At 62.2% G+C, this 57,333-nt stretch carries 50 protein-coding genes, 3 tRNA genes and 3 pseudogenes (2 of these 56 running past the window's edge); 22 read left to right on the top strand and 34 right to left on the bottom strand.

Going from position 1 to position 57,333, the window contains the following annotated elements:
- The 3 genes and pseudogenes from BMOU_RS11850 to BMOU_RS08165 form a co-directional block, all read right to left on the bottom strand.
- Positions 1–152 (bottom strand): annotated as a pseudogene (locus BMOU_RS11850) (fatty acid synthase subunit beta domain-containing protein); its annotated part reaches 5,075 nt to the left of the window's first position; the annotation flags it as partial.
- A gap of 67 nt (positions 153–219) precedes the next feature.
- On the bottom strand, positions 220–1,821 hold the full coding sequence (locus tag BMOU_RS08170; protein WP_034876575.1) for an acyl-CoA carboxylase subunit beta: 1,602 nt from the start codon (positions 1,819–1,821) through the stop codon (positions 220–222).
- The gene (locus BMOU_RS08165) at positions 1,818–3,680 is read right to left on the bottom strand and encodes an ATP-binding protein (protein WP_034876573.1); all 1,863 of its coding nucleotides are present in this window, start codon (positions 3,678–3,680) and stop codon (positions 1,818–1,820) included. Before BMOU_RS08165 ends, BMOU_RS08170 begins: the two co-directional genes overlap by 4 nt.
- Before the next feature lie 166 nt (positions 3,681–3,846).
- Here BMOU_RS08165 and BMOU_RS08160 point away from each other — a divergent pair, with 166 nt between their 5' ends.
- The gene (locus tag BMOU_RS08160; RefSeq protein ID WP_034876571.1) at positions 3,847–4,428 is read left to right on the top strand and encodes a biotin transporter BioY; all 582 of its coding nucleotides are present in this window, start codon (positions 3,847–3,849) and stop codon (positions 4,426–4,428) included.
- 80 nt (positions 4,429–4,508) lie between these two features.
- On the opposite strand, the gene BMOU_RS08155 is transcribed toward BMOU_RS08160, so the two are convergent.
- On the bottom strand, positions 4,509–5,378 hold the full coding sequence (locus tag BMOU_RS08155; protein ID WP_034876569.1) for a biotin--[acetyl-CoA-carboxylase] ligase: 870 nt from the start codon (positions 5,376–5,378) through the stop codon (positions 4,509–4,511).
- Positions 5,379–5,399: 21 nt separating this feature from the next.
- Positions 5,400–7,463 (bottom strand): DUF6020 family protein, encoded by a 2,064-nt coding sequence (locus BMOU_RS08150; protein WP_034876568.1) that lies wholly within the window; start codon positions 7,461–7,463, stop codon positions 5,400–5,402.
- A gap of 92 nt (positions 7,464–7,555) precedes the next feature.
- On the opposite strand from BMOU_RS08150, the gene BMOU_RS08145 reads away from it, so the two are divergent.
- Positions 7,556–8,335, top strand: a complete 780-nt coding sequence (locus BMOU_RS08145) for a PucR family transcriptional regulator (protein ID WP_034876567.1) — start codon at positions 7,556–7,558, stop codon at positions 8,333–8,335.
- Positions 8,336–8,433: 98 nt separating this feature from the next.
- On the opposite strand, the gene rplA is transcribed toward BMOU_RS08145, so the two are convergent.
- The 12 genes from rplA to dapE form a co-directional block, all read right to left on the bottom strand.
- The gene (gene rplA, locus BMOU_RS08140) at positions 8,434–9,126 is read right to left on the bottom strand and encodes a 50S ribosomal protein L1 (RefSeq protein ID WP_034876561.1); all 693 of its coding nucleotides are present in this window, start codon (positions 9,124–9,126) and stop codon (positions 8,434–8,436) included.
- 14 nt (positions 9,127–9,140) lie between these two features.
- Entirely contained in the window at positions 9,141–9,572 is a 432-nt protein-coding gene (gene rplK, locus BMOU_RS08135; protein WP_012901861.1) for a 50S ribosomal protein L11, read from the bottom strand.
- A gap of 293 nt (positions 9,573–9,865) precedes the next feature.
- Positions 9,866–10,696: a transcription termination/antitermination protein NusG gene (gene nusG, locus BMOU_RS08130; RefSeq protein WP_034876557.1), complete on the bottom strand. Its 831-nt coding sequence runs from the start codon at positions 10,694–10,696 to the stop codon at positions 9,866–9,868.
- A 23-nt stretch (positions 10,697–10,719) separates the two neighbouring features.
- Positions 10,720–10,947: a preprotein translocase subunit SecE gene (gene secE / locus BMOU_RS08125; RefSeq protein WP_034876555.1), complete on the bottom strand. Its 228-nt coding sequence runs from the start codon at positions 10,945–10,947 to the stop codon at positions 10,720–10,722.
- A 33-nt stretch (positions 10,948–10,980) separates the two neighbouring features.
- Positions 10,981–11,056, bottom strand: a tRNA-Trp gene (locus BMOU_RS08120).
- 235 nt (positions 11,057–11,291) lie between these two features.
- Positions 11,292–12,500 carry a pyridoxal phosphate-dependent aminotransferase gene (locus BMOU_RS08115; RefSeq protein ID WP_171001994.1) on the bottom strand — a complete coding sequence of 403 codons (1,209 nt, stop codon included), beginning with the start codon at positions 12,498–12,500 and terminating at the stop codon, positions 11,292–11,294.
- A gap of 99 nt (positions 12,501–12,599) precedes the next feature.
- Complete coding sequence (proB, locus tag BMOU_RS08110; RefSeq protein WP_034876551.1) at positions 12,600–13,733, bottom strand: glutamate 5-kinase; 1,134 nt, start codon at positions 13,731–13,733, stop codon at positions 12,600–12,602.
- Between the two features lie 93 nt (positions 13,734–13,826).
- Positions 13,827–15,515, bottom strand: a complete 1,689-nt coding sequence (gene obgE / locus BMOU_RS08105) for a GTPase ObgE (RefSeq protein WP_034876549.1) — start codon at positions 15,513–15,515, stop codon at positions 13,827–13,829.
- A 98-nt stretch (positions 15,516–15,613) separates the two neighbouring features.
- Positions 15,614–15,865 (bottom strand): 50S ribosomal protein L27, encoded by a 252-nt coding sequence (gene rpmA / locus BMOU_RS08100; RefSeq protein WP_003807757.1) that lies wholly within the window; start codon positions 15,863–15,865, stop codon positions 15,614–15,616.
- 40 nt (positions 15,866–15,905) lie between these two features.
- On the bottom strand, positions 15,906–16,214 hold the full coding sequence (gene rplU, locus BMOU_RS08095; protein ID WP_034876548.1) for a 50S ribosomal protein L21: 309 nt from the start codon (positions 16,212–16,214) through the stop codon (positions 15,906–15,908).
- 144 nt (positions 16,215–16,358) lie between these two features.
- Positions 16,359–19,163 carry an Rne/Rng family ribonuclease gene (locus BMOU_RS08090; protein ID WP_034876547.1) on the bottom strand — a complete coding sequence of 935 codons (2,805 nt, stop codon included), beginning with the start codon at positions 19,161–19,163 and terminating at the stop codon, positions 16,359–16,361.
- 337 nt (positions 19,164–19,500) lie between these two features.
- Positions 19,501–20,706 carry a succinyl-diaminopimelate desuccinylase gene (gene dapE / locus BMOU_RS08085; protein WP_171001983.1) on the bottom strand — a complete coding sequence of 402 codons (1,206 nt, stop codon included), beginning with the start codon at positions 20,704–20,706 and terminating at the stop codon, positions 19,501–19,503.
- A gap of 141 nt (positions 20,707–20,847) precedes the next feature.
- Here dapE and BMOU_RS08080 point away from each other — a divergent pair, with 141 nt between their 5' ends.
- Positions 20,848–21,792, top strand: a complete 945-nt coding sequence (locus BMOU_RS08080) for an AEC family transporter (RefSeq protein ID WP_034876545.1) — start codon at positions 20,848–20,850, stop codon at positions 21,790–21,792.
- Positions 21,793–21,843: 51 nt separating this feature from the next.
- Here BMOU_RS08080 and BMOU_RS08075 read toward each other — a convergent pair whose 3' ends face one another.
- The 7 genes from BMOU_RS08075 to BMOU_RS08045 form a co-directional block, all read right to left on the bottom strand.
- A complete protein-coding gene (locus tag BMOU_RS08075; RefSeq protein ID WP_034876544.1) occupies positions 21,844–23,352 on the bottom strand; it encodes an FtsX-like permease family protein in 1,509 nt (502 codons plus the stop codon).
- Complete coding sequence (locus tag BMOU_RS08070; RefSeq protein WP_162848716.1) at positions 23,349–24,143, bottom strand: ABC transporter ATP-binding protein; 795 nt, start codon at positions 24,141–24,143, stop codon at positions 23,349–23,351. The genes BMOU_RS08075 and BMOU_RS08070 overlap by 4 nt, the downstream gene beginning before the upstream one ends.
- A gap of 461 nt (positions 24,144–24,604) precedes the next feature.
- A complete protein-coding gene (locus tag BMOU_RS08065; protein ID WP_034876539.1) occupies positions 24,605–25,321 on the bottom strand; it encodes a ribonuclease HII in 717 nt (238 codons plus the stop codon).
- Complete coding sequence (gene lepB, locus BMOU_RS08060) at positions 25,321–26,043, bottom strand: signal peptidase I (protein ID WP_307722373.1); 723 nt, start codon at positions 26,041–26,043, stop codon at positions 25,321–25,323. The genes BMOU_RS08065 and lepB overlap by 1 nt, the downstream gene beginning before the upstream one ends.
- 65 nt (positions 26,044–26,108) lie before the next feature.
- Complete coding sequence (gene rplS / locus BMOU_RS08055) at positions 26,109–26,474, bottom strand: 50S ribosomal protein L19 (protein WP_034876535.1); 366 nt, start codon at positions 26,472–26,474, stop codon at positions 26,109–26,111.
- Positions 26,475–26,734: 260 nt separating this feature from the next.
- Complete coding sequence (gene pgi / locus BMOU_RS08050; protein ID WP_034876533.1) at positions 26,735–28,432, bottom strand: glucose-6-phosphate isomerase; 1,698 nt, start codon at positions 28,430–28,432, stop codon at positions 26,735–26,737.
- A 238-nt stretch (positions 28,433–28,670) separates the two neighbouring features.
- Entirely contained in the window at positions 28,671–29,822 is a 1,152-nt protein-coding gene (locus BMOU_RS08045) for a mannose-1-phosphate guanylyltransferase (RefSeq protein WP_034876531.1), read from the bottom strand.
- A 148-nt stretch (positions 29,823–29,970) separates the two neighbouring features.
- Between BMOU_RS08045 and BMOU_RS08040 the strand changes: the two genes are divergently transcribed.
- The 3 genes from BMOU_RS08040 (at position 29,971) to BMOU_RS08030 (ending at position 31,447) form a co-directional block, all read left to right on the top strand.
- A tRNA-Thr gene (locus tag BMOU_RS08040) sits at positions 29,971–30,046 on the top strand.
- A gap of 41 nt (positions 30,047–30,087) precedes the next feature.
- A tRNA-Leu gene (locus BMOU_RS08035) sits at positions 30,088–30,168 on the top strand.
- Positions 30,169–30,439: 271 nt separating this feature from the next.
- Entirely contained in the window at positions 30,440–31,447 is a 1,008-nt protein-coding gene (locus tag BMOU_RS08030; protein WP_034876530.1) for an AEC family transporter, read from the top strand.
- Positions 31,448–31,451: 4 nt separating this feature from the next.
- Here BMOU_RS08030 and BMOU_RS08025 read toward each other — a convergent pair whose 3' ends face one another.
- Positions 31,452–32,138 (bottom strand): non-canonical purine NTP pyrophosphatase, encoded by a 687-nt coding sequence (locus tag BMOU_RS08025; RefSeq protein WP_034876529.1) that lies wholly within the window; start codon positions 32,136–32,138, stop codon positions 31,452–31,454.
- A 33-nt stretch (positions 32,139–32,171) separates the two neighbouring features.
- Positions 32,172–32,936 carry a ribonuclease PH gene (gene rph, locus BMOU_RS08020; protein WP_034876528.1) on the bottom strand — a complete coding sequence of 255 codons (765 nt, stop codon included), beginning with the start codon at positions 32,934–32,936 and terminating at the stop codon, positions 32,172–32,174.
- A 174-nt stretch (positions 32,937–33,110) separates the two neighbouring features.
- Between rph and BMOU_RS08015 the strand changes: the two genes are divergently transcribed.
- A complete protein-coding gene (locus tag BMOU_RS08015) occupies positions 33,111–34,496 on the top strand; it encodes a nicotinate phosphoribosyltransferase (RefSeq protein WP_081738528.1) in 1,386 nt (461 codons plus the stop codon).
- A gap of 135 nt (positions 34,497–34,631) precedes the next feature.
- Here BMOU_RS08015 and BMOU_RS08010 read toward each other — a convergent pair whose 3' ends face one another.
- On the bottom strand, positions 34,632–35,054 hold the full coding sequence (locus BMOU_RS08010) for a MerR family transcriptional regulator (RefSeq protein WP_034876526.1): 423 nt from the start codon (positions 35,052–35,054) through the stop codon (positions 34,632–34,634).
- A gap of 154 nt (positions 35,055–35,208) precedes the next feature.
- Between BMOU_RS08010 and BMOU_RS08005 the strand changes: the two genes are divergently transcribed.
- On the top strand, positions 35,209–36,219 hold the full coding sequence (locus BMOU_RS08005) for an aldo/keto reductase (RefSeq protein WP_034876525.1): 1,011 nt from the start codon (positions 35,209–35,211) through the stop codon (positions 36,217–36,219).
- A 116-nt stretch (positions 36,220–36,335) separates the two neighbouring features.
- On the opposite strand, the gene BMOU_RS08000 is transcribed toward BMOU_RS08005, so the two are convergent.
- The gene (locus BMOU_RS08000; RefSeq protein WP_034876524.1) at positions 36,336–36,656 is read right to left on the bottom strand and encodes a DUF3039 domain-containing protein; all 321 of its coding nucleotides are present in this window, start codon (positions 36,654–36,656) and stop codon (positions 36,336–36,338) included.
- Positions 36,657–36,833: 177 nt separating this feature from the next.
- On the opposite strand from BMOU_RS08000, the gene coaD reads away from it, so the two are divergent.
- From coaD to ilvN, 7 genes are all read left to right on the top strand, one after another.
- The gene (gene coaD, locus BMOU_RS07995; protein ID WP_034876523.1) at positions 36,834–37,328 is read left to right on the top strand and encodes a pantetheine-phosphate adenylyltransferase; all 495 of its coding nucleotides are present in this window, start codon (positions 36,834–36,836) and stop codon (positions 37,326–37,328) included.
- A complete protein-coding gene (locus BMOU_RS07990; protein WP_034876521.1) occupies positions 37,325–38,089 on the top strand; it encodes a cell division protein in 765 nt (254 codons plus the stop codon). The genes coaD and BMOU_RS07990 overlap by 4 nt, the downstream gene beginning before the upstream one ends.
- A gap of 2 nt (positions 38,090–38,091) precedes the next feature.
- Positions 38,092–38,709, top strand: a complete 618-nt coding sequence (locus tag BMOU_RS07985) for a YceD family protein (RefSeq protein ID WP_034876519.1) — start codon at positions 38,092–38,094, stop codon at positions 38,707–38,709.
- 96 nt (positions 38,710–38,805) lie between these two features.
- Positions 38,806–39,000: a 50S ribosomal protein L32 gene (rpmF, locus tag BMOU_RS07980; protein WP_034876517.1), complete on the top strand. Its 195-nt coding sequence runs from the start codon at positions 38,806–38,808 to the stop codon at positions 38,998–39,000.
- 402 nt (positions 39,001–39,402) lie between these two features.
- A complete protein-coding gene (gene rnc, locus BMOU_RS07975) occupies positions 39,403–40,092 on the top strand; it encodes a ribonuclease III (RefSeq protein WP_051428963.1) in 690 nt (229 codons plus the stop codon).
- Positions 40,093–40,322: 230 nt separating this feature from the next.
- Positions 40,323–42,188, top strand: a complete 1,866-nt coding sequence (locus BMOU_RS07970; RefSeq protein WP_137648263.1) for an acetolactate synthase large subunit — start codon at positions 40,323–40,325, stop codon at positions 42,186–42,188.
- Between the two features lie 27 nt (positions 42,189–42,215).
- Positions 42,216–42,770, top strand: a complete 555-nt coding sequence (gene ilvN / locus BMOU_RS07965; protein WP_034876514.1) for an acetolactate synthase small subunit — start codon at positions 42,216–42,218, stop codon at positions 42,768–42,770.
- Positions 42,771–42,918: 148 nt separating this feature from the next.
- On the opposite strand, the pseudogene BMOU_RS11845 reads toward ilvN, so the two are convergent.
- The 3 genes and pseudogenes from BMOU_RS11845 to BMOU_RS07955 all read right to left on the bottom strand — a co-directional run.
- Positions 42,919–43,962, bottom strand: a pseudogene (locus tag BMOU_RS11845) (ATP-binding cassette domain-containing protein); the annotation flags it as partial.
- 77 nt (positions 43,963–44,039) lie between these two features.
- A pseudogene (locus BMOU_RS11840) lies at positions 44,040–45,120 on the bottom strand (ABC-F family ATP-binding cassette domain-containing protein); the annotation flags it as partial.
- Positions 45,121–45,261: 141 nt separating this feature from the next.
- The gene (locus tag BMOU_RS07955) at positions 45,262–45,990 is read right to left on the bottom strand and encodes a type 1 glutamine amidotransferase (protein ID WP_034876511.1); all 729 of its coding nucleotides are present in this window, start codon (positions 45,988–45,990) and stop codon (positions 45,262–45,264) included.
- Between the two features lie 127 nt (positions 45,991–46,117).
- On the opposite strand from BMOU_RS07955, the gene cysS reads away from it, so the two are divergent.
- Positions 46,118–47,758 (top strand): cysteine--tRNA ligase, encoded by a 1,641-nt coding sequence (gene cysS / locus BMOU_RS07950; RefSeq protein WP_034877439.1) that lies wholly within the window; start codon positions 46,118–46,120, stop codon positions 47,756–47,758.
- Positions 47,759–47,838: 80 nt separating this feature from the next.
- Positions 47,839–49,485, top strand: a complete 1,647-nt coding sequence (ffh, locus tag BMOU_RS07945) for a signal recognition particle protein (RefSeq protein WP_034876509.1) — start codon at positions 47,839–47,841, stop codon at positions 49,483–49,485.
- Between the two features lie 179 nt (positions 49,486–49,664).
- On the opposite strand, the gene BMOU_RS07940 is transcribed toward ffh, so the two are convergent.
- Positions 49,665–50,708, bottom strand: a complete 1,044-nt coding sequence (locus BMOU_RS07940; RefSeq protein ID WP_034876507.1) for an endonuclease/exonuclease/phosphatase family protein — start codon at positions 50,706–50,708, stop codon at positions 49,665–49,667.
- Between the two features lie 441 nt (positions 50,709–51,149).
- On the opposite strand from BMOU_RS07940, the gene rpsP reads away from it, so the two are divergent.
- From rpsP to trmD, 5 genes are all read left to right on the top strand, one after another.
- Complete coding sequence (gene rpsP, locus BMOU_RS07935) at positions 51,150–51,590, top strand: 30S ribosomal protein S16 (RefSeq protein ID WP_034876505.1); 441 nt, start codon at positions 51,150–51,152, stop codon at positions 51,588–51,590.
- 2 nt (positions 51,591–51,592) lie between these two features.
- On the top strand, positions 51,593–51,826 hold the full coding sequence (locus BMOU_RS07930; RefSeq protein ID WP_022244613.1) for an RNA-binding protein: 234 nt from the start codon (positions 51,593–51,595) through the stop codon (positions 51,824–51,826).
- A 21-nt stretch (positions 51,827–51,847) separates the two neighbouring features.
- On the top strand, positions 51,848–52,435 hold the full coding sequence (gene rimM, locus BMOU_RS07925) for a ribosome maturation factor RimM (RefSeq protein ID WP_034876503.1): 588 nt from the start codon (positions 51,848–51,850) through the stop codon (positions 52,433–52,435).
- Positions 52,436–52,587: 152 nt separating this feature from the next.
- Positions 52,588–54,033 carry an aspartate ammonia-lyase gene (locus tag BMOU_RS07920; RefSeq protein ID WP_051428947.1) on the top strand — a complete coding sequence of 482 codons (1,446 nt, stop codon included), beginning with the start codon at positions 52,588–52,590 and terminating at the stop codon, positions 54,031–54,033.
- 159 nt (positions 54,034–54,192) lie between these two features.
- Positions 54,193–55,041 (top strand): tRNA (guanosine(37)-N1)-methyltransferase TrmD, encoded by an 849-nt coding sequence (gene trmD / locus BMOU_RS07915; RefSeq protein ID WP_034876501.1) that lies wholly within the window; start codon positions 54,193–54,195, stop codon positions 55,039–55,041.
- Positions 55,042–55,095: 54 nt separating this feature from the next.
- Here the strand turns inward: trmD and rsmD are convergent, their stop codons facing one another.
- Together rsmD and BMOU_RS07905 are read right to left on the bottom strand one after the other, a co-directional pair.
- Positions 55,096–55,683, bottom strand: coding sequence for a 16S rRNA (guanine(966)-N(2))-methyltransferase RsmD (gene rsmD / locus BMOU_RS07910; RefSeq protein WP_034876499.1), 588 nt, complete (start codon positions 55,681–55,683; stop codon positions 55,096–55,098).
- Positions 55,644–57,333, bottom strand: partial view of an ATP-dependent DNA helicase RecG gene (locus BMOU_RS07905; RefSeq protein WP_459538840.1) — the 3' portion only. The gene runs 929 nt beyond the window's last position; only the last 1,690 of its 2,619 coding nucleotides appear in the window; its start codon lies off the right edge, out of view — the gene reads right to left on this strand; its stop codon occupies positions 55,644–55,646. Before BMOU_RS07905 ends, rsmD begins: the two co-directional genes overlap by 40 nt.

Raw genomic sequence — 57,333 nt, 5'->3', positions numbered from 1 at the left:
GCCTGCGCCGCATCGACATGAGCATGCAGCTCGTCGTCGAGCACCGGATTGGCGCTCTGGTCGGCGAGTGCCACCGGCCACGGCGTGGACTGGCCGGCGAAGGCGAGCGCGTGCGGCTCACTGTTCAGTCGATCGAGAAAAAAGGCGTTCATGATATTCCTCACTTCTATTCCAAAATCTTCGTTGGCTCTCCCCTATCGAGGGGGAGCATTGCAGGGGTCAGAGCGGCTGGTTGCCGTGATGTTTGGTGGTTTTGCGGCTACGTTTCTTGCTGGCGAGCAGTTGCAACGCGTCGACGATGGTCTCGCGGGTCTGCTCGGGATCGATCATCGCGTCGATCTCGCCCATTTCCAGCGACAGGTTCGCATTGACGGTGGTACGTTCGTATTCGGCCGTGTATCTGGCCCGGAGCGCCTCCACGTCCTTGCCGGAATCCTTGGCCTTCTGCAGATCCTTGCGGTGGATGATGTTCACCGCACCCGTGGCGCCGAGTACCGCTATCTGGCTGGACGGCCACGCGTAGTTGAGATCCGCGCCGATCGACTTGGAACCCATCACGATGTAGGCGCCGCCGAAGGCCTTGCGAAGAATCACGGTGACAAGCGGTACCTGCGCATTGGCGTAGGCGTAGATCACCTTCGCGCCACGGCGGATGATGCCCGCATGCTCCTGCTGCGCACCCGGCTTATAGCCCGGCGTATCCACGAACGTGATGACCGGCAGGTTGAACGAGTCGCACAAACGCACGAATCGCGCCACCTTTTCGGAGGAGTCCACGTCGAGAATGCCCGCGTTGACGTTCGGCTGGTTGGCCACGATTCCCACCGGATGCCCGTCGATGCAGGCGAAGCCGACCACCGCGGAACAGGCGAACAGCTCATGCACCTGCACGAATTCGCCGTAGTCCACGACGCAGCGGATCACATCGAGCACATCGTAGGGCTGCCGATCGTTCTCCGGCACGACATCGGCAAGCCTCCTGGCCACGTCCCGGTCGGCCCGGGTCGCCGCATACGCGTAGGTCGGCGGCTTGAGATCGCAGTTCGACGGCAGGTAGGCGAGTACCGTACGCGCATAGTCGATCGCGTCGGCCTCATCCTCGCCCAGATAGTGGGCCACGCCGGAGGTGGTGTTGTGTACGTGGCCTCCGCCCAGATCCTCCATGCTGATCACCTCGCCGGTGGCCGCCTTGACCACATCCGGACCGGTGACGAACATGTTGGAGTTCTCGCGGGTCATGATGATCAGATCGGTCAGCGCCGGGCAGTATACGGCGCCACCGGCGCAGGGGCCGAGAATCAGCGAAAGCTGCGGTACGAATCCGCTTGCCTCGCAGGTCTTCGTGAACAGGTGGCCGTATTGCGTCAGCGCGGCCACCCCCTCCTGGATGCGTGCGCCGCCGGAGTCGATCAACGCGATGATCGGCACCTTGAGATTCAGCGCCTGGTCCATCAGCCGGCAGATCTTACGGCCTTCGGCCACGCCCAACGTGCCGCCTTTGACGGAGAAGTCCTGCGCATAGACGGCCACCTTACGGCCATGGACCTCGCCAAAGCCGGTGATGACGGCCGCTCCCGCACGGCCTCCGTTGATGTCGCCGCCGCGGAATCTGCCGATCTCTTCGAACGTGCCTGTATCGAGCAGCAGGTCGAGACGCTCGCGCGCGGTGAGCTTGCCTTTGACATGCTGGCGGTCGCGGGCGTGATCCTCCGCCTCGTGCGCGAGTTGCGCGGCACGCAGCACCGCCGGACGGATCGGTTGCGAGCCCTCGACATGGTCCACGGCATCCTGCACGGCCGCGCTGGTGAGAATATCGGTCATTGTTCGGCCCCCTCGCCTTTGGATTCGAAGGCGGCGCCCGCCACATTGATGGTGAGCAGCGTCTCCCCCGCCTCAACGCCGTTGGCCGGGCCGACGAAGATCTTCGCGACCGTGCCCTTGACCGGTGCGTACACGTAGTTCTCCATCTTCATGGATTCGAGCACCACCAGCAGATCGCCCTTGGCGACCTCCTGGCCTTCGGCCACATTGATCCGCGTGACCACGGCCTGCATCGGCGAGGCGATGATGCCGGACTGGCCCTCGTTCGCCGGCTGGCCCTGCCTGGTATGGTGCAGTCCCTGCCCACGCAATGGCTGGATGGCGCGCTTGGCGTCGCGGGCCTTGGCCGAACCGGTCAGGTTCGCCACGATGTCGGTCGGCACCGTCAACGACACCCTGTGGTTGTTGACCTCGATCACGAAGGTCTCGCTGGATTCGGGATTCCTGCCTTCATCGGCCGCTCCGCTCAGCGACGCAGGCTGACCGCCGTGCGATGAGGCGGCTTCCTTGTTGAGATACTTGCGTTCCAGCCACTTTGTGCTCACGTCGTATTCGACACCGTGCTCGGCGGTGAACTCGTCGTCGTTGAAGATCCGTTCGAACAGGCTGACCGGCGTCGGCACGCCCTCGATTCTCAGCTCCTCCAGCGCACGGCGCACACGGGCCACGGCGTTCGCGCGATCGGAGGCGGTGACGACGAGCTTGCCCATCATCGAATCGAATTTCGGCGAGATGGTGTCGCCTTCAAGCACGCCGGAATCCACGCGGATCCCCGGGCCGGACGGCCAACGCAACGCGGTGAGCGTGCCGGAGCTCGGCGTCAGGTTCTTCGCCGGATCCTCGCAGGTGAGGCGCAGTTCGAAGCTGTGCCCGCGAATCGGATGCTCCGTCGTCAGCTCGCCGCCGTTTGCAATCGTCAACTGCTCACGCACCAGATCGAGCCCGCACACCTCTTCACTGACGGTATGCTCGACCTGCAGACGCGGGTTGACCTCCAGGAAGTACACCTTGCCCTGCTCGGTCACCATGAATTCGCAGGTGCCCAGGCCCACATAGTCCACGGCCTCGAACAGGTTGCGGGAATAACGGGCAAGCTGCTCCGTCACGTAATCGGGCAGGAACGGCGCCGGCGCCTCCTCGACCAGCTTCTGGTTGCGGCGCTGCACGGAGCAGTCGCGCGTGGAGTACACGGTGAAGTTGCCATGCGTATCGCGGCCGCACTGCGTCTCCACATGACGGCCCTTGTCGATGAAGCGCTCCACGAAGTATTCGTTCAGATCGCCGCCCTGCAATGCATCATGATTCATATAGAATCCGCGCAGCTCATCATCGTTGCGCACCAGCGTGATGCCGCGTCCGCCGCCGCCGTCGGTGCGTTTGAGCATCAGCGGATAGCCGTGCGTATGCGCGAAATCGAGCAGCAGCCGCATGTCGGAGATCGACTGCGAGATACCCGGCACCGGCGGCACCTTGGCGAAGGTCGCCACCCGCCGTGCGGTGATCTTGTCTCCCAGATCGACCAGCGCCTTCGGATTCGGGCCGATCCACGTCGCACCGGCGTCGATCACCTTCTGCGCGAAGCCCGCCACCTCGGAGAGGAAACCATAGCCCGGATGCACCGCATCGGCACCGCTGCGACGCAGGATGTCGATGAGCAGATCCTCGTTGAGATACGTGTCCTTGTAGGTGTCGCCCGACAGCAGATACGCGTCATCGGCCATCCGCACATACTGTGCATGACGGTCCTGTTCGGCATACACCGCCACCGTGGAAATTCCCATTTCACGGGCGGTGCGCACTACACGCAGCGCAATCTCTCCACGATTGGCCACCAAGAGTGTGTTGACGTTTTTAGGCATGTTGTCAACAATGCTCGCTTTTGCGGTTGCGCGGAAACTCGTTTTCCACAAAAGTGACGCAATCTTTTTGTAAGGCTCCACAAACGTAGTCGTAACCGCATTTTTCTACGATTAAGCCCGTCAGTTGACAAATCGCGTCTTTTCATCACTTCTCCAGGGAGATTTCATGCATCACGCAATCCTTACCGTCAAATCGTTGTCCAACGGCAAATTCGGCTCCATGCTCAAGCCGGTACTGTTCGCCATCCTGCTATGGGTTGCCTCCGCTGCCGGCGAGATTCCGATTCCCGGCACCCCGGTTCCGATCACCCTGCAGACCTTTGTGGTCATGCTCGCCGCCCTCATGCTGCCCTGGCGCCAGGCCGGCGCGGCCATCACCCTGTACCTGACCGCCGGTGCCCTCGGATTGCCGGTGTTCGCGGGCGGCGCCTCCACCATGGCGCTGATCGGACCGAGCGCCGGATTCCTGTTCGGCTTCCTGCCCGCCGCCGCCGTCACCTCACTGCTCAAGGGCAAGGCGCATACCGACTCGCTCAAGGGCGGCATGCTGACCGCGGCACGTTATTTCGGCGCGGCCCTGGTGGGATGTATCGCCGTGGACTATCTGTTCGGATTCGTCATTCAGTCCGCCATCACGGGCGCATCCCTGCCGGTCGTGGCGCTCGCCTCCACGGGCTTCGTCGTCGGAGACGTGATCAAGGCCGCCGTCGCTTCGGCGATAGTCGCCGGATTGGCGAAGCTTCAATAGGCGGAGTAAGGGCCGGCTTGGTTGGACCTATGCGTCCATGACCACGCCGGCCCTGCCTCGCTGTGGGGGCACGTGCCTTCCTACCGATCGGACCGCTGGCCTTGGAGGACGCCCACATCGGCGGTGGTGACCCGATGGAGCGCCCCGGATCGGTCCCGCAGGGTGAGCGAGGCGTCAGGGTTAAGGGATATCGCCTGGCCCTGAAGGGTGGAGCCGTCGGTGAAATGGGCTTCGCAGGGCTTGCCTAGGGTCCAGCAGACCACGTTCATGGCTTCCAGGCAGCGCCTAGCCTCACGCTGGGGGTCAGTCTCGAAGTCGGCGAGCCGTATCCTGAGGCTTTGTGCGATGCGGGCGGCCAGTTCGTCCCGTAAGGCGGTGGGGTCGGGCAGATCGTCCGTGAACATCTGCAGGGAGATCGAATTCCCGGTGGGCAGGCGGTCGGCCGGAACGTTGAGGTTCAGGCCGATGCCGAGCACGATCGCCGCGTGGTCGCCGCAATCGGGGATCGGCACCATCTCGGCGAGAATGCCTCCCAGCTTCCTGCCGTTGGCAAAGACGTCATTCGGCCATTTAAGCCGCGGTTCGGCGCTCCGGTTCGGGCAGGCCTCACGGATCGCCTCCAGCACGGCCAGACCGGCACTCATCTGCAGCCAGCCATTGATCGATGCGTCACGCACGATCGACGTGGGCACGCTCACCACGAAGCTGACGGTGAACGATTCCCCCGCCTCGCTTGTCCACTGATGGTCGAGACGACCACGCCCGGCGGTCTGCTCATCGGCGCACACCACGGCGATCTCGCCATCATCACGCCGATCGGCGTACAGTTCCCCGGAACGCACCAGATCGGCGGCATAGGTGTTGGTGGAGCCCACCGAATCCAAGGAGAACACGCGATCGGCCGCGACGCAGGTGCGCGGCATCGTCAGCGCAGAATCCATCAATCTCATCCAGTACCCCCTCAAGGACCATCAGGAGCCGACTGATACCGCCGCATGCCGTTGGCGACGCGATTCGCGCCAGAACTGCAGGCAGAGGAATCCGAACACGAGGACGACGGGCAGCATGTGACGCTCGAAGTTGTTCGCCGGCGCGGTGATCATCACGCCCATGAGCAACAGCAATGGCAAGTGCCACGACAGCGAGCGCCATCGGCGCAGCACCACCTCGGCCGCGCCGATCAGCAGGGTCAACGTCACATACAGATTCCCGTGCGTCAACCAGCCAAGCACCGGTATCTTTCCCCATTTCTTGGCGAAACCGGCCACCTTGTCGCGCCATTCGTGGTTGTACAGGTGAATCCAGTCGTTATCTTCCTGCACATAATCGTTGTTCACGTAGTAATCCATCGATACGTATGGCAGGTCGGCCACATCGAAATAGCCGAAGCATTCGGCGAAAAAGGCGTCAAGTGCGATCACCGGATTCGCCTTGACGATCTCCCACCATGCCTTGTTGAAGTTCTCCATGTCTTCTTTGGTGACGGTGCGCCACTTATAGCTCACCTTCTTGGATTGGATGCCGGAGGATTTCACCGGATCGGCGTCCTGCTGGTAATAGGCGTCGGCCATCTGGTCGAGGTTGAAGACCGGCTCGAGTTTCTTGGCCGCGTCCTCCGGAATGCCTTGGGGATTGTACTTCGCCACGCGCGCGATCTGCTGCAGCTGGATGCCCCGGCTCTCGATGGGGTCGCCGCTGATGATCGCGCCGGAATCCGCAAGGAATACGATGCCGCCGTGGATGATGACCGTCGGTAGCAATAGGGTGACCAGATAGGTTTTCCAGCGCTTGCGGTCATTCAACAACGCCAGGATCAGCGCCAGCGCGATGATGTACCAGGCGTATTTCGCGCTGATCAGCATCACCACGCTCGACATGAAGAATGCGAGCATGGAACGCTTGCGCAGGCGCGTCGGCTTGCCGTTGATGGTCGGCAACGCCTTGATATGCGTCATATGCAGCTCGTACCACACGCCGAACCACCATACGAACGCGAAGGCGAACAACGGCGACTTGGTCAGTGAGATCGTGGAGAACACGGCCAGCGGGCACACCATGAAGAACAGCAGCACCGCGAAGCGCGTCTTCGCCCCGGCACGCAGACGGGAAGGACGTGCGACCATGCCGGCTTCCGGATGCATGAAATCACGCTGGATCCAACAGTCATGCCGTTCCGGATGGGAGAAATCGAAGGATCCGACGCCGAGTCTGCGCCAGGGCAGGTTGAAGAAACGATTTGCGGTGGCGGCACAGCAGAAGGCGGCGAACAGCCACTGCAGCGCCGCCAGCACCACGATGCCCGCATCATTGGAATCGGTGAAGTAGCGGGAGATCATGGCCACGGCACCGTAGAACACCGTCAGCACGATGTTGTGCTGGTCGGTCAGGTAGGTCGGGTTCGCGGGCCACATGTAGTGCGCGGTCGGGTAGATGTCCATCGGCACGAACGAGAAGAAACCGATGTACGGCTGTTTGAGTCCGGTCCACTGATTCCAGGCCCAGCTGAATTCACGGATCTGCGAGCGGATGTCGGCGCCATACGCGGCCAGCAATGTGGTCGGAATCCACAGCCAGCCGATCACGAACACCAGCATGAGCTTCCACCAACAGTCGGTGCAACGTATCAGCTTGCGCCCGATCCAGATGATCACGGCATGCACGGCGCGTCCCGGACGGCTATACGCGGCATGGTGCACATGCTTCAGCAGAATGCCGAGGATGGTGGTCGGCGTGCCTTCGACCTCCTCACGCAACCGTTCGTGCCGTCGTATGAAATATCGCGGCAGCACGTGCCGACCCAGTCCGAATCTGACCAACCCCACGACGATGGCGAAAAACACGGCGAAGGAAAGCGCCAGAATCAGCATGTTGGTCCAGCCGAAGCCGTCCAATCCCACGTTGTACCAATACAGCGGCCCAATGGCACAGCACCATGCCAGCCAAAGACATGCCAGCACGGCCAGCGTCCAGCGGCACACGCCGGAGAGCCGTTCGCCATGGCTCCTGGTTTTTCGCACTTCGGTCATATCCGGCATATTACCGTCATGGCCCGAATGCGCGGTACACCCGTAGTTCGCTTCGCGCCACCCGCCGCGATTCGTGGCGGCACAGACTAGACTTGACGAGTATGAATTCCGATCAGGCTGACATCCTTGACCTGCTGGCAGGTCATACCGACGACTCCACCATCGAACGTCTCGCATTCGAATGCCTGATGAGCGGTATCGCCGACGACCGCGTCACCTCCTTGCTGAATGTGCTTGCATGGCGTGGCGCGTTCGATTGCTTCGCCATCGGCGGCGTGCCGGCATCCAATCCGATGGCCGCATCGTTGGCCGCCCGCAAAGCCGTGCGCGACTTGGGCGGCGAGAACGCGATCGTCGGCACATACGGCAATTTTCTGCTGATACTGGTACGGCAGATCGGTGCCGCCACTGCGGAAGTCACCTGCACTGCGGTGATGCCGGCGCTTGCCGAAACCGACCCCGTATATCTGAGTCCGGTACGTTCCGGCGTCGCCGGCGCTTCGCACGCCCTGCGGGAGACGCTCTTCTCGCTGCAGGCGGCCCCGGCCCTGTCCACGCAGTCGCGCCCGCTCCGTGCGGACGAACTGCTGCCGGAACGCGCGTTGCTGGGCGATGACTATGCCCGTGAAGAGCTGTATCGGAACGTATATCGGGTGCTACGCGGCGACAATCCCGATGATCCGACCTATCTGACCGTCTCCACATTTCTCAGGTATGGCAGTTCGCTGGAGAATACCGCCAAGGAACTCAACGTGCATCCGAATACGGTGCGCTACCGTCTGAGGCGGGCCGCGGAGACCACCGGCTGGGATGCCACCGATCCACGCGACGCCTATGTGCTCACCACCGCACTCGCCATCGGCCGCATGCGCGAGCGATGAAACGCGTGTGACGCCTATGTGCTCGCATATGACGGGACCCGCCCTACCGAATCGGCAGGGCGGGTCCCGTCAGTCGTTGGCTGCAGCCAGGCGTGCGATCAGGCGAGAATCGCCGGATCGACCGGAACGCCCGGGTTCATCGTGGAGGTGATGGTCGCCTTGGTGACATAGCGACCCTTCACGGTGGACGGCTTCAGACGCTTGACTTCGTCGGCAATGGCCTTGAAGTTCTCTTCCAGAGCCTGCTCGGTGAAGGAGAGCTTGCCGATGAGGAAGCTCAGGTTGCCGTTCTTGTCGACGCGGAAGTCGACCTTGCCGCCCTTGATGTCCTTGATGGCCTTGGTGACGTCCATGGTCACGGTGCCGGTCTTCGGGTTCGGCATCAGGCCACGCGGACCGAGCACGCGGCCGAGACGGCCGACCTTGCCCATCATGTCCGGGGTGGCCACGACGGAATCGAAGTCAAGGAAGCCGCCGGCGACCTTCTCGACGAGATCGTCGTCGCCGACGATGTCGGCGCCGGCCTCGAGAGCCTCGGTGGCCTTCGGGCCACGGGCGAACACGAGGACTTTGGCGGTCTTACCGGTGCCGTTCGGCAGATTCACGGAACCACGGACCAGCTGGTCGGCCTTACGCGGATCCACGTTCAGGCGCAGCACGGCCTCAACGGTCTGGTCGAACTTGAACTCCGGCATGCTCTTGAGGAGAGCGATGGCTTCGTTGGCGGTGTAAAGGTTGTTGCGATCGATCTTTTCAGCCGCTTCGCGATACTTCTTGGAACGCTTTACCATTTGTCCTTCTCCTCTCAGTCGGTAACCGTGATACCCATCGAGCGGGCGGTGCCCTCGATGATCTTCATGCCGGCTTCGACGTCGCGTGCAGACAGATCGGCCATCTTGATTTCGGCGATCTCACGGACCTGAGCCTTGGTGACGGAGCCGACCTTGTGGGTCAGCGGGTTCTCGGTACCCTTCTGGATGCCCGCGGCCTTCTTCAGCAGGGCTGCCGCCGGCGGGGTCTTCAGGATGAAGGTGAAGGAACGATCTTCGTAGACGGTGATCTCAACAGGGATGACCTGACCCATCTTGTCCTGCGTCTGGGCATTGTATGCCTTGCAGAAGTCCATGATGTTCACGCCATGGGAGCCCAGAGCCGGACCCAGCGGCGGGGCCGGATTGGCCTTGCCAGCCTGAATCTGGAGCTTGATCAGCGCCGAGACTTTCTTCTTAGGAGCCATTGTATGGTTCTTCTTTCTATGAAGCGGTGTTAACGGCACCGGAATTGGCTTCCCGCAACCGGTTCCTTCCGCAACGTATATTGCTGTGCTGTGCTAGCGGGTTCCGAGCTCGTTTCGGGCATACGAAACCCTCCAGACACAAGCTTTCCTATTATGCATGCCCGTCACGACATTGCGCGAACGCACGGAAGCATACGCAAAAGCCCCGCATTGCCGCGGGGCTTGAAGTTTCGGATCCCTAGGGATTCATTCCTGAACACTCACAATGCGGAAAAGCGCTCCGCAACGGAATCTCAGGCGAGTTTCTCGACCTGGTTGAAGCCAAGCTCCACCGGCGTATCGCGGCCGAAAATGGACACGAGCACGGTGAGCTTCTGGGTGGTCGGTTCCACGTCGGAGACGACGGCGGCCATGGTGGTGAACGGGCCATCGGTGACGGTGACCTGATCGCCGACGGCGTAGGAGACCTCGAGGGTGCGCTTCTTGGCCGCGGCCGGCTTATCACCGGCCTTCTTGAGCGCTTCGGAGGCGATCATCGGGGCCATCATGGACACGACTTCCTTGCGCGACAACGGCGCGGGCTCCTTGGTGGGGCCGACGAAGCCGGTGACGCCTTCGGTCTCGCGTACGATGCGGCGGGCGTTCTCGTCCGGAAGCATGCGAATCAGCACATAGCCGGGAACGCGCACGCGGGTGATGACCTTCTTGCCCTTTTCGGTGTGCTTCTCGACCTCTTCCATCGGCACCTCAATCTGGAAGATCTTGTCTTCCAAACCGAAACTGGCCACACGGGACTCGACGTTGGTCTTCACGCGCTTCTCGTAGCCGGAATAGGTGTGCAGCACGTACCACTTGCCTTCAAGGGTGCGCAGATTCTTCGAGAACTCCTCGACCGCCTTGGTGCCGGCATCCTGCTCATCCTGTTCGGATTCCGCATCCTGCTCGGATTCAGCGACGGCATCGGCAGAGGTTTCGGCTTCGACCTGCTCGGCGTCCTCCTCGGCGGCCGGTTCCCCGGCAGCCTCCGCCGCCTCGGTCTCCGGCAACGCCTCAACGGCGGCCACGGCCTCTTCGGTAGCCTCGGGAGCCTCGTCGAGGTTGTCGAAAATCACTTCGTCAGTCATGCACTTTCACCTTCACGTGTCTGTCAGCCGAAGATCCACAACGTGAGTTTGCCCAGACCGAAGTCCATGCCGGTGACCAGTGCCATCAGGAACAGCACGAAGATAAACACGGCGAGGGCCCAGAAGAACAGCTCTTTGCTGGTCGGGGTCACTACCTTGCGGAGTTCGTCGATGATCTGTTTGATGAACAAACCAATGCGCATGAAGATATTCGGCTTGACGGCCTTTTCGCGTTTGCTTGCCTTCGCCATTATGATCCTCCGCTTGGCTTGTCGTAAGAAGCTTGGCAGGGAAGGCGGGACTCGAACCCACAACCTACGGTTTTGGAGACCGTTGCGCTACCAATTGCGCCACTTCCCTAGGTGTACTCTGCCGTTTCTACTTGCTGGCGAGGATTTTGTGCGAAAAACCGCGCAAGAAGTAAGCGGCAAAACCGCCAAGTTGAAATAGTAGCGGGTAATTGCGACTTCGTCCAATCGTTTTTCCATCTACAGTCGCAAAACCGCCATTTTCCAACGGAAAAAGATTCGCACCCCGGCATGTCACCGAGATGCGAATCCATATGTTCAGTCGGCGCGATGCCGGGCTGTGCGCTTCACGCCTGCGTCCATGCCTTCATGCGCTTCATGCCTTCAATGAGGTCGTTGTCGGCCAAGGCATAGGAGAATCGCAGATAGCCGGGGGCTCCGAACGCCTCACCCGGCACGGCGGCGACATGGCCTTCGTCGAGCAGGGCCGCAGCCAGTTCGGAGGTGTTGGCGAACACGGTCTCGTTCGGACCGATCGGCCTGTTCAGCAAGGCGGTCACATCGGCGAACGCATAGAATGCGCCCGTCGGGGTCGGGCAGTGCACGCCTTCGATGTCGTTCAACGCGGCCACGATGGTCCGGCGGCGCTTGTCGAAGGCGGCACGCATGTCATAGACGGCGTCAAGTGGACCGGAAACGGCTTCGATGGCGGCACGCTGGGAGATGTTGTTCACGTTGGAGGTCATGTGGCCCTGCAGCTTGGAAGCGGCCTTGGCCACCTCCGCCGGGGCGACCATCCAGCCGACGCGCCAGCCCGGCATGGCATAGGTCTTGGCCACGCCATTGAGCACAAGCAGCTGGTCGCGCACGGCCGGCACCGCGGCGCCGATGTACGTGGTCTTCGCATCGTCGTAGTTGAGATGTTCGTAGATCTCGTCGGCGATGACCCACACATGATGCTCCACGGCCCATTCGCCGATGGCCTTGACGGTCTCCGGCTTCCATACGGCACCCGTCGGATTGTTCGGCGTGGTCACGATGATGGCCTTGGTACGCTCGGTACGTGCCGCTTCGATGGCGTCGATGTCCGGTTCGAAGTTGCAATCGGCGCCGGCGAACACCTCGACCGGCACGCCGCCGGCCAGCTTCACGGCTTCCGGATAGCTGGTCCAGTACGGGGTCGGGATGATGACCTCGTCGCCCTCGTTGAGCAGAATCTGGAAGGATTCGTAGACGGCCTGCTTGCCACCGTTGGTCACGACGACCTGGCTCGGGTCGACCTCGTAACCGGAGTCGCGCAACACCTTGCCGGCGATCGCCTCACGTAGTTCCGGCAAGCCTGCGGTCGGCGTGTAGCGGTAGTTCCTGGGATCGCGCACCGCGGCGGCCGCGGCCGCGACGATCGGTGCGGGAGTCGGGAAGTTCGGTTCGCCTGCACCGAACCCGATGACGTCGACTCCGGCGGCCTTCATTGCCTTTGCCTTGGAATCGACGGCCAGGGTAGCGCTCGGAGCCACGTGATTGATACGGTCGGAAAGAGTCTGCCAGTCAGCCATAGTCATGCTTGTCATGCTAGACCCGCCACACGAAAAACGAAACCCCCGCGACACACGTTATGGGAAGGGCCGTAACGATGCGTCCGGTGGGAACCGGCATCAGACCAGGACCAGGTTGTCGCGATGCACCAGCGGGTGGGCATATTCCTCGCCGAGGAATCGCCTGAGCTGGGCCGTATTGCGGCCGAGCATCTGCGGAATCTCTTCGGAATCGAAGCCCGCCAGCCCTTTGGCCAGATGGTTGCCGGCCTCGTCGTCGATCCATACGGCGTCTCCGGCGGCGAACTCGCCTTTGACCTCCACCACGCCTGCGGCGAGCAGACTGGCCGCTCCCCCACGCACGGCGGCCGCGGCACCCGCATCAGCCACCAACGTGCCGAATGGATGGGCCGCGAAGCCGATCCACAGCCGGCGTGAGGACCCACGGTCGTGAATCGGCGCGAATGCGGTGCCCACCGGATCGCCCATCATGGCAGGCCCGGCGTTCGCGGCGCAGGTGAGCACGGACGGAATACCCGACACCGCGGCCACACGCGCGGCCTCCATTTTGGTGACCATGCCACCGGTGCCGACGTTCGAGCCGGTGCCGCCGACCTGCACCCTTTCCAGGGCGGTCTCCACATTCGGCACATACGCGATGCGCCTTGACCCCGGCTCATTCGGTGGTGCGGTGTACAGCGCATCCACATCGGTGAGCAGCACCAGAGCGTCAGCGACCACGATATTGGCGATCAACGCGGAGAGCCTGTCGTTGTCACCGAAACGGATCTCGTTGGAGGCCAGGGAATCGTTTTCGTTGATGATCGGCACCGCGCCCAGGTCGAGCAGCCGTTCCAGCGTTCGGCGCACATTGCGGTACTGCTGCGGGGCGATTGTGTCGGAGACGGTGATGAGGATCTGCCCGACACGCAGACCATATTGTGCGAAGGCCGCCTCGTATTGCGCCATCAGGAGTCCTTGCCCCACAGCCGCGCAGGCCTGCTGGTCCGCCACGTCGGTCGGACGTGCATCGAAACCCAACGAGCCGAAACCGGCGGCGATGGCGCCGGAGGAGACAAGTACCACGCGCCCTCCCATCAGCCGCACCCGTGCCAAGGCCGCCACCAGGGCGTTCAACCGTTCCGGATCGAGGTGGCCGCTCGGTTCGGTCAACGAACTGGATCCCACTTTCACCACGATGGTCTGTGCCTCTGCGATGGCTCTGCGCACCTGCGTCTGCGATGGCGTGTTCATAAAATCCCTCCCGGCGTTCGGTCCGGCTCCCTGAAAACCATTGAAAAGCCCGCCAACATGCCATCGGCACATCAGCGGGCTTCGTCGGCCGCCTTACTTCTCCTCGTCGTCCGTGTCGACGGACTCGCCGCGTCCGAACAGGCTGTTCTCGTCGTGACGGTCGTCATCCACGGACGGGTCGGCCCAGTGGCCGGCCGCGCGTTCGGCCATCATGGCCTCGCGCACCGCCTGGCGGGCGTCCATCATCTCATGGTATTGACGGCGGCGTTCGGAGTTCGTACGACGCTGCGTCCGACCGTTCTCCTGCAGTCGCAGATCCACGCCCCGGGCGCCCAGTTGCGCGCCATCAAGCATTTCGGCACCGGCCGCAATGGTCGGATCCCAGTCGAATTCCACCGCACGATCGCCTCGGCCGATGCGTACCTCATCACCTGGCTTGGCGCCCTTGCGGCGCAGCTCGTCCTCCACACCCAGCCTGGCTAGGCGGTCGGCGAGGTAGCCCACGGCCTCGTCATTGTCGAAGTTGGTCTGCATGACCCAACGTTCCGGCTTGGCGCCGAGCACTTCGTACCAGACATCGCCGTTGCCGGATTCCTTACGCTCAACGGTGAATTCGAGGGCGTTGCCGCCTTCGTCATTACGGCGGCGGCGGTTCTTCGGCTCCTCAAGCGGCTTGATGACCACACGGGCCTCTTCCTCGACCTGCTCGCGTTTGGCGACTTCCTTACGCATGTCGGCCACCAGAGCGGCCAAAGCCCAGTTGAGCTCCTTCAGACCTTCGTGCGAGGCGGTGGAGATGATGAAGACCTTCAGCCCAAGCGCTTCGAATTCCGGCTTGACGAATTCGGCCAATTCCTTGGCTTCCGGCATGTCGACCTTGTTGAGGATGACGATGCGTGGACGTTCCGGAATCGGAATCGCCCCCAACGGCAGTTCCAGTTTGTCGGCGTATTCGGCCAACTCATGTTCCAGCGCGCGGTAGTCGCTCATCGGGTCGCGGTCAGGTTCAAGCGTTGCGCAATCGATGACATGCGCGATGATTTCCGTACGCTCGATGTGGCGTAGAAATTCCAGGCCAAGGCCCTTGCCTTGTGAGGCGCCCGGAATCAGACCGGGCACGTCGGCGATGGTGTAGCGCGAGTCGCCGGCCATGACCACGCCGAGATTCGGCACCAGTGTGGTGAACGGATAGTCGGCGATCTTCGGTTTGGCGGAGCTCATCGCGGCGATGAGGCTGGATTTGCCTGCGGACGGGAAGCCTACGAGCGCCACGTCGGCGATGGACTTGAGCTCCAGGATCACGTCGCGCTCCTCACCCGGCTCGCCCAGCAGCGCGAAGCCCGGGGCGCGACGGGTGCGATTGGCCAGCGCCGCGTTGCCAAGTCCGCCGTTACCGCCCGCGGCGGCCACATACCGGTCGCCCACGTGCCGCAGATCGGCGAGCTGCTCACCCGGATGCTTGCGTGCGCCCTGCGGGCCCTTGGCCTCGAAGATCACGGTGCCTACGGGCACGGGCAGAATCAGGTCGGCCCCCTTGGAACCGTCCTTCGTGTCGCCCAGGCCCATGGTGCCGCTGCCCGCCTCACGATGTGGCATGAAACGATAGTCAAGCAAGCTGTTGGCGTTCTGGTCGGCCAGAAAGATCACGGAACCGCCGTCGCCGCCGTTGCCGCCGTTCGGGCCTGCCAACGGCTTGTACTTTTCCCTACGGATGCCGGCGGAACCGTTGCCGCCGTCGCCGCCCTTGACATGGACGGTCACGCGATCGACAAAATCACTCATGTATCTACTTTCGTTGTTGCGCGGGACAGGGTTGGCAAGGAAAAAGAAAAGCCGCGTCCACACGGGCGCGGCTTCCTAAAGCGTTAATTGCGCGTATCTCAGGCGGCAATCACGTCGACGACCTTGCGGTCACGGCGCACGCCGAACTTCACGCTGCCGTCCTTGAGGGCGAACAGGGTGTGGTCCTTGCCCATGCCGACGTTCTCGCCCGGGTGGAACTTGGTGCCACGCTGACGAACGATGATGTTGCCGGCCACGACGGCTTCGCCGCCGAACTTCTTCACACCGAGGTATTGCGCGTTTGAATCGCGACCGTTGCGCGAGCTGGAAGCGCCCTTCTTATGTGCCATGTCTGTTCCTTTCGGTCCTTGACTCCAACCTCTGCGGCAATCAGGCGATAGCCGTGATCTTGACAGCGGTCAGCTGCTGGCGATGGCCCTTGCGACGAGCAACGCCGGTCTTGTTCTTGTACTTCATGATGTTGATCTTCGGGCCCTTGGCCTCGTCGTTGACGACCTCAGCCTTGACGCTGAGCTTGGCGAGATCCTTGGCACCGAGGATGACGTTGGCGCCATCCACAACGAGGGCAACCGGGAACTCCACGGTTTCGCCCTTCTGAGCCTTGAGACGGTTGACGAGGATGACGTCACCGACCTCGACCTTTTCCTGATGGCCGCCGGCCTTCACAATCGCGTACATATCCGTTCCTTTATTGACTTGGAAAGCTTACTGCCCGGCACGTTCGAGCCTCGCGGCCAGACACCAGCAATCTAATTTACACAGACCCGCGTACAACCGCAAGTCCGCCCCCGGCGTGTCAGGTTGACATACCGGCGTAATCACTTATTCTTCGCCCACTTCCGCATTATTCGCGGCCACGGCGGCCGCTGCGATCTGCGCGAGTTTGGCCTTCACGTCCGGCGAGGAACCCTTCGGCACCTGCACATCCGTTCCATGCCCATGCTTGTTGGTCTTGACGAACGGATCGCCGCCCTTCAAGGCATATGGGTCGTCGTAATCGGCGGACACGGTCGGCTCATCGTGAAGGATGAAGCCACGGCCCTTGCAGGTCGGGCATTCCTCGGAGAACGCCTCGACCAGTCCCTGGCCGATGCGCTTTCGGGTCATCTGCACCAGGCCCAGCGAGGTGACCTCAGCCACCTGATGCTTGGTGCGGTCGCGGGCCAGGCATTCGACCAGCCTGCGCAGCACCAGATCACGGTTGGCCGGCATGACCATGTCGACGAAGTCGATCATCACCATGCCGCCGATGTCACGCAGACGCAGCTGGCGCGCGATCTCCTCGGACGCCTCGAGGTTGCAGCGCGTGACCGTCTCCTCAAGGCTCTTGCCGCGACCGATGAAGCGGCCCGTATTCACGTCGATGGTGGTCATGGCCTCGGTACGGTCGATCACGATCGAGCCACCGGACGGCAGGTAGACCTGGCGCTCCATGCCCTTCCTGAGCTGGGAGTCGATCTGCCACTTGTCGAACACGTCCTTGCCCTCATGCTCGGCCGGATCCCACTTCTCGAGCTTGTCCTTCAGATCGGGGGCCATGGTGTCGAGATATTCCTCGATACGGCCGTACACACGGTCGCCCTCGACGATCATCTTGCCGAAATCGTCATTGAAGATGTCACGTACCACGCGGATGGCCACATCCGGCTCGCCCTGCAGCAGTTTCGGACGCTTGCCGTGCAGGAACTCGTCGCGCTTGGCGCTGATGCGCTCCCACTGACGGACCAGGTTTTCCAGATCCTTGGTGATGGCCTCCTCGGAAGCGCCTTCGGCCGCGGTGCGGATGATCACGCCCATATCCTTCGGAGCGATCTTCGAAACGATGCCCTTGAGACGGGAACGTTCACGCTCGCTGAGCTTGCGGCTCACGCCGGTCATGCCGCCGGACGGCACGAGCACCAGGAAACGGCCGGCCAGCGTGACCTGCGAGGTCAGGCGCGCGCCCTTATGCCCGATCGGATCCTTGGTCACCTGCACCAGCACCGGATCACCCGACTTGAACGCAAGTTCGATGCGGCGCGGCTGGCCCTCCAGGCGGGCGGAGTCCCAGTTCACCTCGCCGGCGTACAACACGCCGTTGCGGGCCTGGCCGATGTCGACGAACGCGGCCTCCATGCTCGGCAGCACGTTCTGCACGCGGCCGAGATAGATGTTGCCAACGGTCGCGACCTCCTGAATGTCGGAGACGTAATGCTCCACCAGCACGTTGTCCTCGATCACGGAGATCTGCGTATGGCGCTCACGCTCACGCACCACCATCAGACGGTCCACATGCTCGCGACGTGCCAGGAAATCCTGCTCCATGAGCTGGCTCTGACGGCTACGCTCACGACGGTTGTCGCGACGACGCTGCTTCTTGGCCTCAAGGCGCGTGGAGCCTTCCACATCGGTGATCTCGTCGATGTACTGCTGCTTGCGGGAACGGCGGACCAGCGGCTCCTCGGCCTCCTCGGACTTCGCCCCACCACGGCGGCGGCGACGGCGACGGGTGACGGAACCCTCCTCGTCGTCATCCTCATCACGGCCACGACGGCGCGTGCCCGACTGCCCGTCCGAGCCCTGCTGCTCGTCGGTCTCATCGTGATTGCCCCGCGAACGGCGGCGACGGCGGGTGCGCGTCGGAGTCTCGTCATCGTCATCCTTGCCATTGCGCGATTCGTCGTCGATCGGAGCGTAGGTGATGCCATCCAGCACCAGATCCTCTTCGATCTGCTCGACCTCCGCCGCAGCACGACGTTCCTGTGCGTTCAGACGACGCGAACGGCGGGAGCGATGGGACGAACCCTCCTCCTCATCCTCCGAAACGTCATTGCGATCAGTGCGATTGCCCTCATCGCGGCGGTTCCGCTCGTCCTGCTCGGCATCGCGGGAACGGCGGCGACGGCGGCGCGGCGAACGCTCCTCCTGGGAATCCACGGCCTCATCCGCATCGCCGGAATCATCCGAATCCGCTTCCTCGCGAGAGGCGGAGACGACGGGCAACACCGGCTCCTGGAACAGCAACGACGTCATCGGACGCGAACCACGACGCGGCGCATGGCCCTCCGGCAGCATCTCAACGGCATCCAGCGCACGCTCGTCGGTCGATTCCTCATCATGACCGTCACGATCGCCATACCCACCACGCGAGTCATGGAACTCCACGTCGGCGGAGGCGCGACGGCGGCCGCGCGTGCGGCGGACCGGACGATCGTCGTCATCCTCATCATCCGCGGCACGACGGCGACGGCGCGGAGCCTCGTAATCATCACGATCATCGTCATCATCCGCACGTCGACGACGAGCCGGACGGGACTCGGGTTCATCCTCGACGTCCGCGGCACGACGGCGGCGGCGAACCGGACGCGCCGGTTCGGCCTCGTTCCCCGAATCGGCGGACCCGTCCTGCGACTGGGCCTCCGGCAGCTTCGGCTCCTCGAACAACAGGGCCGGGGCATGCTCCTCGACCTTCAGCTCAAGCGAAGCACCCGCAGCCCCGACGCCACGCACCACACGGCGGCCGCCACGACGGCGACGCGGAGTCGAAACGGCGGGATCCACATTTGCTGACACTACGGCTTCGACCTCATCGAAGCCCTCATTGGTATTACTGGGCACTATGCTCCTTGCGACACGCTGCAATCGCATCGCCTGCTTACACGGCCTCATACGGTTCTCACGTCACGCTCTCACCGTGACCGCGCATCTTGGCGCCCGTAGGAAGCAACTTCCGTCAAAAGTCTTCATCATGCGACGGCGGACACCGGCGCTCGCGGACGAAAAAGGAATCTCACGCGAGGGGATCAACGCCATCGGATGCTTCGGTGGCTTGCAGAACCACCGTCTATAAGTATGACACAAAAAACAACGGGACGTGACATAACGGGAAGTTTTCCACATTCACCCTCCCTCCGGCGATGGAACCGGTACGGGGCCCCGCCGGATTGCGTGCGCGTCCCCTCCGCCGGGCGGAACGCGCACGTGGTCAGCGCAGCCAGTCTTCGAGTAGGTCGGCCATAAGCGTCAGATCGGATTCGGGCAGCTGCTCGTCATGCTTGTGGGCGAGCAGAGGGCTGCCGGCGCCGAGGTTCACCGCCGGAATGCCGAGGATGGCGAAGCGTGCCACATCCGTCCAACCGAGTTTGGCGAGCGGGTCACGGCCGGTGCGCTCCTTGACAAGACCCACCAGCGAAGCGGCCAGCGGAGAGCTCAGCCCGGGTCTCGCCGAAGGCGACTCGTCCTTCATCTCAATGCCGAAGCCCGCGAACACGCCACCGGTGGCCATATGCTCGCCGTTGCCGAGCTCGGCGCCCGCATCGGCACCGATCATCAGCGCCTTCGCCTCGGCGAGGGTCTTGTCGGGCGCAAACCGGTAGTTCACATGCACGCGGCATTCGTCGGGAATCACGTTGGTCCCCTTGCCACCGGAGATCAGCGTGGCGTTCAGCCCTTCCTGGTAGGTCAGGCCGTCCACCTCGATGGCGCGATTCTCATACGCGTTCAGGCGGTTCAGGATTTCAGCCGCCTTGTGGATGGCGTTCTCGCCCATCCAGGCGCGCGCCGAATGCGCGGCCACGCCATGCGTGATCACGTCGAAACGCATGGTGCCATTGCAACCGCCTTCGATGCCGCAATCGGTCGGTTCGCCGATGATCGCGAAATCGCCGGTGATCCAATCGGGATGCGCCTCGACCACTTTGCGCAGTCCGTTCTTTTCGGCAGCGACCTCCTCATGGTCATAGAAAACGTACGTCAGGTCATATCCGGCTTCCGTCAACGTGGCGGCCAGATATAGCATCACCGCGTCGGAACCCTTCATGTCGGTGGCGCCGCGGCCCCAGATCACACGCTCGCCCTCATGCCCGGCGGCCACATCCTCGCGAATCAGCGGATCTCCCGGTTCCAGCCATTTCGGCGGGAAATTGTCGATTACCGGCACCGTGTCAAGATGTCCGGCGAGAATCACCCGCTGCGCACGACCGAAATACGTGGAGGCGACCAGCGTATCGCCATGACGACGCACGGTCAGGTGCGGCTGCCGCTTCAGGAACCTCTCGACGGCATCGGTCAACGGACCCTCGTCATCGCTGACCGAATAGCTGTTCATGATCTGCTCCATCAGCACGTTCAGTGCGGCCTGCTTGCCGGCGGAAGGGTCGAATCCGATTTCAAGTTCACTCATGCGTCTCATTATCCGACAGACCGGCCGATATACCGGCATCGGAGCACTGCTTTTGAGATGAACCGGCGAATCGCACCCGCATGGTGCCACACTGATGGTTGGCTCGATTGGCGGCCTGATCGAGACGGGAAGCAAGGAAAGGACGAGCGCATGCCGGGTCTGTTAAGCGCGATGGAAGGCTTTTGCGTCATCGGCATCGTCATCAGCACCGGCTACGTGGCCGCACGGTTGCGCATCGGCGGGCCGACCGCGCAGATGGTGCTCAACCGCTTCAGCTTCTTCGTGTCCAGCCCGTGCCTGATGTTCGCGATCCTCTCGAAGGAAAAGATCTTCGAGATCTTCCACTCCTCCATCATCGTCGCGTTCTTTTCCGCCATGCTCGTCGGGGCCGTCTTCCTGATTCTCAACCGCCTGTTCTTCCATATGAAGCCGGCGGACGCGACCATCGGCGCACTGAACTCGCTGTACCTCAACTCGAACAACATCGGCCTGCCGATCGCCACCTACATCCTCGGCAATCCGGCGCTTGTGGCGCCGATCCTGGTCATGCAGCAGGCCGTGTTCACGCCGGTCGGCCTGACCGTGCTCGACGTGACCACGAAAGGCAAGGTCTCCGCCAGGGAGATTCTCAGGCAGCCGCTGCACCAGCCGCTGCTCATCGGTTCGCTGCTGGGTATCGCCGTCTCCGCGATTTCCGCGAAAGTCGGCCATTTCATAGTGCCCGGCTGCATTTTCGACCCAATCAACATGATCGGCAATTCCGCGGTGCCGATGATTCTGATGGCGTTCGGCATGTCGCTGCATGGCACGAAGCCATTGCAGGAGAAGGCGGACATTCCCGCGACGTTCACGGTGGCGGTGCTGAAGAACGTCGTGATGCCGGGCATCGCATTCCTGCTGAGCTACTTTGTGATGGGATTCCGCGGTCCCACGCTGTATGCCTGCGTGGTGCTCGCCGCACTGCCGACCGGCCAGAACGTCTACAACTATGCGGCGCGCTACAACGTGGGCCTTTCCTTCGCACGCGACGGCATTCTTTTCTCGACGCTCACCTCGCCGATTTTCATCGCGATCATCGCCGCCCTGCTCAGCTGATCGCTATGGGCGAAAGACGGGAGATGCGCATGCCGCCACGTCAGGCCGTACTCAATCGTCGGCGCGATAGTCGGCGAGGTTGAGGGTGTGGGCCACATGGTTGGCGGCGATGGCGCCCACGGCGATCAGGGCGTAGCACAAGGCGATTCCGGCGATCAACGTAACCAGCGTGGCCGGCCTGAACAGTGCCATCGCCAGGATCGGGAACAACAGCAGCAGCGAGCACCCGCCGGAGACGGCCACTACCGTGTTAAGCGGCGTGATCACCTCCATCATGCGCGCCTTATCGAGCGTGGCCTCGTCGGTGCCCTCCAAGGCAAGCATGCGGTATTCGCCGACCTGATCGTAGACGCTGCCGGCCTGCATCACTCCCGAACTGACGGCGGCGAGCACGGCCGCGAAGGCGAGCGTCAGGAATCCGCCGGTGCTGATGTCACGCATGTACAGCATGCTTGGGTCGAGCGGGTCGGCATTGCCGCCGATGCCGCTGGCGACCAAGCCGCACACCGAGGTGATGCCGGCGATGAACACCGCCAACGCCACACCGGACACGTTGCGCCAGGCGCGCTTGGGATTATCGAGAATACGGCGCATGGCAATCATGGTCGCTGCGTCTTTCGGCCGACGGGCACGCGATTTGGCGCGGAACGTCACCACCCATGTGCCCACAAGATTCACCAAGGCGAAGCATAGGAAGATGAAGCCGAACACCACCGCGTAGGCCGTTCCCTCACCGAAACGGGCGAACGACTGCAGATTGCTCAGCACCAGGTACGCGACCGCCATGACGACCACGAAGATCAACACACGCCACCTGGTCGGTAACGGCTGTGAAGCACGCTGCATCACGCCAAGCGGGGTGATGGTGACACGGCGCAGGGTGATCAGGGATGAGGCCAGCGCCAATACCGTAACGCCCGCGATCACGGCGATCAGGGTCAACGAGCCGACCCACAGCTGCTCAAAGGTGAAATGCCTGTTCTGAAAGTTGAACAGCATGATCAGCGGCATCATTGCGAAATAACCGAGAATGCCGATGAGCGCGCCGAGCAGGGCCTGGCCCGCCGCGTCAAGCGCGGTCAGCTTCGTGACCTGCGCGGTGGTGGCGCCGGCCAGACGCAGTGCGGCCAGACGGGCGTCCCTGCGGGAGGCGGCCAGACGGGCGGCCGAGCCGGCGAGCGCCACAAACGGTACGATGAGCAGCATGCAGGCGAATCCGGCCAACAGTACGTAACCATTGCCATAGGTGTTCATGACGGCGGCGGACTGTTCGGCGGTCCAATGGCCGTTGCCGTGCATCATGAGTTTGTTGCCCGCCTCCATGGCTTTCGACCAGGCTTCATACGTGCCGGGCGCGCAACTGCCCGGGCCGGGATTGATCATGCAGCCGATGGTGTGGTCGGCCGAGGCTCGCCAGATGAAGCCATGTACGCCACCGAGCACGGTGAGGAAGATCGTGGTAGCGGCGGCGAAGGCGACCACTGCCAGTATCGAGGTGTGTCCGGCGGTGCCGCGCATACCGGGGCGATGGAACAACCGCCAGAGTGAGAACGTGTTCATCGCGCGCCTCCCTGCGGTGGATTGCCGTACGTGCCTGCGACCGGTCGGGGCCATTGCACGTCGGGAATGCGCGGGGCCGCCTGCCGCATATCCTGCCCGTTGTCGTACAGTCGTCCGTCGCGCATGATGAGCGTGCGATCGCAGAAACCGGCCACGTTCGGATCGTGTGTCACCACGATCACTGCCGCTCCGTTGGCGCGGGAGGCGTCCATGAGGATGCCCATGATGTCGCGACCGGTGTTCTGGTCGAGCGCGCCGGTCGGTTCGTCGGCGAAGACGACGGCCGGCTGCACGGCGAGCGCGCGGGCGATGGAGACGCGCTGCATCTGACCGCCGCTCATCTCACCGGGGCGTTGGGCGGCGAGTTGGCGCAATCCCAGGCGTTCCAGCCACAACATGGCCGCATCGGTGGCCTGCTGGTATCGTGCGCCGCCGAGCATCATCGGCAGGGCGATGTTTTCGACGGCCGGTAATTCCGGTAGCAACTGGCCTGACTGGAACACGAATCCGAAAACGTTGCGGCGTAGCTTGGTGCGGTCCGCATCGGACAGTCGTGCCAGATCGGTGCCACGGAAGCTCACGCTTCCGGAGGTCGGCTTGATGATGCCCGCCAGTGCGTGCAGCAGGGTCGACTTTCCGGAGCCGGACGGGCCCATGACCGCGATGCTTTCGCCGGCCTGGATGGCGAAGTTCACGTGATTGAGCGCCAGCATATGCATGGCGGGAGCCGCGCCTGGTTGGACCGCGTAGTCCATGACCAGATCGGATGCCTGAAGTACGACATGATTCATTGCTGTTTCCATGTCTCCTACGCTACGGAAACCGCATCGTTCCGGCTATCCGGCGGCGGGATGAATCTTCCGGCCGCCATCATCCGCAGGGATTAGGGGCATGCATGATCGGCACCTCGGCCATCCTCTTGCCGTCATGCCGCGGTCGTTGCCATCGATATCGTCGTCATCAGTACGGTCGATGCGAGTGGTGCAGACGTGCACGATTTAGCGAAACGGCCATGCTCACGAATCGTGCATGTCAATCCATGGAAAAGGGGCATATGATTGCCGCTTCTAACCACTGAATCAGGGAAATGATACCCCTTAAGTGTTGTGCTGGACGGTATGTTTGCGCACGATTCTCCACAATCCTTGGAATGCACGATCGTGCGCGCCCCATAATCATAAATAACCATAAAAGCAACGGAACCGCCCCTGCGAACAAGCTCACATGGACAGGCCGAACGGCCGATACGCCGTCATTGGCCCCGGGCGGAGACCCCCAAATGCCAGGAAAGCCGATGCAGGTCGCTCGGCCCATGTACGGCAATGGCCTCACGATGCGCGGCGGAACCGTAACCCTTGTTGCGCTGCCATTCGTAGACCGCGTATTCAGGGCGCTCCCCCAGTTCGATCATGAGCCTGTCCCGCGTGACCTTGGCGATCACGGCGGCCGTGGCCACGGTCGCGCAATAGCGGTCGCCCTTCACTTTGGTGGTGACTTTCGCGGGGACCGGCACGTCGGGGGCATCGAAGGTGCCCAAGGCCTTGGTGATGTAGTCGTTCGGCCCGTCAAGAATGGCGCCCACTTTCACCGGCTGACCGGCGATTCCCAGCGTACGTTCCACTTCGTCCAGCGCACGCAATGCCGCCACGCCCAATGCATATGAGATGCCCCATTCGTCGATTTCCGCATTGCTGGCCGCCCCGACGGCCCAGGAGGCGCTCCATGATTTCAAGGATTCGAAGATGGCTTCGCGGCGATGTTCCGTCAGCATCTTGGAGTCGGCCACGCCCTCCGGCACGTGCAGGGCATCCGGACCGGCCAGATCGGCCGCTCGAATCGCCGCGGCGCCGACCATGACCGGCCCCGCCAACGAGCCACGTCCGACCTCGTCGAAGCCGACGATCACATCGTAGCCTTGCGCCGCAATCTCACTTTCCAGCTGCAGCGTAGGCGTCACGGAAACCGTCATCAGTCAGTCGACCCTTCCGGCACGTCCTTGAATACGTCATGATGCGCGCTCAGCAGGCCGATACGGTTCAACGGCCAATAGGTCGCCAAACCGACGCCCACTACGTCGCTGATCGGCACCAGACCATGCGAGGAGTCGTCCTGATGATAGCGTGAATCGGCGGAATTCGCGCGATTGTCACCCAGTACGAATATATGGCCGGCCGTCACCTTCACCTTGAATGCGAACGAGCTCGGATCCACACCAGGACGAATATACGAGGATTCGTCAATGGCCACGCCGTTGATGGTGATGGGCTTGCCCGGCCCCTCGCAGGCCACGGTGTCCCCCGGCAGCCCGATAAGGCGTTTGATGAGGTAGTCGCCACCGAGATGCCCGCTGTTCTCCTCCTGCAACCAGTGGTCGGGGTCCTTGAACACCACTATGTCACCGCGCTGCAATGGGAACACCTTCGGGGTGAGTTTGGAGGTGATCACACGATCGCCCGGTTCAATGGTGTCCATCATGGAACCGGAGGGAATCACGTAGAAACCGATGAGGAACATACGGACCAGCAGCACGATGGCGACCGGTATCCCGCACCATATCAGGGTATCGCGCCAGTTGAAGCCATTATCGGCATCTCTATTCTCGGCATGTCGCATGTTGGGTCCTTCGATTGTCGCATCACGAACGCAATGGCCTTCATCATAGCGGTCGAACATAGGAGAGTACAGGAGAATATAGGAATCGGCCCGACAACCATGCGGCTGCCGGGCCGATTTCGCGCTTTATTCGCGCATCACGCTCACTTGGCGGAGTTGTCGCGACGCTCGACGATACGAGCGGCCTTGCCGCGCAGCTTGCGCAGGTAGTACAGCTTGGCGCGACGCACACGGCCCTTGCGGACCAGCTTGATGGAGTCGATGGCCGGGGAATGCAGCGGGAAGCGACGCTCAACGCCGGTGCCGAAGCTGATCTTGCGGACCACGAAGGTTTCACGGACGCCGCCACCCTGACGTGCGATCACCACGCCGGTGAACGCCTGGATACGGGAGTTGTTGCCTTCCTTGATCCTCACGTTGACCTCAACGGTGTCACCCGGGCGGAAAGCCGGAATCTCCTCTGCCGGCTTCATGTGCTTGGCGTCAAATGCCTCAATAGCGTTAACCATTGTGTTTCCTCGAGTCGCCGCCGCATATCAGCGCACAGGTAAGGGCCTTCGTGACGCTCTTGCGACCGCCACATCGGCCTGTCATGTTCTCCGCAGGTCTGCCTGCGGAGGATTGCCAATCCGCCGGAAAGATGCAATCTTGCGATTGTTCCGGCTAGACCCAAGGAAAAGCGGGATTATGCGGCGTCCCGCCTTCCGGCACAGCAATTAACAAAAATACCTCATCCGCAAGACACGGATGAGGTATTCGAGAACCGGGATCAGAACTCGCGGTTGGCGCGGTAGAACTTGATCAGGGACTGGGTGGAGGCGTCCTGGGCGGCCAGCGCCTCGTCATCCTGGGAGATGGCCGGGGTGATCTGCTTGGCAAGCTGCTTGCCCAGCTCGACGCCCCACTGATCGTAGGAGTCCAGACCCCACACGGTGCCTTCGACGAAGGTGATGTGCTCGTACAGGGCGATCAGCTCGCCGACCGCGAACGGGGTCAGAGCCACACCGAAGATGGAGGTGGTCGGGCGGTTGCCGGTGAACACGCGGGCCGGAACGATCTCTTCCGGAGTGCCTTCAGCGCGCACTTCCTCGGCGGTCTTGCCGAATGCCAGAGCCTTGGTCTGGGCGAAGTAGTTGCCCAGGAACAGCTCGTGCACGTCCTGATCGCCGTCCTTGACCGGGTTCGGAGTGTTCACGAACGCGATGAAGTCGGCCGGAATCAGCTGGGTGCCCTGATGGATCAGCTGGTAGAAGGCGTGCTGGCCATTGGTGCCCGGTTCGCCCCAGAAGATCTCACCGGTCTCGGAGGTGACCGGGGTGCCGTCCCAACGCACGGACTTGCCGTTGGATTCCATGGTCAGCTGCTGCAGATAGGCCGGGAAGCGGTGCAGGTACTGGTCGTACGGCAGCACGGCGTGGGAGGCGACCTTGAAGAAGTTGCGGTACCACACGTTCAGCATGCCGAGCAGCACGACGACGTTCTTCTCGAACGGGGTGTTGGCGAAGTATTCGTCGATCTCATGGAAACCATGCAGGAATTCCTCGAAGCGGGCCGGGCCGAAGACCACGGCAAGGGAGGTGCCGACGGCGGAGTCGACGGAATAACGGCCGCCGACCCAGTTCCAGAAGCCGAAGGCGTTGTTCGGGTCGATGCCGAACTCGGCGACCTTCTCCAAATTGGTGGAGACGGCGACGAAATGCCTCTTGATGGCTTCGGCGTTCTTCTCGTCGGAACCGTCGATGGCGCCGGCCGCCTTGAGTTCCTCAAGCAGCCAGGTACGGGCCTCACGGGCGTTGGTCAGGGTCTCCAAGGTGGTGAAGGTCTTGGAAACGATGATGAACAGCGTGGTCTCCGGGTCGAGGCCCTTGGTCTTCTCGGCCAGATCGTTCGGGTCGATGTTGGAGATGTAGCGGGCGGAAATGCCGGCGTCGGCGTACGGCCTCAGTGCCTCGTACACCATGACGGGGCCCAGGTCGGAACCGCCGATGCCGATATTGACCACGGTCTCGATCTTCTTGCCGGTCACGCCGGTCCACTCGCCGGAACGTACCTTGTCGGCGAAGGCGTAGATGCGGTCAAGCACCTCGCGTACGTCCTTGACGGTGTCCTGACCGTCGACGATGTACTTGCCCTCGTCTTCGATCGGGCGGCGCAGTGCGGTGTGCAGCACGGCGCGGTCTTCGGTGTTGTTGATGTGCACGCCGGTGTACATGGCCTTGGTGCGCTCATCGAGCTTGACGGCCTTGGCGAGATCCGCGAACAGCTGCAGGGTCTCCGGCTTGATCAGGTTCTTGGACAGGTCGAAATGCAGGTCACCGGCATCGAAGCTCAGCTTCTCGACGCGGGCGTCGTCGTCGGCGAACCACTGCTTGAGGCTGATGCCTTCGGACTGAAGCTCGTCATAGTGCTTCTGCAGGGCGGCCCACTCCGGGGTCTTGGTGGCGTCAACGGGAGGATTGATGGCCATGGTTGATAAGGTCCTTTCATCATCACTGTGAAGCGGCGCGCGACGTCCATTTCCAGCGCAACGCACCGTATCTCTTCACCTCACAAGATACTCACAAAAGCAGACAGAAGAACACAAAAGCAATACGAAGATCACCGCTCACATGCAGATTCGCCTGTTATCGCCGTTTTCAAGACCCGTCACGTGCGAACACACCGATCCGGGACGATGCAATCGTATGCAATCCGCGGCGTTGCGGTCACAGAATATCCTCGGCACCGAGCCTGTCGAGATGCGCGACCATGCTTTTGACCTCCTGGCTGCGGGCGCGCGGCGCGATGAGCAGCGCGTCGGGCGTATCCACCACCACCATGTCGTTGACGCCGAGCAGGGCGATGGTACGGCCGCTTTCCGGCACGACCACGTCGCCCGCGGAATCCAGATATACCACGGATTGCGCATCCCCCAGGATCTTGATGTTGCGCTCGTTGGCGCTCGGCAGCAACGCGGCCACCGAATTGAAGTCGCCGATGTCGTCCCATCCGAAATCCCCCGGGATCATGGCCACGCCGCCCGTCACCGACAGCGGTTCGGCTACGGCGTAATCGAAGGCGATCTTCTCGATGCCGGCCCAGTCCCGCGCCATCGCCCGTTCAACGGCTTCACCGCGGCTTCGTAGAGGGGATTCGTAGGCGTCGGCGATGCGTGAGATCGCCTCGTACATCGGCGGCTTCGCGCGTCTGATATGGTCGAGCAGCACATCGGCCCGCATCACGAACATACCCGCGTTCCAACGGTACTCTCCGGTCGACAGGTACGCCTGCGCGGTTACGGCATCGGGTTTTTCCACGAACCGCTCCACCAGCCGCGCCGCCAGTGCATCCGGAATGTCGGCCGCCAGCGAACGACCCTGATGAATGTAACCGAACGCGGTCGAGGGGCGCGAGGCGGCGATGCCGATGGTCGTGACGTATCCGGCACGGGCCGTCGCCACCGCCTGGCGCACCGATTCGGAGAAGGCCCGATTCCCGCGAATCACATGATCCGCGGCGAACGAGCCCACCACACAATGTTCGCCGTAACGGCGTGCGATCACCGCCGTGGCCAGCACGATGGCCGCGGTCGAATCACGCGGGATCGGCTCGGCGAGGATGTTGTCCGCACTGAGTTCCGGTAGCTGCTCGCGCACGGCCGCCACATGCCCGACACCCGTGCTCACATACACGTTACCTTCCCCTGCGATTGCCTCCAGCCGGTCGTAGGTGGATTGGATGAGCGTGCGCCCCTGTCCCAGCAGGTCGTACAGGAATTTCGGCCGGTCACGCCGGCTCAGCGGCCACAATCTCGTGCCCGTGCCGCCGGCGGGGATGATCGCGTGGAAGTCGTCGAAACCAGTGTTGCTGCTGCTCATGTGCCCATTGTCTCGCAAATCGGCCGTCTCGCAAATCGCAGGTCGCCGCCGCACATGACACTGCCGGTTCCATCGATTTGTGCAAATCGAGCATCTCCGCTATGATTGCTGTCTTGTGCGCGGCTAGCGTATGCTTCCCGGGCATCACGCCACTTTAGCTCAGTCGGTAGAGCGGCTCACTCGTAATGAGCAGGTCGACAGTTCGATTCTGTCAAGTGGCTCCATTGCCCTAGATGTGTCACGCGTCTAGGGTTTTGCATATCGCGCGCGAGTGGCGGAATTGGTAGACGCGCAGGATTTAGGTTCCTGTGTCTTTGACGTGTGGGTTCAAGTCCCATCTCGCGCACCTTTATGAACGGCGGAATTTCAACGGTTCACGGCCATTTCGGGCATTCCGGGGGTGATGTTCGCCCACATTCCGCCCACGGATCGGGAAGAACGCGGGCAAATCCCATCAGGCAAATCCCATGCGTCCGGACCGGGAACCCATGCATCCGAATCGTCGGCGATGTGATCCGGATCTCCAGAATGTGACGACGGAAAGGGTGGCCGCCACCCCGGCTCCTAATATGGGTGCGGAGTGAGTACGAAACGAAGCGAAGAGAGTCCGAAGCCCCATGTCCGCGCTGATCCAACCCATTGCGCTGCTGCTGATCATCCTTGCCGGCTACCTGTTCAAACGGGCCGGCAGATTCAAGAATCGTGACTACCGTATTCTGCAGACCGCCATCTTCGATCTGGTGCTGCCGGGCGCGATCGTCTATTCGTTCGCCACGAATCCGCACGATTCCAGTATGCTGTGGATTTCCGTATTCGGTTTCATCGTCGCCTTCATCCCGCCGATCGTCATCTTCCTGACGTCGCGCAGGCGGCCCGTGCAGGATCGCGCCTTCACCATGCTCAATGGTTCCGGCTTCAACGTCGGATGCTTCTGTTTCCCCGTGGTGCAGGCCTTTCTCGGCACGGCCGCGATCGTACCGGCCGCCATGTTCGATATCGGCAATTGCGTGATGGTGGCCGCCGGCACGAACGTCATGACGCAGACCCTGCTGCACATTCAGCCCGGCAGGACGCTCGACGAGCAGTATCAGGGCCATGCGCCGACCCTGCCGTATGTGAGGCCGAAGGACAGGGATGCGAAAAGGCTCGCCCGCAAGGCCCTGTTATGGAACGTGTTCAGGGGGTTCTTCGGCTCGGTGCCGTTCGACACCTACCTGCTGATGATCATTCTGATGCTTGCGGATGTGAGGATTCCCACTGTGGTCGCCACGGTGGTGCAACCGCTGTCGAATGCGAATTCGTTCTGCGCGATGCTCATGGTCGGCATGCTCATGGATCTGCCCGCCGGCCGTGCGGATGTGATGAAACTGCTCAAGGTGATCGGATGGAGGTTGCCATTCGGCATTGTGTTTGCGCTCGCCGCCTGGTTCGCATTGCCGTTCGACGCCTCGATCCGCGAAGCCGTGGCCATGTGCTGCCTGGCACCGATTGCGGTGTTCTCCACGCTGTTCACCGACAAGGTGCTCGGCAACGCGAAGCTCGCCGGCTTTTCCCTGTCGGTCAGCGCGATCATCAGCCTCGTCATGATGACCGGCACCCATGTTCTGGTTACCTCATTTGCGTAAAGGATTACCCGAGCAGGGCCTCCACGGCCGGCGCGAGCGCGCGTAGGGCCTTGCCGCGGTGTGAGATGGCGTTCTTTTCGGACGGTTCCATTTCGGCCGAGGTAAGCCGCACACCCGCTTCGATGGCGCGTGCCGGCTGGTCGTCCGGCACGAACAGCGGATCGTAGCCGAAGCCATGCTCGCCGCGCGGGGCGCGCAGCAGCACACCCGGCATCTCACCGATTTCCACGGTCTCGCCGGCAATGGCGTACGGTTTGCCCACGGTTTCGGCCGTACCGTCTTCCACCTCAGCTCCCGGCACCACAAGCGCGGCGGCGCAGCGGAAACGTGCGGTGCGCCTGGCGTCCGGAATGTCGGCGATCTGAGCGAGCAGCAACGCGTTGTTGGCCTCGTCGTCGCCATGCCTGCCGGCCCAGCGGGCGGACAGGATGCCCGGGGCATTGCCCATGACGTCCACGATCAGGCCGGAATCATCGGCGATTGCCGGGCAACCGGTACGCGCGGCCACGTCGCGGGCCTTGAGCAGCGCGTTCTCCTGAAAGGTCACGCCATCCTCCACCGGATCGGGCAGATCCAGCGAGCCCGCGGAGACGAGCTCCACGCCGGCCGCGTCGGAGCCAAGCCTTTCCTCCAGAATGCGGCGGATTTCCACCAGTTTGCCCTCGTTATGGGTGGCGACGATGATTTTCATGGCTTCCTTTCGTTCCGCGCCCCTTAATCAGGGTCAGTCCAAGGCGAGTGCGGCACGCTGGGCGGCCTGCAGCTCCTTGTTGCCCTGTTCGGCGAGGTCGAGCAGGGCGTTGAGTTCGGTACGGCTGAACGGACGATGTTCCGCGGTGCCCTGAATCTCGATGAAATCGCCGGAGCCGGTCATGGCCACGTTCATGTCGGTCATGGCCTGGCTGTCTTCGATATACGGCAGGTCCAGCATCGGCCTGCCATTGATCACGCCCACGGAAACGGCGGAGACGCAGTCCTTGAGCACCCTGTCGGCGGACTTGATGTGCCTGTGCCGCTCGGCCCAACGCATCGCGTCGACCAGCGCTACGTACGCACCGGTGATGGAGGCGGTACGGGTGCCGCCGTCGGCCTGCAGCACATCGCAGTCGATCTGCACCTGATTCTCGCCCAGCGCCTTCATATCGACCACGCCACGCAGGCAGCGGCCGATCAGTCGGCTGATCTCATGCGTACGGCCGCCGATCTTGCCGCGCACGGATTCGCGATCGGTGCGGTCGGCGGTGGCGCGCGGCAGCATCGCGTATTCGGCGGTGACCCAGCCCAAACCGGAATCCTTGCGCCAACGCGGCACACCGGGGGTGAAGGTGGCGGTGCACATCACACGCGTGTCGCCGCATTCCATGAGCACGGAGCCTTCCGGAACGTCCGTGAAGCGGCGGGTGATGCGAACCGGACGCAGTTCGTCCACCTTGCGCCCGTCCGCACGAATCACGGTCTGTTCGCCCAGCATGTCTTTAATCGCTACCATTGCACTGCTTTCGTAATCAGTAATCTCGGATTTCCTATCAAGAGACACTATCACCTGCCCGTCCTCTCGCTCCCCGCCGGGCAATCGGGGTCGGCATGGATGGATGGATGGCCAAAGGCGCAGATCGGAACCGGAAGGAGAGGATGATGTACGTATGATGGTACGCAAGCGGTAATTGGTCACCGTCCGGACTACACTTATAGTCAGTTTAACCAAAAGTCAAGAAAGGCTTTGGAAATGCTGGATTACTCACCTGCTCTGATGACTGATATGTACGAATACACCATGCTTGACGCATGCCTGAAAGACGGCACGGCCAACCGCAGATGCGTATTCGAAATCTTCACCCGCCACCTGCCATTGGGCCGCCACTACGGTGTGGCCGCCGGCCAGGGGCGCATTCTCGACGCACTCGAGAACTTCCATCTCGACGACAACGACCTGAAGTTCCTCTCCGACCGCAAGGTGGTAAGCCCCGAAACCATCACGTGGCTGGAAAACTTCCGCTTCTCCGGCTCCATCAAGGGCTACCGCGAAGGCGAGATGTTCTTCCCGAACTCCCCCATCCTGCAGGTCGAAGGCACGTTCGGCGAATGCACGCTGCTGGAAACGCTGCTGCTGAGCATCCTGAACTATGATTCCGCGGTCGCCTCGGCCGCCTCCCGTATGGTCAGCGCAGCAAAGGACCGCCCGTGCATGGATATGGGCGGCCGCCGCACCAACGAATGGGCCGCCGTAGCGGCAGCCCGCGCCGCGGTGGTCGGCGGATTCAAGGGCACCGCGAACCTGCTGGCCGCGCAGATGTACGGATTGAAGGCCATCGGCACCGCCGCACACTGCTTCACGCTGGTGCACGACGACGAACGCAGCGCCTTCCAGTCGCAGATCGCCGCACTCGGCAGGAACACCACGCTGCTGGTCGACACCTACAACATCGAGGAAGCGGTGAAGACGGCCGTCGAGGTGGCCGGCCCGGAGCTGGGCGGCGTACGCATCGATTCCGGCGACCTCGCCTCCCTGGCCCAGCGTGTGCGCAACCAGCTGGATGCGCTGGGCGCCACCAATACGAAGATCACCGTGACCAACGATCTCGACGAATACGCGCTGGCCTCCCTGCAGACCGCCCCGGTCGACTCCTACGGCGTGGGCACCATGCTGGTCACCGGTTCCGGCGCGCCGACCTGCGCGATGGTCTACAAGCTCACCGAGCGTGAGAATTCCGCCGGCGAGATGCAGCCGGTCGCCAAGAAGTCGAAAGACAAGGCCACCGTTCCGGGCCGTAAGCTCGCCTATCGTTCCTATGAGTATTCACTGGCCGAATGCGAACATGTCATCTCCGGTTCCGAAGAGCGTCTCGCCGCCTACCAGCCGGGGGAAGGCTGGAAGAATCTGCTGGTCGACTATGTGACCGACGGCGAGAACCACACCGAGTACCAGGGCCATGACGCCATCGTCAACGCGCACGACTACCGTACGAAGGCGCTGGCCGAACTGCCGATCGGTGCGCAAAGCTTCATGAAGGGCGATCCGGTCATCCCGACCGAGGTCACCGTCCTGTAAATCCAATCCGCCGACGCTGAGTGGCTGTCGGTGTCGGCGGTTTGGGCGGTTCCGTAATGTTCCGACACTGAATGGCGGTGGGTGTCGGTGGATTGCGATGTTGCCCAGACTGCCGACACCGACGGTGAGGAACCGCTACCGGAAATCCTTGCCGTCGTAATCGGCCCAATCCGGCGGCGGCGTGCCGTTCTCATAGCTGCTCTGCAGATCCTTGTACAAATGCAGCTTGCGCAGCACATGCATGTATGCCTCCTCCAGCGAGGCGCGCTGTTCGACGATGACGTCGCGACGGTTCTCCAACAACTCCACCATGTCCGAAATATGCGTGCGTTCGTCGCTTTCGTAGGCGAAGAACCGTTTGAGCTCGTCGATGCTCATGCCTGCATGCTTGAAGCAGGCGATCGCCTCCAGTCGCCCGATATGCCCGTCGTCGTAGACACGACGTCCCGCATCGTCGCGACCGACGTTCGTCAGCAATCCCTGATCCTCGTAATAACGCAATGTGGACGGCTGCACATCGAACCTTCCGGCCACCTCGCGAATCGTATATACGCCCATAGCCCCTCCTCAATCCCGTCTTCGCAGGATTTCCTCATGACAGGCAGCGCGTCGCCCGCCGCAATTTGCGTTCAAGTTTACTTGAAGTGCGACGATGGGGTCAACGGCACCGCGCGGCGCATCCGCGGCAAACAGCCACACCCAAGGAGGAACCTTGCTCGAACCAATCACCGTCTATACGCCATCGCCCACGCGCTACGACGGCATGACCTACAACCATGCGGGCGCAAGCGGACTGAAGCTGCCGGCCGTCTCCCTCGGCTTCTGGCACAACTTCGGCGACATCACCCCGTACGACACCATGCGGCAGATCGTGTTCACCGCATTCGACAACGGCGTGACCCACTTCGATCTGGCCAACAACTACGGTCCGGAACCCGGGTCCGCCGAAAAGAACTGCGGACGACTGCTGCGCGAATACTTCCACCACCATCGCGCCGAACTCATCATCAGCACCAAGGCCGGCTACGAGATGTGGCTCGGCCCCTACGGCGACCTCGGAAGCCGCAAATACCTGCTCGCCTCGCTCGATCAAAGCCTCGAACGCCTCGGCCTCGACTACGTGGACATCTTCTACCATCACCACATGGATCCGCAGACCCCGCTCGAGGAGACCATGGGCGCGCTGGCCACCGCGGTGAACAGCGGCAAGGCGCTCTACGTGGGCCTGTCCAACTACGACGGCCCGACGCTCAGCAAGGCCACCGCCATCCTGGATGAGCTGCACGTACCGTTCATCATCAACCAGAACCGCTACAACATCTTCGACCGCACCGTGGAACGCAACGGACTGAAGGAGACCGCACACCGTCTCGGCAAGGGCCTGATCACCTTCTCCCCGCTCGCCCAGGGACTGCTGACCGACCGGTACCTGAACGGCGTTCCGGCCGACAGCAGAATCGCGCACGACGGACGGTTCCTGCAGGAGAGCGCGCTGACCGCGACGACGCTGCGGCAGATCCGCGATCTGAACGACTTGGCCGCCGAACGCGGGCAGACGCTCGCGGAGATGGCGCTCGCATGGCTGCTACATGACGGAATGGTGACCTCGGTGCTGGTCGGCGCCTCACGCCCGCAGCAACTGCTCGACAATATCGGCGCGCTGGGGAACACCACATTCACCGACGAGGAGCTGCTCCGCATCGACGAGATTTCGTCGCGCTGACGGGCCCGTCAACTCGCTGACCGGCCCGTCGGCTCCGCGTGGAACCTGCGTAGCACATATGACCGGGAGGCTCCGCCGGCAGAGATCCGGAGAAGCCTCCCGACACCATAAAGCCGTCAGAAGGAGGAATTCATCATCTCGTCGTAGATGCGCTTGCAATCAGGGCACACCGGGTACTGGGAGGGATCGCGCTTGGGCACCCACACCTTGCCGCACAGCGCCACGACCGGGCGACCGGTAAGCTTCGACTCCTGGATGCGGTCACGCGACACGTAATGCGCGAAACGGTCGGCATCGCCGTTGCCGCCGTCATCGAGCTGCGTCTTCTCCTCCGGGCGCTCCAGCACCGCGGTGCCGGTACCCGCATCCGGATCGGAAAGCGGCGAAACCGGGTCGGCGTCGTCGTAAAAGCCATCAATAATCGCATGCCATGCCATAGTGTGCTCCGTCCTCGCAAAACCTCGGCAGCGGATTCCTCGACCGGAATCCTTTGCAACAAGCTGCCATCGACTGTCCTCTATCATAGCCTTGTCAATCGGCACCGCCCATATGTGAAAGTTCATATATAAAGGAGATGCGCGGCTTCTTCGCCCGCGCGCGGTACCCTTGAGATTATGACGATTGCAGTATGCCCCGGGTCGTACGACCCCGTCACCGCCGGCCATCTGGATGTTATCGAGCGGTGCGCGCACTTCTTCGACGAAGTCCATGTGGTGGTCGCGGTGAACGCGGCGAAAACACCGATGTTTTCGGAGGACACCCGTGTCGATATCATCCGCCAGGCGCTGAAAGAGCGCGATTGCCGCAATATCAAGGTCTCTTCGACCACCGGACTGATCACCGACTACTGCAGGAGGGTCGGTGCCACGGTCATCGTCAAGGGACTGCGCCAGAACGGCGACTACGAGGCCGAGCTGGGCATGGCCTTGGTCAACCGCAAGCTCGCCGGCGTGGAGACGCTGTTCCTGCCGGCCGCGCCGAATCTGGAACATATCTCCAGCTCCATCGTCAAGGATGTGGCACGTCATGGCGGCGATATCACCGGCATGGTGCCGGATTGCGTAATCCCGCTGCTCGGCGAGGCGCTGAGGAACGAAAAGAGAGCATGATGGCAGACGAAACGCAACCCTACGACGTTGCGCAAACCGATGATGACGACCAGACCTCGCAGCAGCCGGTGCAGGCCGCTTCCGTAGCCGCACAGGTCCCCGGCAAGCCGTCACAGGCCCCCGGCAAACCGTCTTTTTCGATGTCGGATCTGCCGGATCTGCGCGACACCCTCGATCCGGACACCACCGCCGAGGGCGCAGCCGGGCGCAGTCGTGAGGAATTCACGACGGTGTATGACATCATCGACAATATGGAGGCTGCGCTGACGGAGGCCAAGCCAAGCCTGTTCGCCCCCAGCGTGGTCAAGGTGGATCGTGAGATGTTCACCGACCAGCTCGATCAGCTCAAGAAAATGCTTCCCGTGCAGCTTGAGCGTGCGTCGGCGCTGATGCGCGAGGCCGAACGCCGTCTGGAAAGCGCGCAGGCGCAGGCGAATGCGATTGTGGCCTCCGCGCAGTCGCGAGCGGCCGATACGGTACGTGAGGCGAATGAGCAGGCGCAGTTCCTGGCCGGTCAGGAGAACGTCACCGAAATCGCACGGCGGAAGGCACGTGATATTCTCGACCAGGCGCAGGCGAAGGCGGATCACCTCACGCAGGGCGCCGACAAGTATTGCTCCACGGTGATGGAGTCGCTGCAGCAGCAGCTTGGCAAGCTTGACCATGACGTTCAGGCGGGATTGCGTGTGCTGTACGATCGCCAGCGCGAAGCCGGTGAGCACCTGCCCCACCTTGAACCGAACGACTATCCGGAAGGCTGAATATGGCACGTATCGAAGACTCCCCCTGGGCGGTTTCCGTGGCGCAGGTGGCATCCCGCGCCGGTCAGAGCAAACCGATTGATGCGACGTTCCCCGCTCCGAGCGGCATCGGCGATGAGATCGTCGGCGTTGACGAGGGTGCGGATGTGCAGGTCGCCGGCTCCTTCGATTCGATCGTCGACGGCCTGATTCTTTCGGCACGCATCAACGCGCCGGTACACGCGGAGTGCACGCGTTGCCTGAAGCCGATTCAGCGCGATTGGGGCGTGAACGTCACCGCCTTCTTCCCGTACGAAGACAAGTCCGCCGGCAAGGGTGGCAGTGGCAGGAATGGCGGCAAGGCCGCCGAGGAGGAAGTCGACATCGTTGCGGGTGAAGACGAATCCGAAGACACCTATCCGCTGCTCGAAGGCGGTTCATGGGCCGATCTGGAGGCATTGCTGCGTGACACCCTGGTGGAGGAGCTGCCCCTGCAGCCGCTCTGCAAGCCGGACTGCAAGGGCCTGTGCTCGCAATGCGGCATCGATTTGAACGAGCAGCCCGACCACCGGCATGACGTGACCGACATCCGTTTCGCCGCGCTGGAAGGCCTCAAGGCTCGGCTTGAGGGCAACGGCTGACCGCGGCCTACCCTTTGATTTGGCTTTTGTACGGAGCTCACGTTAAGATACTGAACGCTTAAGCTCAAATCGTTCGAACGAAATAGAGGAAACACCATGGCACTGCCTAAGTACAAGACCTCGCGCGCGAATACCCATTCTCGCCGCGCAAACTGGAAGGCCAAGGCCGCCCAGACCGTTACCTGCCCGAACTGCGGCGCTCCGGCGCTGCCGCACATGGCCTGCCCGAGCTGCGGCTCCTTCCGCGGCCGTGTGTACCGCGAGGCCATCCGCTCCATTCACACCAAGTGAGTGATTGCCGGATAACGGTAAGCAAGCATTGGAACCCTGCCATCGACGGGTGGCGGGGTTTTTGCTATTCAAGGCCAACCTAATCGAAAGCCCGATTCGGTTCGCGATCCTCCGGTCCCCCGTCTCACTAGACTTGAAGCATGGTGCGGATCGTCGGGATTCATCCTGCCCGGCGGTCCGGCGCCAAGAGTTATGCACAAATACGTTGTTTGCGTAGCAATGGGACCAGGAGACTGGTTGCTTTGCCACGTGCGCAACGGCCAACCGATAAAGGAAGCGATCATGGCCGGAAAATCATCCAACGCCAAAGCCAACGCAACCAAGGAATCCATAAAGGAATCCGCGAAGGAATCCCCCAAGGAGCAGCCGCACGTCTCCACCTCCATCACATCTGACGGCGAAATGACCGCCAATGTGCTGCTCGAGGCGCTCGGCACCACGCTTACCCCCGAACTGCTGGTCGAGGCGCTCACCCACCGCTCCTTCTCGCATGAGCACCCGGGTGCGAAGAATTACGAGCGGCTGGAGTTCCTCGGCGACGCCGTGCTCGAGCTGGTCTCCACGGAAACGCTGTACAAGACCCATCCCGATATGACGGAAGGTCAGCTCGCCAAGATGCGCGCCAAGGCCGTGTCCGAGGAATCGCTGAGCAAGATCGCCCGCGAGAAGCTGCATGTCGGCCCGTACATTCTGCTCGGCAACGGGGAGGCGGAGCAACATGGCGCCGAGAAGAGCTCCATCCTGTGCGACATCGTCGAATCGCTGATCGGCGCCACATTCATTCAGCACGGCATCGATGAGGCGCGTAAGGTCGTGCACCATCTGGTGGATGACACGTTGGCCGAGGTCGCCACCGAAGGTCCGGCACTGGATTGGAAGACCTCATTGACCGTCAAGGCCCATAAGATGGGATTGGGCGAGCCGTACTACCGGATGTCGGTTTCCGGCCCGGAATACGCGCAGGTCTTCACCGCGAAGGCCATGCTCGAAGGATCCGATGATGTGATCGGCGTCGGCAAGGGCTCCAGCAAGCGCAAGGCCCAGCTTGCCGCCGCCGAGGCCGGCTGGAAGGCCCTCGACAATCGCCAGTGAGCCATGCTCTTTTATCATGAACGCCCGCAACACGCCAGTATGTGGGCTGTTTTGGCCTTTCGCCGCTGTCAGCCGTTAGCATAGACGATTACTAGTGAAGGAATTTGCGCAGCCCAGTCGCCACAAGTGATTATGCCGCATTCCAAGAGGGGGTTCGTCACCCGGCGCTCACCGACGCGCCCGCATGCGAAGCCCAGCGAAAGATTCCACGAACGAGCATGAGAGGGAACATGGTGTTACCTACGCCTCTGCAGGCATTCAGCGGCATGCCCAAGGCATCCGCCACCACTGAAAAGCAGACCATTGTCGACGGCGAGAAGATGACCGGCGCCGAAGCGCTGGTTCGTTCGCTGGAGGATCTGGGGGTTCAGGACGTTTTCGGCATTCCGGGAGGCGCGATTCTGCCGGTCTACCATGCGATCACCGACGATACGAAATTCCGCTTCGTGCTGATGCGCCATGAGCAGGCCGCCGGCCATGCCGCCGAGGGCTATGCCGTGGCGACCGGCCGTGTGGGCGTGTGCATCGTGACCTCCGGTCCGGGTGCCACGAACATGATCACCCCGATCGCCGATGCGAACATGGATTCCATTCCGTTGGTCGTGATCACCGGTCAGGTAGGCGTGAACGCGATCGGCACGGACGCCTTCCAAGAGGCCGATATCGTCGGGGCCACCTATCCGGTGGTCAAGCATTCCTACCTCGTCACGCGCGCGCAGGACATTCCGCGCGTGCTCGCCGAAGCGCACTACATCGCACGTTCCGGTCGTCCCGGCCCGGTGGTGGTGGACATCACCAAGACCGCGCAGACCGGCGACATGTACTATTCCTGGCCGCAGCGCATGATCCTGCCCGGCTACAATCCGACCACCAAGGCGCACGGCCGGGTGTTGTCCGACGCAGCCAGGCTGTTCGAACAGTCCTACCGCCCGGTGCTGTATGTGGGCGGCGGTGCGATGCGTTCCGACGCCGGTGAGCTCGTCAAAGAGCTGGCGGACGTCACCGACGCACCGATCGTCACCACATTGCCGGCACGTGGCATCGTTCCGGATTCCGATCCGAAGGTGCTCGGCATGCTCGGCATGCACGGCACCATCGCCGCAACCGGCGCGGTGCAGCGCTGCGATCTGCTGGTCGCGATCGGCGCACGTTTCGACGACCGCGTCACCGGCAAGCTCGATGCCTTCGCTCCGGGCGCACGCGTCATCCATATCGACATCGATCCGGCGGAAATCGGCAAGAACCGTCAGCCGGACGTGCCGATTGTGGGCGATGTGGCGACCGTGCTCAAGGATCTCATCCCAGAGATCAAGCGGGAGCAGGCCGTGCATGGCAAGCCGGACGTGAGCCACTGGTGGGAGGTCATCAATACGTGGGTCGAGGACTACCCGATCAAGTGGGAGCAGCCGACCGACGGTTCGCTCGCCCCGCAGTGGGTCGTCAAACAGCTGTCCGATATGGCCGATCCCGACACCATTTGGGTTTCCGGCGTTGGCCAGCATCAGATGTGGGCCACCCAGATCATCGACTTCGAAAAGCCTCACTCTTGGATCTCCTCCGGAGGGCTCGGCACAATGGGCTTCGGCCTGCCTGCGGCCATCGGCGCACGCGTCGGCTCCACGCGTGAGTTCGACGACAAGAAGCCGGTATGGCTCATCGACGGCGACGGCTCCTTCCAGATGACCTCCGAAGAGCTGGCCACCGCGTTCCTCGACCGCACCCCGATCAAGATCGCCCTGCTGAACAACTCCGTGTACGGCATGGTGCGCCAGTGGCAGACCCTGTTCTACGAGCATCACTATTCCGCCACGAATCTGCTGGATGGCGAGAATACGCCCGACATCGTGGACGTGCCGGACTTCGTGAAACTCGCCGAAGCGTACGGTTGCATCGGCATGCGCGCATTCACCGAGGAAGAGGCCATCGAATGCATCAGGAAGGCCAACGAGATCAACGACCGACCGGTGCTCATCGACTTCCGCGTGTGGAAGGACGCCATGGTGTGGCCGATGGTCGCCGCCGGCGCATCCAACGACGACGTGACCTACATGCCGGGTATCAAGCCGCTGCAGCGCGCCGCTGCCGAAAACGAGTGAACGAGTAAGCGGAAGGAAGGTCCGATCATGGCAAACTATCCTGCATCCCAGCCGGGTTCCAAGCGTCATACGCTGTCCGTGCTCGTGGAGAACCGTCCGGGCGTGCTGGCGCGTATCGCCGGCCTGTTCGCCCGTCGTGCGTTCAACATCAACTCGCTGTCCGTCTCCCCCACCGAGCGTCCGGACATCTCCCGCGTGACCGTTACGGCCGACGTGGAGGAGGTGCCGCTCGAGCAGATCATCAAGCAGCTCAACAAGCTGCTGCATGTGCTGAAGATCGTGGATCTCGATCCGAGCACCACCGTGGAGCGCGAACTGGTGCTCATCAAGGTGGCCGCCGACGAATCCAACCGTTCCGACGTGCTGGAGATCGTGCGTCTGTTCCGTGTGCGCGTGGTCGATGTGAATCCGGAGTCGCTGACCATCGAGGCCACCGGCGCCGAGGGTAAGATCGACGCGCTGCTTGGCCTGCTGGAACACTACGGCATCATCGAGCTGGTCCGTTCCGGCGCGGTGGCCGTAACCCGCGGCCCGAAGGCGCTGAGCGAGAAGGTGCTTGGTTCCGAAATCACCGGCCGCTGATCCGGTTTTTCACCTTATCCGACGGTTTTCACCCATCAGACGAAAGGCGGTGCCTGCGATTCGCTTCGCAGGCACCGCCTTTCGTCTGCTTCATGTTCCTGAAACCGACCTCCCGCCAATCCACATCCTTGCAAAGCCGGACTCGCGGCTACTCCAGTTGCTCGGAAAGCTCCATCCATTCCATCTCAAGCCCTTCCGATTCGTCCGCAACGGCCTGCAGCTGCTCGTTGAGACTGCCGAGACCCGAGTAGTCGCTCGGATCATGCTCGGCCATCTGCGATTCCAACTCGGCTTTCCGCTCTTCCAGTTTGGCAAGCTTGCGTTCGATTGCGGCAACGCGCTTGGATGCCTCATGGAATGCCTTGCCGGTGAGTTTCGCCGAGTCGGCGTCCAAATCGCCAGCCGCACCGGTTGCCATGCCGGCGGAAATCACAGCGGAGCCAGTATCCACAGCGGAGCCGGCAGTGGCGGAATCGCCGATATTGCCGTTCTTACGTCCCCTGCCTGCGGCCTTCTCGTCCGCAAACGGATCCTTGCCATTCTTGATCGCCTCGGTCATATCGAGATAATCCTGCACGCCACCGGGCAGATGGCGTACTTTGCCGCCGATCAGCGCGAACTGCTGGTCGGTGACGCGCTCCAGCAGATAGCGGTCGTGGGAGACCACGATCAGCGTGCCCGGCCATGTGTCGAGCAGATCCTCCATCACGGCGAGCATGTCGGTGTCGAGGTCGTTGCCCGGTTCGTCCATGATGAGCACGTTCGGCTCGTCGAGCAGAATGAGCAGCAGCTGCATGCGGCGCTTCTGCCCGCCTGACAGGTCTTTGATCGGCGTCATCAGCTGCGCGGATTCGAAGCCGAGGCGCTCCATCATCTGGCCGGGCGTGGTCTCCTTGCCATCCACGACGTAGCTTGGCTTGTACCGGCTCAACACTTCCTTGATCTTGTACTTGCCGAGTTTCTCCAGCTCGTCGAGCCGTTGCGACAGCACGGCGAACTTCACGGTCTTGCCGATGTTCACATGGCCGGCGGTCGGGGTGAGCGTGCCGTCAAGGATTTTCAGCAGAGTCGATTTTCCGGCACCGTTCGCACCGACGATGCCGAAACGGTCTCCCGGACCGATCAGCCATGTCACGTCGTCGAGGATCTTGCGCCCGGTGACGGTAATCTTCTGCGCGGCGGACGTGACCTGCAGTGTGGTCTCGACGGCATGCTCCTGCGAATCGGACGATTCGGACGACTGCGTCTCGGCCCGTTCCGCCATCTTTTGCGCAGCCTGCCGCGCCTCGGCTACGCCGGCATCCACCAATCGCGGGTCGGTCAAGTCGTCGACGGCGACCTCCACGCTGCCATGCACCTGCGGTTCGGCATACATGGCCGGCACCACGTCGACGCGCGACGCCGACGCCTCCATTTCCGCCACATCCGGGTCGATGGAGGCCTCACCCTGCACATGCTCGAAGATCTGGGTCACATCAATCAGATCGACCACCTGCTTGCCCAGACGCGAAGTCGCCATCTGCTTCAGTTCGAGCGTGTTGCGCACCGGTGGCACATCGGCGATGAGTTCACGCGCGGCCTTCACGTGGAACTTCTGCTTGGTGGAGCGGGCGCGGGCACCGCGGGTCAGCCAGGCAAGCTCCTTGCGGGCCAGATTGCGGCGCTTCGTCTCACGCACATCGGCCTGGCGGTCACGTTCCACGCGCTGCAGCATGTAGGCGGAGTAGCCGCCTTCGAACGGTTCGATCACGCCGTCGTGCACCTCCCACATCGACTCGCACACCTCATCGAGGAACCAACGGTCGTGGGTGACGAGCAACAATGCGCCGGCGCCGGCGGACCAGCGGTTCCTGAGATGTTCGGCCAGCCAGTGAATCGTCACGACGTCCAAATGATTGGTGGGCTCGTCGAGGGCAAGGATGTCCCAGTCCTTGAGCAGCAGGCGGGCCAGGTCGGCGCGACGGCGCTGGCCTCCGGACAACGAGCCGATCTTCGCGTCCAGACTGATGCCGCCAAGCAGCGCCTCGACGATTTCGCGGGATTTCGTCTCGGCGGCCCATTCGTAATCCTCACGGCCCTCCAGCGCAGCCTCGCGCACGGTGGCGTCGTCATCGAGCGGATCACGCTGGTCGAGCATGCCGAACGTGAGACCGTTCCGTTTGGTCACCCGGCCGGAATCCGGTTCCTGCGTGCCTTTGAACAGGTGCAGCAGTGTGGATTTGCCGTCGCCGTTCTTGCCGACGATGCCGATGCGGTCGCCTTCGAAAACGCCCTGCGTCACATCGGTGAAAATCGTTTTCGTGGCAAAGGCGAGCGATACGTGTTCAAGTCCCAAATCATAAGTCGGCATAATCCACCAATGTAGCGGGGACGGCGGAACAGCGGAACACCAAGGCACTTCCCGCAATCCACCGACGGTGAGGATCGATGCTGAGGACCATCCAAGCGTCGGTGGTTTGTCATCAGCGTCGGCGGTTTGAGGAAGGGCCGTTCAGTCCTGCAGCGATTGCGCGTAGGAATTACAGCGGGCTGCGAAGCCGGAGAAGACCTGGTCGGCGAGGGGCTGCAGCTGCGGATTGCATTCGGCATATGCCTCGCGCAGCTTCGATTTCGACCCGCCGACGGCCTTCAGATCCTTGACCATGCCCGGTTCGTCAAGCCACTCCTCCAACAGGGTCGGCGTGACCTCCAAGTGGAACTGCAGTCCGAGCGCCGAACCGAATCGAAACGCCTGGTTCTTCGTCTTCTCGCTGCGCGCCAGCGGTTGCGCGCCTTCGGGGAGCGTCACCACGTCGTTGTGCCAGTGCAGTACATCCACCGTCTTGTTCCACATCGAGAAGAAGTCGTGTTTGTCCACACGCTTAATCGGCCCAAAACCGATTTCCGGCGAATCCCCGTTCCTGAGTTTCGCGCCAAGCGCGGTCGCGATGATCTGATGGCCCAGACACACACCCAGCACCGGCTTGCCGACGCTGACCGCCGCACGGGCCAGCTTGGCCTCCGCCTTCAGTCCCGGATACTTGTCGTAGTCGAGCGCACCCATCGGCCCACCCATGATCACAACTCCTGAGACTTCGTTGAAATCAGGGAGTTCCGGCTTCTTCTCCTTGGCCACGTTCATGACCTGGTATGACAATCCCAAATCATCCAAGCTATCCAAAATACGTCCCGGTTTCTCCCACGGGACGTGCTGCAGAATCAGCACCTGTGATTGCGTCATGCAACCATTGTTACATCACCCACGTAAACAACGTTCACAAATTCGACAGATCAAGTGTGATCGTTCCCCGTCCGCCCCGTGGATTTCACGCAGGAGTATGTCCGATTCTGGCAATACTCTCGTGGGTATGACGAACACGCAAGAACCGCAGAATACCAACACTTCCGGCACGGCCGACGTAGCCGGAGCAGTGGCCGGCGCCGCAGCCGGGCTGAAGCTGTACGACACCGCTTCGCACACGGTGTCGAATTTCACGTCGCTCAAACCCGGCCAGGTCGGTATCTACGTGTGTGGAGCCACCGTGCAGAGCTCGCCGCACATCGGCCACATCCGCGCTGCCGTCGCATTCGACGTGGTGCGCCGCTGGTTCCAGCGTCTCGGCTACAAGGTCACGTTCGTGCGCAACGTCACCGACATCGACGACAAGATCCTCGACAAGGCGGCCGCCGCAGGCCAGCAGTGGTGGGAACGCGCCTATATTTACGAACGCGAGTTCACTGAAGCATACGATACGCTCGGCGTTGAGCCGCCGACCTACGAGCCGCGCGCAACCGGCCATATGATCGACATGATCGACCTCATCAAGAGGATCATCGATAACGGCCACGGTTACGTCGTGACCGACGAAAACGGCAATCCGACCGGCAATGTGTACTTCGACGTGGCAAGCTGGCCGCATTACGGCGAGCTGACGCATCAGAAGCAGACCGCCGTCTCCGACGAGGCGTCGAAGGTCACCGACGCGATGGGCCCGTCCGTCGACAACGCGGGCGACGACAAGTACAATCCGGTCGATCCTGCCGACATGTCACCCGACAAGCATGACCCGCGCGATTTCGCCCTGTGGAAGGCCCCGAAGGATTCCGATCCGCTCGACGCCCGTTGGAACACCCCATTCGGCACCGGCCGCCCGGGCTGGCATATCGAGTGCTCCGCGATGAGCCACCGCTATCTGAAGGATATGTTCGACATTCACGGCGGCGGTCTTGACCTGCGCTTCCCGCACCACGAGAACGAAATGGCGCAGACACGTGCCGCCGGCTACGATTCGGCCGCCCGCTGGATGCATTCCGCCTGGGTCACCGCAAAGGGCGAGAAGATGAGCAAGTCGCTCGGCAACGGCCTGTCCGTTCCGGCGGTGTTGGCTGAGAATTCCGCTTGGGTGGTGCGTTACGCACTCGGTTCCGTGCAGTACCGCTCCATGCTGGAGTGGTCCGATCAGACCCTGGCCGAAGCGCAATCCGCCTATGACCGTGTGGCGAACTTCATCGAACGCGCCGGCGCCGCCGTCGGCGAACAGCCGTCCCATGACGAGATCGCCGCGATTTCCGCGGACGCATTGCCGGTCGATTTCGTTGCCGCGATGAACGACGATATCAATGTTTCAGGTGCGACCGCCGCGATTTTCACGGCGATCCGTTCCGGCAACACGCTGCTGTCGAAGCTGGCCGACCGAGCCGATTCGGATGCGGCGAAGGCCGAGGTGCGTGCAGTGCTCGTGAATGTGCGCGCGATGCTCGATACGCTGGGCCTGGACCCGCTGGCCGAACCGTGGGTGAGCGGCTCCGCAGGTGGCGTAGCCGGTGCCGGCGCCGATTCCGCCGAACATGAGGCGCTCGACAGGCTCATCTCCGAGCAGTTGTCCGAACGTGCCGAAGCGCGCAAATCCAAGGATTTCGCCCGCGCCGACGCCATCCGTGACGCACTGAACGCCGCCGGCATCGCCATCGAGGACGGCCCGCAGGGTTCCACCTGGTCACTGCAATAGTCGTTTTGGCCGCTGCAACATTCATTCAATCATCGATCGCACAATCATCTATCCGCGCAAACGGCTAGACTGGGAGCACTATGGCAGCATTTAGTTCTTTGACAGACAGGCTCTCGAATGCCTTCAAGCATCTGAAGAGCAAGGGCAAACTTTCCGAGGCCGATATCGACGGTACGATCCGCGAAATCCGCCGCGCGCTGCTCGACGCCGATGTGGCGCTCGATGTGGTGCGTTCCTTCACCGGCCGTATTCGCGAGCGCGCGCTCGGCACCGAGGTTTCTCAGGCGCTGAACCCGGCGCAACAGGTTGTGAAGATCGTCAATGAGGAGCTTACGGGCGTGCTCGGCGCAGGCGTGGACCGCCCGCTGAACTTCGCGAAGAATCCGCCGACGATCATCATGCTCGCCGGTCTTCAAGGCGCCGGTAAGACCACTTTGGCCGGCAAGCTGGGCTATTGGCTGAAGGATTCCGGCCACACGCCGTTGCTCGTCGCGGCCGATCTGCAGCGTCCGAATGCGGTGACGCAGCTGCAGGTGGTCGGCGAGCGCGCCGGTGTGCCGGTATACGCCCCGGAGAAGGGCGTGCAGTCCGCCGGCGGCGAGGCCGTCGCCTCTCCGGGGCTGACCACCGGGGACCCGGTGAAGGTGGCCCGCGATTCCGTGGCGTTCGCTAGGCAGAAGTTGTATGACACGGTCATCATCGATACCGCCGGTCGTCTTGGTGTCGACGAGGAGCTGATGAGGCAGGCCCGTGACATCCGCGATGCCGTGCAGCCGAATGAGATCCTGTTCGTGATCGACGCGATGATCGGTCAGGATGCCGTGCAGACGGCGAAGGCGTTCGATGAGGGCGTGGACTTCACCGGCGTGGTGCTTTCCAAGCTTGACGGCGACGCTCGTGGCGGTGCCGCACTTTCCGTGGCCTCCGTTACCGGCAAGCCGATCCTGTTCGCCTCGACGGGCGAGGGATTGAAGGATTTCGAGGTCTTCCATCCGGATCGCATGGCCTCCCGCATTCTCGACATGGGCGATATCCTCACCCTGATCGAGCAGGCGCAGAAGCAGTTCGACGAAGAGGAGGCCCGCAAGGCCGCCGTGAAGATCTCCGACGGCTCCTTCGGCCTTGACGATTTTCTCGACCAGCTGCAGCAGGTGCGCAAGCTCGGCCCGATGAAGAATCTGCTCGGCATGATTCCCGGCATGGCCGCGCACCGTAAGGAACTTGAACAGTTCGATGAGAAGGAGATCGACCGTACCGAAGCCATCATCCGCTCGATGACCCCGGCCGAACGTCGGGACCCTTCGATTATCGACGGCTCCCGTCGCGCCCGTATCGCCTACGGTTCCGGCGTGACCGTTTCGCAGGTCAATGCGCTGCTGCAGCGTTTCGAACAGGCTGCGAAGATGATGCGCCGCATGAGCAACAAGGCCGGTGCCGGCATGCCCGGTTTCGGCGGACCATCCATGGGCGGCGGCAAAGGCAAGGGCAAGAAGGGCAAGAAGAAGGGTTCCAAGTCCGGCAACCCGATGAAGCGTGAGGCCGAAGAGAAGGCATTGCGCGACAAGCTCGCCGGCAAGAGCTCCGACGGTAAGTCGAGCGGCGGTTCGTCATTCGCCAAGAAGCCGCAGAATCCTGCGCTTCCAGCCGGCTTGCAGGACGTAATGGGCGATTCCGGCGCGCAGTTGCCGCCAAACTTCGGTGGCGGCCTGTCCGGTCTGCTGCACTGAACCGTTCCGCCTACGTGGCCTGTCCCGTAAGTGTGGCCGTTCCGTCTACGGGCTGGCCACTCACGGGACAGGCCACACTTATGAACGGAGGGCGTCGGAACCAATCCGACGCCCTCTTCGCTGCCCCTCCCCAAGCTGCCGACGCTGAGGGCCCGTCACCGTCGGTGGATTGGGAAAAGTCACTGCAGGGTCAGAGTGGCGGTCAACGCAAGATGATCGCTGCCTTCGATTGTGAAGGAACGTACATCGGATGCGTCCAGCCCCGACGTGAACAGTATGTGATCGAGGATGATGCGCGGCCACGGCAGCCACGACGGGAATGTTGCGCGACGGCCCTTTGCCTCGACCAATGCGGCGTCCTTGAATCCCAGCCGCATAAGCTTCCTGAAGCTCGGATGATCGGTACCAGAATTCATGTCACCCATCACCACGGTGATGTCGCCCTGGTTCTGCGTGGTGACGAACGCGCCCAGCCCGATAATGCCGGCGGACCAATCACGGCAACCGCGCATCGGTGATTTCGGATGCGCCGACGCAAAGGTGATGCTGCGCATCGAATCGATCGGGAAACACAACCCCGGCACATCGGCGGCCGGAATCACCACCGTGACCGACGAGGCATCACTCGGTTCCACACGAATCCAAACACCATTGAACCCGCCATTGTCGGACTCCTTCACCTCGCCCAGTTGACGATACGGCAGCAGATCGGCAAGACCGGCCGCATCCAGCCTGTCGATCAGATCCTCCGTAAGTTCCTGCAATGCAAGCACGGCGATGTCATGCTGTTTGACGGCCTCCACAATCGCAGCGGCATTCGCACGGCCGAACCGACAATTCAGCGTCATCACACGGAACTGACCATTATGAGCGGCCCTTACCGTCGTTTCAACCTCCGCAGTACTGTTTTCACGGGATGTTTCACGTTTCTCTGCGAGTTTGTCGGCAATCATCTGTGCGGTGTTGTGCGTCTGCAGATTATTGACCCAATATTGTTCCTTGCGCAGCAGCGACGCAAGGCATACAGCCAACGCAGTAAATCCAAGACCAACCTCACGCAGCGAGAATCCGGCGATCGAGATGGCCAGTGTCGGAATCCACATGAACGGAATCAGCGCGATCAGGTATGGCAGCGGCAGATGGCCATCCCAGCCGGCGGGCATCTCGCCGAGCGCAATCCACACAATGCAGACCAGCAACATAATCCAAAGTGCGGTAATCATCGAGGCAACTCCCTTACGCAAACCGTTCGTTGCAAAATCGAACATATGGATTCCCCAGTGTATCCAATTTGGCTGATTCTGGAAGTTCGGACGATCAGACCCTCTCAAACATCTCACGGTTGTCCGATTTCGGTGAATCAGGCAACCATCGAGCCACTTCCCTCAATCCACCGACACTGACGGCGCCTCACCGTCGATGGATCGAGAAATTGCCCAGACTACCGACAGTGACGGCCCGTCAGCGTCGGTGGTTCGGGAAGGACAAGTCCGAATCATCGACGCGCAACGCATACGAGTCCAGACCCCACGGTTATAATTGCCCAGTTATTCGCGCGCGCGAGGCCCTCTAACTATCGCGTGACGTGAGGAACACGTGGGTTTCGGATTCCGTGCCCCACACAGAACACGAAACACACACCCCTAGTTACAAGGAGAGCCATTTTGGCAACCAAGATTCGTCTGAAGCGCATGGGTAAGAAGTTCTACGCGTTCTACCGCGTGGTAATCATGGATTCCCGTACCAAGCGTGATGGCCGCGCCATCGAAGAGATCGGTACCTACAATCCGAACACCCAGCCTTCGACCATCGTCATCAATTCCGAGCGTGCCCAGTACTGGCTCGGCGTTGGCGCTCAGCCGACCGAACAGGTGCTGAACCTGCTGAAGATCACCGGTGACTGGCAGAAGTTCAAGGGTCTCGACGGTGCTGAAGGCACCCTGAAGACCGTTGAGGCCGGTCCGGATGCCGCTGCTCGCGTTGAGGCCGTTGAAGCCCAGGCCCAGAAGCTGAAGGCTGCAAAGTCCGAAGCCGCTGCCAAGGCCGCCGCCGAAGCCGCCACCGAGGAAGCCCCGGCTGAAGAGCCGGCTGCGGAAGCCGAGTGACCATGCTCGCCCAGGCTGTGGAACATCTGATCAAGAACATCGTCGATTTTCCCGACGACGTATCCGTCAAGTCCCATGAGAATGCGCGCGGCGAACTCATTCGCGTGCGCGTGAATCCGGAAGACATCGGTCGCGTCATCGGACGCAGCGGTCGCACTGCCAATGCGATTCGCGCCGTGGTACAGGCACTGTCCGACCACAAGGTGCGTGTCGACATCATGGACGTGCGCAGGTGAGATCCCGGCGTGGTGCGTGAGATGCATGCTGACGACCCTCAACAGCTTGAGCTGCTGAGGGTCTGTCGTATCGGACGTGCGCAGGGACTCAAGGGCGAAGTCACCGTGCAGATCTTTACGGACGAACCGGAATACCGGTTCGCTCCCGGTGCTGTGCTGTATACGAAAGACGGTGAGGAAGAGTACGTGGTGGAAAACTCACGCACCTTCAAGAACCGTTGGATCATCAAGTTCGAAGGCATCGACGACCGTGATGCGTCGGAGGCCGCCAACGGCACCGTGCTCTATGGCGAGGCCGACGATCCGGAGGAGATGCTGGAAGCCGACGAGTGGTACCCGAAAGACCTGATCGGCCTGGAGGCGCGTCTTGCCGAAGGCAATGCGCTGGGTCTTGAGCCCGGTACGGTAATCGGCAAGGTTGTGGATGTGATCGAAGTGGCCCAATGGCTGCTGAAGATCCGTCTTGCCGATCCAGTCAGGGATGCCGACGGCGTGGTCGTCGAGAACAGTGCGTTGGTGCCGTTCGTCGACGAACTCGTACCGGACATCGATCTGGAGGAGGGTTACCTCACGTTGAATCCGCCAGGCGGACTCATTCCAGGACTGTAAACGGGACCATGGAACGGCATATCCCCGATATTCATCCAAGTGCATAAACTCACCCTACGGAATATCGGGGATATTTTCATCTTGTGCGATATATTTCTTACGATTATGGTGAGCCATGGACCGGAAAACATCCGGCAACCAGGAGGAACACCATGGCACTGACACTGCAGACCCCGCAGCGGCCCATCCCAACGACCCCGAAGGCGCATCAGACCCGCACCGAACATGACTGCATCGGCACTGCCGAGATTCCCGCCGACGCCTACTGGGGCATCCACACGTTGCGTGCCATCGACAACTTCCCCGTTTCCGACATCACCGTAGGCGACCATCCGGAGCTCATCCGCGCCTATGCGCAGGTCAAGCGCGCCTGCGCCCGAGCCAATGGCGAACTCAACAATATCAGCGCATATCAGGCCGCACTCATCGACAGGGCCTGCGAAGACGTGGCCTCCGGCGAGCTCAACGACCAATTCCCCGTCGACGTGCTGCAGGGCGGCGCCGGCACCTCCACCAACATGAACATGAACGAGGTGATCGCCAATCGTGCGCTGGAACTCGGGCACCATGCGCGCGGCGAATACGGCATCATCCACCCCAACGACACCGTCAACAGATCACAATCCACCAACGACACCTATCCCGCAGCCTGCCGTCTCGCCCTAATCGACGTCTCCGGCATGCTAGCCGACAGCACCCGACAACTTGCGGCATCCTTCCGTGCATTGTCGGAACGCACCATGCCCATCGTTAAAATCGGCCGTACACAACTGCAGGACGCCGTTCCGATGACCTTCGGCCAAGAGTTCGGCGGCTTCGCCTCGCAACTTGACTCTGACGCACGACTGCTCGAATCACAGCAAACACCGCTTGCCGTAGTCAATCTTGGCGGCACCGCGATCGGCACCGGCATCTGCGCCGACATACGATTCCGCGAACGCGCGACCCGGCATCTCGCGGAACTGTCCGGTCTGCCGATCCGCGCGGCCGCCGATCCGGTGGGCGCCACCAGCGACGTCGGCGATTTCGTCACTCTATCCGGCGTCATCAAACGTACCGCACTGCATCTAGGCAAAATCGCCAATGACCTGCGGCTGCTGGCGAGCGGACCGCGTGCGGGCCTTGCGGAAATCCAGCTGCCGGTCCGACAGGCGGGTTCGTCGATCATGCCGGGCAAGGTCAACCCCGTCATTCCGGAATGCGTGAACCAATGCGTGTACATGGTCGTGGGTATGGATGCCACCGTTTCCTGCGCCGCCGAAGCCGGTCAACTGCAGCTCAACGCGTTCGAGCCGGTGATGCTGCACGCGCTGCTGACCGGCATGCACACACTCGCCAACGCCATGGATACGCTTCGCGAACGCTGCGTGGACGGTATTACGGTGAATGAAAAGGTCGGCATGGAAGAGGTCATGCGTTCCTCGTCACTGGCCACTCCGCTCATCGGCTATATCGGTTACGAACAGGCCATGGCCATTGCGCAGGAGGCGCTCGACAAGCGCACCACCGTATATGAGATCGCGCGGAAGAAGAAGGTGCTGAGCCCCGAATTGCTCGATTCCATTCTCAATCCACGCAATCTGATCCGCGCGTACTGAAGTGCTGGATTCCGTCCGGCGCGGCTCGCGGCCATTGCGGGAAGCGGGCTTCGGACTTCCGACGCCGGTTCCGTCGTTCTCCGAAAAGAGGCGTTCAGGAATCGGGACCTTCCCCACCTGACGGCCCTCTTGGCAGGCATCCCATTATTCTGGGACATTATGAAGATCGATATCGTGTCCGTGTTCCCGGAGTATTTCGAAGTGCTGAACCTCAGTCTCCTCGGCAAGGCGCAGGCGAAGGGCCTGGTCACCGTGCAGGCGCACAATCTGCGCGATTGGACGCACGACGTGCATCATTCCGTGGACGACACCCCGGTCGGCGGCGGTGCCGGCATGGTCATGAAGCCGGAGGTGTGGAGCGAGTGCCTTGACGATTTGCTGGGACTTGCGCCGGCCATCATTGCAGCCGATGCCGCCGTGGATGATGCCGTTGCGGATGATGCCGCCGTGGATCCGTCCCGTCCGGTGCTGATCTTCCCGAATCCGTCCGCCCCCCTGTTCACGCAGCAGGATGCGACCGAGCTGAGCCACGCCGATCATTTGCTGTTCGGCTGCGGTCGGTACGAAGGCTATGATGCGCGCATTCCGCAGTATTACCGTGCGCAGGGCGTTGATGTACGCGAATATTCGATTGGCGATTATGTGCTCAATGGCGGTGAAGTGGCGGTTTCCGTCATGCTGGAGGCCATCACGCGCCTGATGCCGGGATTCATGGGCAATCCTGCATCGATCGTGGAGGAATCCTATACCGGCGGCAATGCGCTGTTGGAGCATCGCCAGTATACGAAACCGGCTGAATGGCGCGGACTTAGGGTGCCGGATGTGCTGCTTTCCGGCGACCACGGCAAAGTGGACCGTTTCCGCCGCGACGAGGCGCTGTCGAAAACCAGCGGACTGCGCCCGGACCTGATCGAGGGGCTTGACTGCACCCAGCTCGACAAGGCTGATCGCAAAACCCTCATGTCCCTGGGCTGGGAGGTTTCCGGTCCGCACCCACGTAAGCGCTAGTCCCCCAATCTGTCGATGCCCAAGCACCCGTCAGTGTCGGTAGATTGAGGGACATCAGAGGATGCCGACGCTGACGGGCTCGATGTAGTACACGGCGGTCTCGCCATAGTCACGCCGGTCGGTGATCTCCCAGCCGGCCGGGGCCGTAGGTTCATCGGACCTGGTGGACCGTTCGAGCACGATTACGGCTCGCGCCGAAGTCATATCGCCTCCCGCCAGATCAGACAACAGCTGGTTGCAGGCTTCGGTTTCGAAGGCATACGGCGGATCGATGAAGATCACGTCGAACGGTGCCGCAACGGCACTCGCCGCATATTTTTCGGCACGCGCCCTGATTACGCGTGCGCTCATGTCCGACTCCCACGAACGGCTGTGCTTCAACGCGGTCAACGTACGCGCGATCAGCGCGGCCGCCGGTGCGGAGGACTCCACCGCCACGAGTTCGCGCGCACCACGACTCAGCGCCTCGACGCCAAGCGCCCCCGTTCCGGCGAACAGGTCGAGTACACGTGCATCATCCAGCACGCCCCGCGAATCCAGATGCGAGAAGATCGCTTCCTTGGTGCGGTCGGTGGTCGGCCTGGTGCCGGCTTTCGGCGTGGTCAGCGGCATGCCCTTGAATCGTCCTGAAATAACGCGCATGGGCACAAGCCTAATTGCTGGTGAGGAAGGTTTCGTTGCCGCGAGTGAAGTCGAGCACGGCGCCGGCGAGCTGCACCTCCGCCAGCAGGTCGGGATCGGCGGCCACCAACGCCTCCGCAGCGGCACGGGCATGCTCGATGATCCGCACATCCTTGACCACACGCAACAGTTTCAGACTCGACCGTCCACCGGATTGGGCATCTCCCAGCACATCGCCGGCACCACGGAATTCCAGGTCGGCCTGGGCGATTTCGGCACCATCCAGCGATCCGCGGATCACTTTCAAGTCGTTGTGCGGCATCGCTGCCCGCCTCGGCGCGCGAAATCAGGAACGCCCACGAATTGGTGCCGCCTCGGCCGACACGCCCGCGCAGCTGATGCAATTGCGACAATCCGTAACGATCCGCGTCGAAAATCACGATGCAACTGGCCTGCGCCACGTCCACGCCGACTTCGATCACGGTAGTTGCCACGAGAATCGGCGTGGTTCCGGCCGCGAAATCGGCCATGACCTGCGTTTTGGTCTCATCATCGTCACGGCCCGTCAATGTGGCAAAGCGAATGCCGGCGAACTGCGGCAATCCCGACAATCGCTCCGTGATTTCGGCCACGGAATGCAGCGGCGGCCGCTGCGCACGCCGGTCGTCATCCTCACCCAAGTCGTACAGTTCGTCGAACGGCCGCCCCGAATCCTCCTCGGAGGAGGCATCGTTTTCGGCGGAATCGGCGTCGATGCGGGGGCAGACCACATAGGCACGCTCCCCCGCATCGATGCGGCTGCGAATCAGCGCGAACATGTTGGCCATGGTATGTGCGTCCACCTCGGGCACCACGAAGGTACGAATCGGCTTGCGGCCGCCCGGCAGCTCGGTAAGCCACGAGATGTCGAGGTCGCCGAACCAGGTCATGGCGGCGGTGCGTGGAATCGGCGTGGCCGTCATGACCAGCAGGTGCGGCGCCTTATCGGCCTTGGCATTCAACGATTCGCGCTGTTCCACGCCGAAGCGGTGCTGTTCGTCGATCACCGCCAACGCAAGGTTCGGCGCCTGGAAGGTCTTGGAGAACGCGGCATGCGTGGCCACGACGATGCACGGCGTGCCGCTTGCCGCCATGGCAAGTACGCGGCGTCGTACAGCCAATTTCATGCCGCCGGTGAGCAGCAGCACCGGGATGTCCCCTTCCAACGGCTCGTCGGGGGTCTCCATGGTGACTTGTGCACCGCCGTCCACAACCTGATTGTGGGTAGATCGTTCGCCGGATTCCCCACGTTCCGAGGTCCGCGCAGCGCCTCCCATGCCCCGGACCATCCTGGAGATGCTTTCGTAATGCTGTTCGGCCAGCACCTGCGTCGGCGCGACGAGCACCGCCTGCCGACCCGATCCGACCGCCTGCATCATCGCGGCGACGGCGACCACGGTCTTTCCGGATCCCACTTCGCCCTGCAACAGCCGTTGCATCGGGTAATCGCGCGACATGTCGGCGGAGATATCGGCGATCACCTGCCTTTGCCCGGCGGTCAGTTCGAATGGCAGGGACGCGACGAAATCGTCCAGCAACGCGGTCTCGGAACAGGCCGAAGCTGCCGCCTTACGCGAAGCGTCACGCGACTTGACGAGTGCGGTCTGGCAGACCAGCGCCTCCTCATAGCGT

The sequence above is a fragment of the Bifidobacterium moukalabense DSM 27321 genome, from assembly GCF_000522505.1.
Classification (GTDB): Bacteria; Actinomycetota; Actinomycetes; order Actinomycetales; family Bifidobacteriaceae; genus Bifidobacterium; species Bifidobacterium moukalabense.
This window is presented reverse-complemented; position numbering and strand designations above follow the sequence as displayed.

Excerpts from the sequence above, each read along its gene's own strand:
- BMOU_RS08090 (WP_034876547.1), bottom strand. The coding sequence starts at position 19,163 with ATGCGATTGCAGCGTGTCGCAAGGAGCATAGTGCCCAGTAATACCAAT.
- BMOU_RS08115 (WP_171001994.1), bottom strand. The coding sequence starts at position 12,500 with ATGGCTGACTGGCAGACTCTTTCCGACCGTATCAATCACGTGGCTCCG.
- rpmF (WP_034876517.1), top strand. The coding sequence starts at position 38,806 with ATGGCACTGCCTAAGTACAAGACCTCGCGCGCGAATACCCATTCTCGC.
- BMOU_RS08075 (WP_034876544.1), bottom strand. The coding sequence starts at position 23,352 with ATGAACACGTTCTCACTCTGGCGGTTGTTCCATCGCCCCGGTATGCGC.
- secE (WP_034876555.1), bottom strand. The coding sequence starts at position 10,947 with ATGGCGAAGGCAAGCAAACGCGAAAAGGCCGTCAAGCCGAATATCTTC.
- BMOU_RS07940 (WP_034876507.1), bottom strand. The coding sequence starts at position 50,708 with ATGATTACCGCACTTTGGATTATGTTGCTGGTCTGCATTGTGTGGATT.
- BMOU_RS08030 (WP_034876530.1), top strand. The coding sequence starts at position 30,440 with ATGTCCGCGCTGATCCAACCCATTGCGCTGCTGCTGATCATCCTTGCC.
- BMOU_RS08150 (WP_034876568.1), bottom strand. The coding sequence starts at position 7,463 with ATGCCGGATATGACCGAAGTGCGAAAAACCAGGAGCCATGGCGAACGG.
- cysS (WP_034877439.1), top strand. The coding sequence starts at position 46,118 with ATGACGAACACGCAAGAACCGCAGAATACCAACACTTCCGGCACGGCC.
- rnc (WP_051428963.1), top strand. The coding sequence starts at position 39,403 with ATGACCGCCAATGTGCTGCTCGAGGCGCTCGGCACCACGCTTACCCCC.
- obgE (WP_034876549.1), bottom strand. The coding sequence starts at position 15,515 with ATGAGTGATTTTGTCGATCGCGTGACCGTCCATGTCAAGGGCGGCGAC.
- nusG (WP_034876557.1), bottom strand. The coding sequence starts at position 10,696 with ATGACTGACGAAGTGATTTTCGACAACCTCGACGAGGCTCCCGAGGCT.
- BMOU_RS07930 (WP_022244613.1), top strand. The coding sequence starts at position 51,593 with ATGCTCGCCCAGGCTGTGGAACATCTGATCAAGAACATCGTCGATTTT.
- BMOU_RS07920 (WP_051428947.1), top strand. The coding sequence starts at position 52,588 with ATGGCACTGACACTGCAGACCCCGCAGCGGCCCATCCCAACGACCCCG.
- BMOU_RS08160 (WP_034876571.1), top strand. The coding sequence starts at position 3,847 with ATGCATCACGCAATCCTTACCGTCAAATCGTTGTCCAACGGCAAATTC.
- BMOU_RS07970 (WP_137648263.1), top strand. The coding sequence starts at position 40,323 with ATGGTGTTACCTACGCCTCTGCAGGCATTCAGCGGCATGCCCAAGGCA.
- BMOU_RS08080 (WP_034876545.1), top strand. The coding sequence starts at position 20,848 with ATGCCGGGTCTGTTAAGCGCGATGGAAGGCTTTTGCGTCATCGGCATC.
- pgi (WP_034876533.1), bottom strand. The coding sequence starts at position 28,432 with ATGGCCATCAATCCTCCCGTTGACGCCACCAAGACCCCGGAGTGGGCC.
- rplK (WP_012901861.1), bottom strand. The coding sequence starts at position 9,572 with ATGGCTCCTAAGAAGAAAGTCTCGGCGCTGATCAAGCTCCAGATTCAG.
- rimM (WP_034876503.1), top strand. The coding sequence starts at position 51,848 with ATGCATGCTGACGACCCTCAACAGCTTGAGCTGCTGAGGGTCTGTCGT.
- BMOU_RS08010 (WP_034876526.1), bottom strand. The coding sequence starts at position 35,054 with ATGGGCGTATATACGATTCGCGAGGTGGCCGGAAGGTTCGATGTGCAG.
- rpmA (WP_003807757.1), bottom strand. The coding sequence starts at position 15,865 with ATGGCACATAAGAAGGGCGCTTCCAGCTCGCGCAACGGTCGCGATTCA.
- rplU (WP_034876548.1), bottom strand. The coding sequence starts at position 16,214 with ATGTACGCGATTGTGAAGGCCGGCGGCCATCAGGAAAAGGTCGAGGTC.
- BMOU_RS07990 (WP_034876521.1), top strand. The coding sequence starts at position 37,325 with ATGATGGCAGACGAAACGCAACCCTACGACGTTGCGCAAACCGATGAT.
- BMOU_RS08145 (WP_034876567.1), top strand. The coding sequence starts at position 7,556 with ATGAATTCCGATCAGGCTGACATCCTTGACCTGCTGGCAGGTCATACC.
- proB (WP_034876551.1), bottom strand. The coding sequence starts at position 13,733 with ATGAACACGCCATCGCAGACGCAGGTGCGCAGAGCCATCGCAGAGGCA.
- BMOU_RS07955 (WP_034876511.1), bottom strand. The coding sequence starts at position 45,990 with ATGACGCAATCACAGGTGCTGATTCTGCAGCACGTCCCGTGGGAGAAA.
- BMOU_RS08065 (WP_034876539.1), bottom strand. The coding sequence starts at position 25,321 with ATGACGGTTTCCGTGACGCCTACGCTGCAGCTGGAAAGTGAGATTGCG.
- rplA (WP_034876561.1), bottom strand. The coding sequence starts at position 9,126 with ATGGTAAAGCGTTCCAAGAAGTATCGCGAAGCGGCTGAAAAGATCGAT.
- BMOU_RS08070 (WP_162848716.1), bottom strand. The coding sequence starts at position 24,143 with ATGAATCATGTCGTACTTCAGGCATCCGATCTGGTCATGGACTACGCG.
- BMOU_RS08165 (WP_034876573.1), bottom strand. The coding sequence starts at position 3,680 with ATGCCTAAAAACGTCAACACACTCTTGGTGGCCAATCGTGGAGAGATT.
- ffh (WP_034876509.1), top strand. The coding sequence starts at position 47,839 with ATGGCAGCATTTAGTTCTTTGACAGACAGGCTCTCGAATGCCTTCAAG.
- BMOU_RS08155 (WP_034876569.1), bottom strand. The coding sequence starts at position 5,378 with ATGAGATTGATGGATTCTGCGCTGACGATGCCGCGCACCTGCGTCGCG.
- BMOU_RS08025 (WP_034876529.1), bottom strand. The coding sequence starts at position 32,138 with ATGAAAATCATCGTCGCCACCCATAACGAGGGCAAACTGGTGGAAATC.
- BMOU_RS08170 (WP_034876575.1), bottom strand. The coding sequence starts at position 1,821 with ATGACCGATATTCTCACCAGCGCGGCCGTGCAGGATGCCGTGGACCAT.
- rph (WP_034876528.1), bottom strand. The coding sequence starts at position 32,936 with ATGGTAGCGATTAAAGACATGCTGGGCGAACAGACCGTGATTCGTGCG.
- dapE (WP_171001983.1), bottom strand. The coding sequence starts at position 20,706 with ATGAGACGCATGAGTGAACTTGAAATCGGATTCGACCCTTCCGCCGGC.
- rsmD (WP_034876499.1), bottom strand. The coding sequence starts at position 55,683 with ATGCGCGTTATTTCAGGACGATTCAAGGGCATGCCGCTGACCACGCCG.
- BMOU_RS08045 (WP_034876531.1), bottom strand. The coding sequence starts at position 29,822 with ATGAGCAGCAGCAACACTGGTTTCGACGACTTCCACGCGATCATCCCC.
- BMOU_RS08000 (WP_034876524.1), bottom strand. The coding sequence starts at position 36,656 with ATGGCATGGCATGCGATTATTGATGGCTTTTACGACGACGCCGACCCG.
- coaD (WP_034876523.1), top strand. The coding sequence starts at position 36,834 with ATGACGATTGCAGTATGCCCCGGGTCGTACGACCCCGTCACCGCCGGC.
- trmD (WP_034876501.1), top strand. The coding sequence starts at position 54,193 with ATGAAGATCGATATCGTGTCCGTGTTCCCGGAGTATTTCGAAGTGCTG.
- ilvN (WP_034876514.1), top strand. The coding sequence starts at position 42,216 with ATGGCAAACTATCCTGCATCCCAGCCGGGTTCCAAGCGTCATACGCTG.
- BMOU_RS07985 (WP_034876519.1), top strand. The coding sequence starts at position 38,092 with ATGGCACGTATCGAAGACTCCCCCTGGGCGGTTTCCGTGGCGCAGGTG.
- rplS (WP_034876535.1), bottom strand. The coding sequence starts at position 26,474 with ATGGTTAACGCTATTGAGGCATTTGACGCCAAGCACATGAAGCCGGCA.